Origin of the sequence: Enterocloster aldenensis (genome assembly GCF_003434055.1) — a bacterium.
Classification (GTDB): Bacteria; Bacillota; Clostridia; order Lachnospirales; family Lachnospiraceae; genus Enterocloster; species Enterocloster aldenensis.
This window is the reverse complement of the sequence record NZ_QVEX01000005.1, coordinates 173,015-230,685: the sequence shown is the minus strand read 5'-3', so window position 1 is coordinate 230,685 and position 57,671 is coordinate 173,015. Positions and strand designations below refer to the sequence as shown.

Below are 57,671 nucleotides of genomic sequence, written 5' to 3'. Positions count from 1 at the left end.
TCAGGGAAGTTTCCGTGACCGCAGCATGCTCCAGGGCCCATCCCGGAAATGGTATCTGGTCAAAGACGGCATCAATGGTTTCCTGAGGAAGGGGATCCCACCAATTGGATGTAATCAGAAGCAGGTCATCCCCGTATTTTGATGAAGCAATATCAAGTGCCTCAACAATAAATGCCTCATTTTCAAAATGGGCATTCAGTATGAAGATCTTTCGAAAACCATCCTTGTAGAATTCATCAATCAGTTCCATGATATTAGTCTGCAGTGTCAGGCCGCTTAAATCAATGGTTCCAGGAAACAGCGGTCCGCCCCCGCTTAAAGGCTTTGATTTATACCCATACTTAAGGGTAGGGGCAACAACGGCATCTAATTCTTCTGCTAACCGGAATGAAAAATTTTCTGCTATGACTGAGTCTACGTTCAGCGGCAGATGCGGACCATGCTGCTCCATGGAACCAACCGGAAGAATAATGAAAGAATCCGTTTTCTGTGCAAAATCCATCCATGTCATTTTCTCCATCCTGATTAAATCCCAACGTGTATTCATATAAGTGACCTCCTTCTAAAACCATACCTTTATTTATGAAAAGTATATAATAAAAGTAAGGAATCCGCATTGTACTGAAAGTATGAAATTAATTCCGTTCCATCATGAATCAAGGTACAATTACAGGATATAAAAATTGGTATCATGGTACAATGCCCGCTAAAGGAAAGTATGATATTTTATATGTATTATGATTGCGGAGGAGATTGGGATGCACAAGAATAGAGTGGTATTGAAAAATGTAAATATATATCAGCAGGGATTGGCAGATATTTTGATTGATGAAGGAAGGATAATCCATATATCGAAGGAGCCAGGATATGAAGTGGGGGACGCTGTCTGCCATGACTTAAAAAGTCATCTCATGGTACCTCCCTATGTGGAATCCCACATCCATCTGGACTATACATACACTGCATTCCACCCAAGCGCAATCAACAGGACAGGCACGTTGTTTGAAGGAATTGCCAGATGGTCGGAGATAAAAAAATCAGATGATGTACAAACGGTAAAAGAACGGGCGAAAAGGGCGCTGAAGCATCAGATCTTAAGCGGCATACAATATGTCAGGACACACGTGGATATCACAGACCCTGATCTCACAGGCCTGAAGGCACTTCTGGAACTCAAAGAAGAATATAGGGACCTGGTAGAAATCCAGATTGTTGCATTTCCTCAGGAGGGATTATATTGCTATCCAAAGGCAGAGGAACTGCTGGAGGAAGCACTTAGGATGGGGGCAGATGCCATTGGCGCAATCCCTCATTTTGAATATACAGAGGAACTGGGAAGGGCATCCCTAAAAAAAGTAGTTGAACTGGCAGTAAAATATGACAGGATGATTGATGTGCATTGTGATGAAACGGACGATGAACATTCCCATTTTTTAGAACAGCTGGCCTATCTTGCCCATGTTAATGGAATAGGTGCAAGGACCACGGCCAGCCACGCCTCAGCCATGGCATCTTACAATAATGCATATACATTTAAACTGTTTAAGCTTCTGCGCAGGGCAGGGATAAGATTTGCAGTCTGTCCGGCAGAGAATTTATATCTTCAGGGAAGGCAGGACAGCTATCCTAAAAGAAGGGGCATCACACGGGTGAAGGAATTATTGGAGGCAGGGCTGAATGTATCATTTGCACAGGATTCAATTTCAGACCCATGGTATCCCCTTGGCAACGGAAACCTGATGAATATCCTGGATATCGGGCTTCATGCATGCCAGCTGATGTCGTTAAAGGAGATTGAAAATGCATTGGATTTGATAACGGTCCATGGTGCAAAAACAATGAATCTGGACGCCTATGGTATTAAAGAGGGAAGAATGGCGGACTTTATCATCCTGGACGCCGGGACGCCTTTTGACGCGGTACAAAGCAGGGCAGATGTACTGTGTTCGGTCAGACACGGAAAACTGTTATTTAAAAAGGAGAAACCTGTCTGTCAGACAGGACATGAGCTGCTGGTATAGTAAATTGAATGATTTAGAAGAGACAGACAGGGCAGGAGGAATGCATTCTCCTGCCCTGGGTTTAATTACTGCTTTGCGTAAATTCGTGATATAGGATACTTAAGAAAAGGGACATTCTGGTGAGGGCGCTGTCAAGGTTATCATTTAATGTGCGTTTGATGATATTTAAGCGATATATCAATGTGTTTCGGTGTATATATAGGGCATCTGCGGTTTTTATTAAGTTACAGTTGTGCTGCAGGAAGAATTTTAGGGTAGTAATTAATTCCGAACCATTTTTTTCATCATAATCCATTAAGGTTTTCAGGTTTTTATCCACAAATAAGGATGCTGATTTCGGAATGAAATCATTGATATCAAAAAACAACCGGTATAGGGTCAGTGTATCAAAGCGGGCAATATGGTTTTCAGGGTTAGTTTTTTTGATAAAATACAAGGCCTGCTTTGACTCTTTGTAACTCAGGGACATATCTGCCAATGACAGGTAAGGGCTGCCAAAGGCTAACGCATAATGCCGGGGGGTATATTTGGTAATCAGCAATTTATATATGGCTGTTATATAATCCACTGCATGAGTGACCTGAATGTCAGAATCCACACTGCAAAAACCGATGATCGTATCTCCGGATGGAATCATGATGATAGGAAACCGGTTTCCATTCAGCTCGCCAATGGACTTTAAGATGCTCATTGTTTCAGAAACAGCGGCATTACTTTCTGAAAGGATTGTCTGGGTGACCATAAGGCTGAAAATAAAATGCAGGCTTTTAACAGGAATGGAGTGCAGTGTGGCATAGTCATGAAGTGAATCTGCTGTATCCCCTTCTGAAAACAGCAGGCGTTCAATAAAAATCTCTCTTTTTTTCTGGATATTCTTATCTGAGACAATCAGGTCGATTATTTCCTTTGTAACGTTAATCAGTTTGAGATCCCATGGCATTGCATATAAGGGCGTCGCATAATCATCTGAAAGCTTAAGGACATTTTGCGGGATTGAATCAAGGTCCGAAACACTGCCTACCAGTACGATTCCCGAAATCCGTTTGCTGCTGCAGTCTATGATGATCCTCTTAAGAAATTCCCAATTAGACATATTCTGTTCATTGGAGTTTATGATAAATAATATTTCCCCGCTGTTAAGCCATTCTTCAACAGATGGGGTGATTACTACATAGGGCCAGGTGACGGTACGGTGTATACCTGAATGTCCTGCCAATAATTTGATGCTTTGAAAATGCTTTAAACCCATTAAATCTTCACAGGTAATTGACATGGCTGTCCTCCTTTATCTTAGTATTGGTTCACCGGCCCGGTTTTGTAATAGACAGATTATACCCTGAAAACTGGGATATGTAAATATAGCACAATATAAGTGGGGACGTGCATGGTAAATATTGTACTAATAGTACAATGAATGGCGCGTTTTGTTGTGACATGAAAAGCAATATGCCACAACACTATATTCGTAACAAGGGTATATATACAGCGATATCACAATTGGCTAAAATGGAGTTATTAAATAATGAGGCGGTGGGACATAGATGAAAAAAGATGGTTTATTGAATCCGCAGATATTATCTGCCATTGCAGCTATGGGGCATACGGAATATCTGGTGATTGCAGATGCAGGGCTGCCGGTACCCTCTGGTATTCCTGTCATCGACATTTCATTAATCCGGGGGATACCGGATTTTGGTGCGGTACTTCATTCTGTCATAGACGAGATGGTGGTAGAATCCTTTATCGTTGCAGAAGAAATGGCGGATAAAAGCCAGGATACATATGGGACTGTCATTGAGGCCCTTCCACAGGTTCCATTCAGACGTATTGCGCATGAGGAATTTAAGGAAATGGCTGCCAAGGCAAAGACAGTCATACGGACAGGGGAAACAACACCCTATGCCAATATAATTTTGGTTGCAGGTGTCAATTTTTAAATAATAAGGAGGAATAAGCATGAAGGTAGCGTACACAGCATGGTCCTGGCTGCAGGATGAGTATAATAATTGGGGGCCGGTCAGCCACTTGCCGAAGAGGGATTTTGAGCAGTCCCTGAGGGACTTGAAGGATTGCGGATATGAGTATATGGAAAATTTCAACATCGTATCCGAAATCTATGAGAATGACAGGGAAGAGTTTGATGAAGTGATGAAAAAATACAACATGGAGTTTGTTTGTATTTATCACTATCTTACTGACGATTTCCAAAAGGATATGGCTATTGCTAAACGGTGTGTCAGGTTTGCAAAGGAACATGGTTTTGTACTTATGAACCTGGAACCCCCGAGAAAAAAGCCGGGACAGGTTGTGACGGATGCGGACCTGCTTACGGTCTGTGGGAAGGCTGATGAAATTGCAAAATTATGTAGGGATAATGGGATTGAGCTGAATCTTCATCCGCATTGGGGAACTTATATTGAAGCAGAAAAACAGATTGACTTTTTCCTGGCCCACATAAAAGAAAACATCGGGCTTTGTCTGGATACAGCCCATACGGTATTGTGTGGGATGGAACCCGCATATCTATTTGACAAATATCTGGGTACCGGTAAGGCCCGGTACATTCATTTAAAGGATATTAACGGAGATCCTGATTCTTATCCCGAGTATCCGCCAAGAAGATTCCGCGCCCTTGGACAGGGAGTGATTGATTTCCCAGGCGTGTTAAAGGTGCTGGAGGATCATGGATATGACGGTTATCTTACGGTAGAGCTGGATTTCAACAGGGTCAATAACTACGAGTCTGCCCGGACCTCAAGAAAGTATATTCACGATGTCCTTGGATTATAGAATAGAAGCAGGAAAATAAGGGAGGGAAAGAAATTGAAATGTGATGCGGTTTGGGTTGCAGAACCTAATAAGATTGAGGTAAGGCCGGTTGAGATAGCAGATGAACCAGGTTTTGGCCAGATTCAGGTAGAGGTGAAGGCGTGCGGGGTATGTGCATGGGACTCCTATCTGTTTCAGGGAGTAACAGGGCCAGGTCCCACACCATACCCAATTGGGCATGAGTCCATTGGAATTATAAGGAAAATTGGGGAAGGTGTAACTGGTTTTGAAGTGGGGGACAATGTATTTCTTGGAGCAGGAAGCAATGAGATGATGAGCCAATATCTGAACATCATTGCAGCAGGGGCGGCAAAGCTTCCTGAAACGATTGATGACTGGAGCAAATGGATTATTGAACCTACCTGCTGCGTAGTGAATCTTCTCAATAAAACACAGATAGAGGAAGGGGACACGGTTGCGCTGGTAGGGTGCGGTTATATGGGGCTTTTGACCTTAATGGGATTATTGAGGGGCTCCCAGGCAGGTAAGGTCATTGTTTTTGAAAAAAAACCTGAAAGACGGGCGCTGGCAAGGCAATATGGGGCCGGACTGGTGTATGATCCATATGATGAAGAGGGACAGGAAGCTATCCGTGAGTTAAAGGCAAAAGGCGGAGCTGATGTGGTAATTGAATTTTCCGCATCTAATTCCGGGTTTGAACTGGCCAATGAACTAATCCGCTATGAAGCAGGCAAACTGACCATTGGATCATGGCACCGTCATGAGATGACCTTTGACGGAACAAAATGGCATCTGGGCGGGCTTACTGTTTATAATCTGTCGCCGATGAGTAACCGCCATTATACAGATGTCATGAAACAGACAAAAGCAATGATTGATAAGGGGGTCTATACACCCCAGGATCTTGTGACACATGTGGCGGATTTCAGGGATTGCCAGATCATTTTTGAAAAGTCGGTAAGTAAGGAAGATGGTTATATGAAAGGCGTAATTACATTTTGAGAAGGAGAGACTTCATGTTAAGAAAGAAATTAGCAGGATTTCTGGGAATATTGATGGTAAGTGTTTCTGTTTTGGCGGGGTGTTCTGATGCAAAGGCAGATAAGGCTGTCCAGGTGACTGAGGGTAAAGAAACGCAGGGGCAGGAGGCACAGAAAGAAAAACCGGTCATAGGAGTCAGCCTGGCTACCCTCCAGTTCCCATTTTACCAGGATATGCAGAGGGGAATTGAGAAAGCGGCAGGGGAGGATTTCGAGATTGCATTTGTAGATTGTAATGGTGATGAGCAGGTGCAGATGAATTCCATTGAGAATTTTATCCAAATGGATTGTAAGGCTGTCATCATGACATACCAGAATTTTGACACGCTGAAGAATATCTGTACCCCGCTGATTGATGCAGATATCCCTATCATCCTGTGTGATGCGGGTCCAACTGATTTTGTATATCAGGCCATAGGCACCGACAATCGGATTGGCGGCCGCACGGCAGGAAAATGGGTTGCGCAGGAGTATTTAAAAGACGTGGATAAAAATGAAGAATTAGATGTTGTTCTTTTAATTCCTCCGGCAGGAACATCTGCAAAGGACAGGGCAGAAGGGTTTGAGGAAGAGATATGTAAGGTTTTCCCAAACGCCCACACGGAGACCTTTGGGAAATCATCTGACAGGCAGGACTTTATGTCAACAATGGAGGACGTGCTGTCTTCCCACAGCAGCCTGGACCTTGTTTTTGGGTATAGCGCTCAGGCTGGTATGGGGGCATATGATGCAATTATATCTGCAAAGAACAATCACACAAAGGTAATTGGATTTGATGCTACGGATGAAGAAAAGGGGGCGATTGATAAATCCGAAGATTCACCTTATTTGGCAACCGTTATGCAGTATCCGGAAAAAATGGGGGAAATCGCTGTCCAGACCATTCGTGATTATGTCATTCCTGGAAAGCAGCTGCCGGAAGACCAGAAGTATATGAATGCAGGCGTTGGCCTTTATACATATGGCGGAAAGATAATTACAGCAGAAGAGATTGCTCTCGATTAATAGGTAAAGGGAGACAGCTGATCCGGCCCTGTCATTGGGCGGGCCGGTATGCTGTCTCTCTTACCAGGAAATGAATAAACTGCATGAAACGGAGGAATTCATATGAAGGTGGGCAGCGATGCGGACTATATATTGGAATTCAAAGGAATCGGAAAATACTTTCCAGGTGTTCAGGCACTAAAGGATGTCAGTTTTACGGTAAGGAAGGGGGAAATACTGGCGCTGCTGGGAGAAAATGGGGCTGGAAAGTCCACCTTAATGAAGATTTTAGCAGGCGCTTACATAAAAGATGAAGGAGAGATTTATATTGATGGAAAGCCAGCCGATATTACATGTCCTGAAGATTCGGAACGTCTTGGCGTAGCAATCATTTACCAGGAGTTTAACCTGGTTCCGGGCTTAACAGTGGCTGAAAATATTTTTATGAGAAGGCAGCCCAAGAAAAACGGAATGATAGACTGGAAGTGTATGAACCAGATGGCGCAGGCCATCATTGATGAGATTGATATTAATATCCGGCCGACCGATATTGTAAATACTTTGACAGTTGCAGAGCAGCAAATGGTGGAAATCTGCAAAGCAGTTTCTTTGAACTCTAAGATACTGATCATGGATGAACCTACCTCTGCGCTGACGGAGAGCGAGACACAAAAGCTTTTTAATGTTGTCAGAAGCCTGAATAAAAAAGATGTGACCATGATATTCATTACCCATAGAATGGACGAGGTCTTTGAGATATGTACCAATACAGTCATACTGCGTGATGGGCAGTTTATTACAGCCGCCCCGATTTCTGAACTGACATTGGATCAAATCATAGAATATATTGTAGGGCGGTCATTGACAGAAATTTATCCTGAAAGGGACAATGAAATCGGAGAGGAATATCTGGAAGTAAGGAATCTGACAGATGGGGGAAAACGGGTACATCCATCTTCCTTTGTGGCGCATAAAGGTGAGATTCTTGGTTTTGCAGGGCTGGTCGGGGCTGGCAGGACGGAACTCATGCGCCTTATATTCGGCGCAGACAAAATCAAAGGCGGAACAGTCCTGATTGGAGGAAAAAAAGTACATATCCGCAATGAAAAGGATGCCATCCGTTTTGGTATTGGCCTGGTGCCTGAGGACAGACGGAGGCAGGGTCTGGTCCTTGCATTAAATGTTCGGGAAAATATAATAATGGCTAACTATGAGCATCAGAAAACATGGTTTTATCTGGACCCTCAAAAAGAAAAGCAGGTTTGCGCCAAATATATAGACAAGCTTCTCATTAAAACACCTGGACAGACCCAATATGCAAAATTCTTAAGCGGGGGAAACCAGCAGAAGATAGCAGTGGCCAAGTGGCTGAATTGCAATCCGGATATCATTATTTTAGATGAACCCACCCGGGGAATTGATGTTAATGCAAAATATGAAATATATAATATAATCATTCAGCTGGCCAGGGAAGGAAAGGTAATCATATTTGTCTCATCGGAACTGCCTGAACTGATTGGTATGTGCGACCGAATCATTGTAATGCATGAAGGTAAAATTTCCGGTGAAGTCACCGGCGGGGAGATGAACCAAAAATCCATCATGTATTTGGCAACGGTAGAGGGAGGAAAAGCAAATGGAGCAAATTAGGTTATTTGAAAGACGGAAAGGTGAGACAAGCGCGAAAGCTGTTGTTAGGAATATCAGCAATTACAGTCTGTATATCCTGCTTATACTTATGATTACCCTGGTTTCCATGGTATCGCAGGATTTCTTTACTGTGGATAACTTTGTGAATTTATTCCGCCAGATTTCTATTTCAGGCGTAGCTGCAATTGGGATGACATTCATAATGTTAATTGACGAAATTGATTTGTCGGCAGGAGCCAATGCTGCCCTGGCAGGAGTCATAGCCTGTATGCTCCTGAAGGAGGAGATAGGCATTCTGGCATCCTATGGATATGCAGGCATTCTGGCGGCCATTATAATTGCCATTGGGATTTCCGCGCTTTGCGGCGCACTCTGCGGCATATTCCATACATATCTGAAAATACCATCATTTATCGTAACCTTAGGTGTTTCTTATATATATAAAGGCGCGGCCCTCCTTCTGACCAATGCGTATCCGGTTATTGGCATGACAGAAAAGTTTGAAGTAATTGGAAGGGGATATATCGGCAAAATCCCGGTGCCGATCATCATTATGTTTGTATTATACTTTATTGCCTGGTTCGTGCTGAAATATACTAAGTTTGGTCGTTCGGCTTATGCAATCGGAGGTAATACGGAGGCAGCACAGTTATCTGGAATACCGGTTAAACGGAATAAGGTCCTGTTTTTTGCAATCGGTGGCCTGACGGCAGGTCTTGCCGGTGTGATTCTTGCATCCCGCATGTTTTCCGGTCAGCCCACTGCCTGTGCCAACACCGGCCTGGAGGCTATTGCAGCTGTAACAATAGGCGGGACATCTGCCAAGGCTGGACGCGGAAGGATGTGGGGGACGCTTCTTGGATCCCTGATTATGGGGATGATTTCCAATGCATTAAATATAATGAAGATTTCCCCGTATTACCAGTTTGTTGCGTTGGGAGCTGTATTAGTAATTGCTGTTGCCATTGATAAACTAAAAGACTGATTAACGGACCGCGCTTGTCTGCGGTATCATGATTACAGGAAGGAGATATTTTTATGAAATCACTTATCATGGAAGGGCCGGCTAAGAGCAGGGTCATAGACATTGAAATACCCACTCCTGGTCCGGGTGAAGTATTGGTAAAGATGAAGTACTGCGGTGTCTGCAGTTCGGAACTGGAGCCATGGAAGACCGCGGTTAACGGTCAGACCTTTGGCCATGAACCCATGGGCACAATTGAAGCAGTGGGCCAGGGGGTTACAGGGTTAGAAAAGAATGACCGGGTAACAGGCTTATCCAGCCCCTGTTATTCACAGTATACAATTATGAAGGAAGAGAACTGTGTGGTGATACCGGAAGCGGTAGCGGATGAGGATGCAATGGGGGAAGCGCTGGCATGCCTTATAAATGTTGGGGCACAGATGGCGCTGGCAGCCCCTGGAGATCCCTTTGTGGTTGTGGGCTGCGGTTATATGGGGCTGGGAACCATCTCCTTAATGCGCGCAATGGGTGCGGGAACCATAATAGGTGTTGATATACGTGAGGAAGCAAGGGAAAACGCGCTGAAATATGGAGCGGATGTTGTCTATTCTCCTGACACGCTGCCAGAAGAGTATTTCTTTTCAAAACATAATTTTGGAGGGCATGTTTTAGGACCGGGACGGAAAAAGGAGATGTTTTCTATTGGATTCAGCCGCGTGGAGGAGTTTGCAGGGACCGGCAGCGCCCTTCGCCTGGCAGGCGATATTACCGGTATGGCAGGCTGTCTGGGAATCGGCGGTTATCATCTTGGCGGGGACAGGAACATTGACTTCCAGCAATGGAACTATAAAATGATGAAGGTCCTTAACACCCAGATACGGGATGATGACCTGGCCACACGTTATTGCCGTCAGGCACTGGATTTAATTGCCAGGGGGCAGTGGAAATTCACGGGTACGGTAAATCCCAGGCATATCTATTCCCTGGAAGAGTTTGACCGCTGCCAGTATGAATTGGAACACAAGCCGGCAGGCTTCATCAAGGCGCTGATCCGTTGTAATGATTAACTTTAAAGGCGGGAATATAGAGAATGGAGATACTGAGTTTTGGCTCTTTGAATATTGATAATGTGTACTGTGTGGAATATATTGTAAAACCAGGGGAAACCATATCCTCTAAGGAACTAAAACTATTTCCGGGCGGAAAAGGACTTAATCAGTCCGTGGCCCTTGCAAAAGCAGGGGTACCTGTATATCATGCAGGCAATGTGGGGGAAGACGGCGGTATGCTTATGGAATATTGCACGGAATATGGCGTGGATACAAGACTGATCCGTAAAGTAAAGACCCCTACAGGAAATGCAATGATCCAGGTTTCAGATACAGGAGAAAACAGTATTGTTCTTTTTAGAGGTGCAAATTTTGAAAATGACATTGAGTATATAAAGCAGGTGCTGGGGAACTTTACGGCAGGGGATTACCTGATTTTACAGAATGAAATCAATTGCCTGAAAGAAGTGATTGATATTGCATCTGAAAAGGAAATGGTAATAGTCCTGAACCCATCTCCAATGAACCAGCTCATTCTGGACGCAGATCTGAAGAAAGTAACGTTTTTCATAATGAATGAAATTGAAGGATATCAGATTACCGGGAGAATCCAACCGGAAGAAATCCTGGACGAGATGCTTAGACGGTATCCGCTGAGTAAGGTTGTGCTGACATTGGGGGAAAACGGGGCTTATTATGAGGACGGGAAAGAAAGGATTTTTCAGGAGATATTCAAGGTGGATCCTGTTGATACGACTGCGGCAGGGGACACGTTTGCCGGATATTTCATCGCCTCCCTTGTACGTGATATAGGGATAAAGGATGCATTGATGTATGCGGCAAAAGCATCTTCCATCACGGTTTCAAGAATGGGGGCCGCTGTATCGATTCCGTATCAGGATGAGGTTTTCTGTTAGATACCCTGTTTTATATGATTGGGGCGTCAAACATCCTTGCATTGATTTTGCCGGATTTGGATATATAATACTACAGAGAAGTATCATATACTGGTATCTGATTCAGGACAGGAGGAGGCAGGATGTGCGGAAGATATTATTTCAGTGTTGATTTACTTGATGAAATCAGGGAATTGGTGGAGCCGGAAGATTGGAAGCTGGAACTGGGGCTTTTGGAAAAGGACATGCATCCGGGGGATGTGGCTCCTGTTATCACAATCCGGGAAGATACGGCGCGGGGAAATGCTGAACGGGAACATGCTGAACGGGGAAATACAGAACGGGGAAATGAATCCCCGTCCCCGGTATTTCTTGGAATCCGGAAAATGCGCTGGGGATTTGAGGCGCCAGGCGGCAAGGGACTGGTATTCAACGCCAGGTCTGAGTCCGTGCTTGAAAAACGGATGTTCCGGGACAGCGTGAGCCACAGGCGGGCAGCTGTCCCTGTTTCCTGGTTCTATGAATGGAATCAGAATAAGGAAAAGTATACATTTATCAGGGAGGACGGACAGGTATTGTTTTTGGCCGGGTTTTACAGTAAATATGAGGATGGGGACCATTTTGTGATTCTGACCACCCAGGCCAACCAGTCCATGGCCCCGGTCCACAGCCGTATGCCCCTTGTGCTTGAGAGGAATCAGGTGCGGGACTGGATAATGGATGGGGACGGTTTCCGGGAACTGCTGGCGCAGGTGCCGGCAGGGCTTGCAAGGTCCTGTGAGTATGAGCAGCAGACGTTGTTTTGAATATGCAGCAGGTCCCAGGCCGCCATTCCCGCGGCTCAGTTATACCGCCCCAGTATCCGTATTAACTTAGGTATCCCGGCCCGTATTTCGTCCTCATTGGCCTTGCTGACGCTGACACGGTAATAGTGGTTGTTGCGGAATTCCTTTAGGAAAAATTTGCTGGTGTCCATGAGGCGTATGTTGTTTTTAAACAGCATTGGCTGTATTTTGTCAAAAGGCGTATCCTTTTTTAACTTCACACATGCAAAGAAACCGGAATCCGGTATGTTCCATTCCAGGCCCGGGGCCGGGTTCCCACGGACGGTTTCCTGCAGTACGCCCATGCGGTTCATGTAAAGGCGGCGGATGCTGTCCTGATACTTATCAAACATACCGCTTCCCAGATACACGGCCAGTGAGCCCTGGGACAGGATGGAGGTGTAGGTATCGGTCCATTCCTTATATTCCAGGAACGTATTCTTAATCAGGTCCGGAAGGATGAGGGCGCACACGCGCAGGCCCGGCATCAGGACCTTGGAAAAGCTTTTGATATAGATTACCTTGTCTGAGGAATCATAGTAAAACAGGGGGTCGTTCCTGGAGTTAGTGTCAAAATCAGCGGCGATATCATCCTCTACTATGTAGACATTGTATTTGCCGGCCAGGCGCAGCAGCTCCTGCTTTTCCGCCTTGGTATAGGAATGGCCTGTGGGATTGTGGTATCTTGGTATGGTGTAGAAAAATTTGATGTCCCCATAATAAAACAGACGCTCAAGCTCCTCAAAATCCACGCCGTTAAAACCGCGGCGGATTCCAATGGCCGGCGTATTGCACAGGTAAATGCTCTTAATCATGCCATAGTAAATAGGCTGTTCAATCAGGACCGTCTTTTTGCCGTTTGGGAAGGGCATGCGGCACAGGATATCAAGCGCCTGCTGGGAACCTGAGGTGACCACGATACTGGAAGCCCTGGTATAAATCTGATATTGCTTAAACTGCTTTTCCAGGGTGTCAAGGAGCAGGGGAAGGCCCTGCACGTCGGCATAGGTAAAGATGACCTCCCTGCAAAGGTCCAGGGACTTATCAATACAGTGCTGGAAATCGTGAAACGGGATATACCGGCTGTCCGGCGCGCCGGAATAAAAGTCAATCATGGAGTTTTTCTTGTAACCACGGCTGTCCGTGATTCCCACGATATAGTAGCCGCTCTTGGGGATGGAATAAATCTTGTGCCGCTGCTCCAGGTATTTGTAGGCTGAAAGCACGGTGCCCACGCTGGTTGAGAAATGCCCCGCCATCTCCCGGAGGGAAGGAAGCTTCATATTAGGTATGAATGTCTGGTCTTCAATCTGTTCCTCAATGTAGGAGACAATCTCTTCATATTTCAGCATGGACATAATCCTCCTGTTCATTTCTCCAGGGGATGGATTTTCAGACATACCCCAGGCTGTACTATAACAGATTGGCAAACTATTAATTGTATTGATGTCTGTTATAGTATAACATTGAACCATAAGAAACTCAATCAGGTGGTTATTGCAAAGGTGCATAATTCAGTTTTGGCGGCTGGAATATGCCCTTTTTTGGAATATTGACCTGGTTGGGAAAATAGAAAAGGAGCCAAGAGTATGAAGAAGAGAGAACAAAGGAAACCTACATTTGCAGAAGCCCTGCTTCCACTGGTTGCCATGCTGATCATCCTTACCGTGGGATACGGTATCCTGGGATTTCCCAAGGAGGCCATGCTTGTAATGTCAGCGGCTTTTACGGCAATGGTGGCATTCCATCTGGGTGTGACCTGGGATGATATGATTGAAGGCGTGTCCGAAAAGATTGCCAAGGCCATGCCCACCATACTGATTCTTCTGGCAGTGGGTATCATCGTATCATCCTGGATGCTTTCGGGAACCATTCCCATGATGATTTATTATGGAATCCAGATTGTGAATCCCAAGTTTTTTTATGTCACATCCTTTATTATCTGTGCAGTGATATCAACCTGTACAGGAACATCCTGGGGGTCCATGGGAACCATTGGCGTGGTCCTGGTCATCATCGCCCAGGGACTTGGGCTTTCCCTTCCCATTACCGCAGGCGCAGTGGTAGGCGGTTCATACTTTGGCGACAAGATGTCCCCCCTGTCGGACACCACCAACCTGGCGCCTCTGGCAGCAGGCTCTACCCTGTATGAACACATCCAGCACATGTTCTACACAACGGTTCCGGCCGCCATCGGAGCCATCATACTGTATACGGTGCTGGGGCTTAACACCAGCGCGGCCGGACTGGCCAACTCTGAAAAAGTGGATATGATGATGGCTAACTTAAGTTCCATCTATCATTGGAACCTCCTGCTGCTGGTTCCCATCATCATTATCCTTTACGGGTCCATTGCCAAGAAACCCACCATCCCGGTCATGCTCATATCCAGCGCGGTTGCCTGTCTCATAGGAGTGTTCTACCAGGGATTTACCTTTACAGATGTATTTGCCTCGTCCGTAAGCGGGTTCAGCATGGAAATGGTGAAGGGCACGGATACATCCCTTATCCTGCCGGAGATTGAGAAGCTTCTGTGCCGCGGCGGCATGAATTCCATGCAGGAGACCATCCTTTTAATCCTTTGTGCATTTTCCTTTGCAGGAATCATTGCCAGGGCAGGCTGTCTGGATGTGATCCTGGAGCATCTGATGCATGTTGTTAAGACGCGGTTTACGCTGATTGCGGCCACGGTTGTGTCCACCATCACCATGGCCCTTGCAACAGGAAGTGATTTCCTTACCATTCTGATTCCGGGAGAACTGTACGCGCCGGTTTATAAGAAAATGGGCCTGGCTGCCAGGAACCTGTCCCGTACCCTGGAGGATTCGGGCACCTGCGTGGTGGCCCTGATCCCATGGTCGGCAGCAGGGGCATATGCGTCCGGCGCACTGGGGATTGCCACCATTGATTATCTGCCATATGCATTTTTCTGCTTCTTCAGCGTAATCATGGCCCTGGTATGCGCGGGCACGGGATTCGGAATCATGACATTGGAGCAGGAAGAGCAGAAAAAGAAAGGGGCAAACTAGGTAATGCTGAGTAATGATATTAAATCATATCTGGATACATACTATGAAGAAATGATGAAACTGCTGGAACGCCTGGTGAACATAGACAGCGGTTCTGCCTGTAAGGAAGGGATTGACAGGGTTGCAACCATCATGGCCCGGGAATACGAAAAAGAGGGGTTTGAGGTGGAAATCCTGGAACACGGAAACTGCGGAAACGCCGTAATCGCCAGGAAATCCGGCACGGGCCCGGAATATGACGGCAGCCAAAGCCCAAAGACCGGAAACAGCAGGAATCACGGTAAAGTACTTATGATCTGCCACCTGGATACCGCATTTCCAGAAGGGGCTGCTAAGGCCAATCCATTTACAATAAAAGGAAATATAGCCACTGGCCCAGGAGTCGTGGACATGAAGGCATGTCTGGTGGGATGCCTGTATGCGCTTAAGGCGCTCTACGCCTTGGGCGTGGACCATGTGCCGGAGGTTACAGTGCTTATGAGCGGGGATGAGGAAGCAGGAAGCCATGCGGTTCAGGAGCGGATTATAGAAGAGGGCAGGAAGGCGGACTGGTGCATTGTAACCGAGGGAGCCCGGGAAAACGGGGCCATTGTGATTGAGCGTAAAGGCAATTCCTATTTCCATGTCCGGGCATCGGGGCGGGCGGCCCATGCCGGCATTGAACCGGAGAAGGGCCGCAATGCCATTGAGGAACTGGCCTTAAAGATAGTGAAGCTCAGGGCGCTTAATGATTTTGACAGAGGAAGTACCGTGACCATCGGCACCATAAATGGCGGTGAAAACCGCATCGTGGTGGCTGAATCAGCGGAAATGGACATTGACCTGCGCTACAGGACCAAGGAGGACGGGGAAATGCTCATCCGCCAGGTCAGGGACATCCTGGAGCAGGTAGAAATCCATGGGGTGCGTACAGAGTACACATTTACCAGGAACCGTCCGCCTCTTGTACAGGTGGAGGGAAGCGCACAGCTTCAGCGGCTGGCAGAGGAAGCCAGCCAGGAACTGGGAATCCCGTACCTTACCGCTGTCACCGGCGGGGTCAGCGACGGAAACTTCGTGGCCGATATAGGCACGCCCACCATTGACGGCCTTGGTCCGGTGGGCGGCATGATGTGTTCACCGGAAGAATATCTGTGTCTGGATAGTATGACGGAGCGGATTGCACGGATGGGGACGGTTGTGGGATGGTTGGGGTGTTTGGCGGATGTGGGTAGGCCGTGAGGGCTACGTCCGCGAAGGGGGCCAGGGCGGGCTTTGCCTTTTGGGGAATCCGACGGTGACGGGGGGATTCCTTAGGACGGCGGGGGCGCGGACGCTGAGTTCCGGAGGGGCAGCTTCTAAGGCCCTGGCAATATAGAAGACGGGGGATCGGTGCTATTCACTGAGAAATCCTGAAGGACTTTCTCAGCTCAAAGCACCTTGGACTCATGCTTTGATGCATTCGCCCACCCCCGTCTTCTATATTGCCAGAACCTAAGAAGCTGCTCCCTCCGGAACTAAGCGTCCGCGCCCCCGCCGTCCTAAGGAATCCCCCCGTCACCGTCCGTTCCCCCAAAAGGCAAAGCCCGCCCTGGCCCCCTCCCCGGACTGCATACTCCGGCCACTACATACGCCAATAAGTATGAAATAGGTTGGACGGGAGAATCGTACCCTTACTTCCGGTTTAAATGGTGCGGAGACGATAAAAACGTAGGGGGTGAGCAGAAGGGGGCTGGGGGGAGGGAGGCATCTACAGGGGCGTGCAGGTCTTGAGCTGTGGGAACCGGCGTTAAGAGGCTGGCGCCCGTTGTCTGAACCCGACAACGAACGGAAGAAAGTAACTAGGCGTGAGTTTGGGCAGAAGCCTCTTGTATTTAGCCGGTTTCCAGAGCGCTAGAGCTGCTAGCCCCGCAGCCGTCTCCCTCCCCCCAGCCCCATTCTGCTCACGAACGGATGCACCTTAATCATTCACCCACCCTAATCCCACCCAATTGCACCAGCCCTGGTGAAAAAATGTCAATTCAAACACTGTACAAATTGCTGTATAATTTCTTGTGTAAACAGGATTCGTTATGCATTTTATTGAAAGGAAGGTAGGTTTATGGACAATGTAAAGCTGTTCCGCATTGACTATCGTCTGCTTCACTGGCAGACAGGGGTATTGTGGGTGCAGAAGCTGAAGGCGAACATGATTCTGGTGGCCGGGGATAAGGTGGCGGCGGATGATATGCGCAAGAACCTGATTAAACTGGCTGCGCCTAAGTCTGTTAAGACACGGATCGTGCCCATTGCTGAGGCGGCGGCATTCTTAAACAGCGAGAATGTTAAGAAGTACAGCATTGAACTGTTGGTGGAGACAACGGATGATGCCCTTGCGCTGGCAGAGCAGGTTCCATATCTGCGCAGCCTGAACGCTGCTCTTATGAAGACTGAGCCGGGTAAGAAGCTGCTGACCAAGTATCTGGCTGTCAGCGACCAGGATATTGAGAATTTTAAGAAGATGCTGGATATGGGGGTTGAAATCGGCTGTTATACGGTGCCGACTGAGAAATCGGTTAATATCACAAAGTATCTGTAGGGGACGGTCCAGATAGATGAAGGAGGGGGAAATATATGGTATTTCAAGCTTTTTTGGTAGCATTGGTAGCTTTTTTTGCATACTCCAGCAATAAGTTCCTGGGTGATGCAATGGTAAACAGGCCTTTGGTTACTGCCACACTTACGGGTCTTGTGCTTGGGGATCTGCAGACAGGTCTTATTATGGCGGGTACGCTGGAACTGACATGGATGGGAATTATGTATCTGGGACTCAGCATGCCGTCGGATGTTGCGGCAGGCGCAATCATAGGCACTGCCTATGCCGTGCTCAGCAGCGCGGATGTGTCGGTGGCCCTGACCGTGTCCATTCCCACCGGTATCCTCTGTGCATATGTGGCCACGGCCTGTGAGGTTGCCATCAGCTTTGCAATGCATAAGGTGGATGAGTTTGCGGCAGAAGGGAACATTGAGGGAATTAATGCAATCCATATAGGGGCGGGTATCATTAAGGCGGTCATTACCAGCGGGATTGTATTCCTGGCAGTGGCCCTTGGGACGGATACAATCGGGGCAGTGGTCGACGCATTGCCTCAGGCTGTGTTAAGCGGCCTGGATGTTGTGGCGGCAGCCCTTCCCGCGCTTGGTTTTGCAATGCTGCTTAATATTATGTGGGACAGGAGATTCCTTCCGTTTTATTTCATAGGTTTTGCACTGGCAGTGTATTTCGGCGTGGATATCATGGCAGTTACCGTGCTGGCAGTGGCATTTGCAGCATTCCGTTTCATGACAACCAAAGATGAAGTAAGTGAGGAGGATGAGTTTTGATGGCAGAGCAGAAGACGAACCAGGCAGTAGAAGAGATATCTGTAACAAAAAGCGACCTTAGAACCATATTCTGGCGTTCCTTCTGCCATGAGGCATCCTATAACGCGGAGCGCCAGCAGGCCCTGGGATTTGCATTTACCTTGACCAAATTATTAAAGAAGCTGTATAAGGACGACAAAGAGGCGTATGTGGAGGCATGTAAACGGCACACGGAGTTTTTTAACCTGACCGTGCAGATCACCAACTTTGTGGTAGGCATTGTGACTGCCCTTGAGGAGAAGAATGCCAAAAGCCAGGACAAGAACATGGGACCTACCATCAGTGCGGTAAAGTCGGCCCTGATGGGACCGCTGGCGCCAATCGGGGATACCTTTTTCTGGGGCTGTTTCCGTATCGTGGCAGCGTCCGTGGGCGCTACCCTGGCCCTGAAAGGGAATCTGCTGGGGCCGGTGCTGTTTGTGCTGATGTTTAATATCCCCCATCTCCTGGTGCGCTGGTACGGCCTGACACTGGGGTATAAGCTGGGCGAGAATTTTATCAGCTTCATGCAGGAAGGCGGACTGCTGCAGAAACTGACAGAAGCAGCTTATATTGTGGGACTGACGGTAATCGGAGCCATGACCGCTTCCTATGTGGGGGTTACCTGCGGCGTGGAATTCAGCATTGGTGAATCAGTCATCAACATACAGGAAATCCTGGACGGCATTTTCCCAAGACTGCTTCCCCTTGGGGTTACCCTGTTCATGGCCTGGCTCATGAGGAGCAGGAACGTAAAACCTGCCATTGTAATCCTGGTAACGGTTGTGGTGGGCCTGGTTCTTGGCGCGGCAGGATTCCTGATTGTGTGATAAGAAAGGTAATATGGATATGAATGAAAACGCGATGATGGATTGTATTAAGGCAGAACCGGATGTGATAAGGGAGATCCTGGACAACAGGGAGTATTACTGCGGGGATTTTGTGAAGCATTTCATGACCCACCCTGTGAAGCGGGTGTATCTGAGCGGTCACGGCTCCCCATATAATGCAGGTGTTGTTGTGGGATTCATGATGGAAAAGCTTCTTAAGGTGGAGGCGGCCACAAGTTATCCCACCCTGTTCATGAACCACAGCGGATTTAATGTTAACGGCATGTATGAACCGGAAGAAATGCTGGTCATATGTCCGGCCCAGTCCGGCCGCACCAGGGGTCCGGTGTATGTTGCAAGGAAAGCCAGGGAAATGGGGATACCGGTTATATGTACAACGCTTTTAAGGGATGGCGTACTGGCCAGGGAGTGTGATATAGTAATAGAGAAACGGAGCGGGGATGAGGAGAGTTTTCCTGAGACAAAGGGACATGTGGCATCCATGGCCATCCTGATGCTCTGCGTGGTGGAAGCGGCATATGCCCTTGGACGGATCCTTAAGAGTGAGTACGACGGGTATTTGGAGGCATTTGAGTCCCTGCCCCGGAGTGTTGCTCTGGCAGCAGAACGCACGCTGTCGTGGTATGAGGCCCACAGACAGGTATTGCTGGAAGCCGGCAGCTTCACCTTCCTGGGATATGGGGCCAACTATGCCACTGCGGTGGAAGGCGGGCTGAAGCTTTTGGAAACCACCTTAAAGCCTTGTATGAGTTATGAGTGCGAGGAGTTCATGCATGGCCAGAACCAGCCTGTAAAGGAAGGAAGTGTGCTGTTCTTTCTATGCCCCAGGGAGCCGGAGCGGGACCGGATGGATGAGCTTGTGCAGTGGTGCAGGAGGCATACCCATAACTGCTTCATGGTGGCGTCCCCGGATGACCCGGTGACAGATGCACATTCCATTGTCAGCGATTTTGTGGAATGCGAATTCCTTACAGCTATTGAGTATCTGATCCCGTTCCAGGTATTAAGCCATGTTGCGGCCAGGGATATGGGCTTAAGTTCCGTGGTTGCCAATCATGACGATGCGGGCAAAGAGCTGAATGTGCGGTTTGAATCTTAACATGGGGGACGGAATATGCAGTATATAATAGCAACCCATGGCAGGCTGGCGCTGGGATATGTGGATACCATACGCCTGGTAACCCAGGTGGAGGGACTCCATGCAGTGTGCGCCTACATGGAAGATTCAGAATTTCCGGAGGACATGGAGCGGCTTTTAAACTCCTTTGCGCCCGGGGAACCGGTCATTGTGTTTACCGATCTTTTGGGAGGGAGCGTGACCCAGAAAATTATGGAATTGTGGGCCGGAAGGGAGCAGTTCCAGGTATTCGCAGGCGTCAACCTTCCTTTTGTCATAGAGACAATCTTAAGCGGTTCCATGCCTTCCAGGGAAAACATGGAGGATATGCTGGAACGCTCAAGGGAACAGATGGTGTGGGTGAATGGACTGCTGGAGCGTGTTTGAACAGGCAGGCCCTGAGGTATGTATGACAGATGATAAGACTTCTTCGTGTGGATGACAGCTTCCTTTATGGAAAAAAAGCATTATTATGGATAAATGCAACACGTGCTAAGGTCATTGTCTTAATTGACAATGGCCTTAGATTCGATTATTTTGCACAGAGCCTCCTTACCATGGCATGTCCGCCCCAGGCGGAGCTGGTGTTTCTGGATGTGGAGGAAGCCAGGGCCGCGGCCGGGCAATACAGGAACTCCAGGGAACCGGTCCTCATGGTGGCCGGGTCGTTTTCCCAGCTTTTGGGGCTTTCGCCCAGTCTGGAGGGGCTGGTACGTGTGAACGTGGGAAGCGTGAGGGAGAGTTCCTCGGATGAATTGCAGGCCTTAAAAAAGCTGAGGGAACAGGACATGGAATTTGAAATATGCGATTTGCCGGAGGATGTCCCGGTCCGGCTGGAGTAGCGGAAAGGTCACAGGTTATGTATTTGATGAAGCGTCAGAAGCAGTATCTGCACCTGCTGATGGACAGGGAGGGACCTGTCACAAGCAGGGAAATGGCCCTGGAGACAGGCGTAAGCCTGAGGACCGTTAAAACGGATATGGCCAAGCTGAATGAACTTTTAAAAGATTATGATGTGCACATCATGTCAAAACCGGGCGCGGGATACCGCCTTGTCCCCAATGACGGGGGTGGGTTAAAGCCCCTCAGCCTGCTGATGGAACAGATGCAGTATGAGCGGTTTGACCGCATACCGGATACCGGGCCGGAACGGGTGGAGTATATTGCCAGGAAGCTGCTGGCTCTGGATTATTATATAACCATGGAAGAGCTGAGGCAGATTCTCTATGTAAGCCGTTCCACCCTGAACCAGGACATGAGACAGGTCCGCAGGCTGCTGGAGCTTTATGGGCTTAAGGTGGTCCATGCCTCCCATAAGGGGATACGGCTGCAGGGGACGGAGACAGCGCTGAGGCGCTGTATGGCAGAGCTGTTTTTCCGGGACGACGGGAAATGGGAGAAGGCCCCGGGTACAGGGCATGGTGAAGAGCGGATTAGCCAGATACAGCAAATCCTTAAGTCCAGGTCAGATGCATTGCGGGTCAGTTATCCGGAAGCCGTTGTAAGGGAGCTGGCCCTTCAAATCTACATAGCGGCCCAGAGGTGCCGGTTCAGGAAGGAAGTGGAATTTGACAGCTCCCTTCAGGTATCCCGCCGGTTCATGGACATGGCTGTCAGCATCAGCGACGGGCTGCGGGAGACCATGGGCATATCCATGCCTGATATAGAAATCCATAACATGGCCTGTATGCTGCAGTTCCGGAGCCTTAAGGAAGAGGCGGGAACAGAGGACGTAAGGTTTGACGGCGTGATCCGTAAGATGTTCCAGAGGATAGAGGAGAAGTTCGGACTGCATTTCTCAGGGGAACAGCAGCTGTCCCACTATTTAAAACTCCACCTGCCGCGGATGGCGCAGCGGTGCAGGAACCGCATCCTTATTGAGAATCCGGTGCTTAATGATACTTTCTGCAATTACCCGCTGGCAGTGGATGTGGCAAATGTGGCTGTCCAGGTACTGGAACGTGAACTTGACATAAAGGTAAATTCCAATGAGTTCGGTTATCTGGCTGTTTATTTTAACATGTGCATCGTCACCTACGGGGAACGGCAGAACAAGACCCTGATCCTGGTATGCCCCGGCAGCAGGGCGGAGGCGGTCATGTATTTTACAGAGCTGCAGGCATTGTTTGGGAACTATGTGAACACGCTTCTGACATGCGGTGCGGATGAACTGAAGTCCATGAAGTTCACGGGCAATGAGGTGATTGTGTCAACCGTGCCCCTGCATTTCCTTCCCGGATATGTCAGGTGGATCCATACGGGCTGCAACATTGTGGAAAGCTTTTCCGATATCATGGAGGCATTGACATCCCTGCCCCTGGAGTCCTTTAATATTGACGAGTTCATGGACCGGAGCCTGTGGGTTACAGAGGCAGAGGCGGACACGCCGGACACGTATTTTGAATTTTTGTTTGATACCCTTTGCGAGATGCAGATGATGGACTTTGGGGAGGCAAGGATATTATATGAAAATGTGGAACGGTTCGGCCAGGAACTGGGGAACCAGGTAGCGCTTATAAGGGCGGAGAACCCCTTCCTTACCCCGTTCGTACACGTGACATTTACAAAAGAACCGTTTTTGTGGGAACGGCAGTATGTGAAGGTGATTATTTTTATGAATGTGTCGGACGGCAGCTATGAGTTCCGGAACGGGATATACAGTTTCCTGGGGAAATGGTACCGCCATAAGGAGAAGATTGAGGAGAGTATACGGTGCCCGGATTTCGGGCGGTTCATGGAGGGGATAAAGGGAAGAGGGTGAGCCGGGGGATGTCCCTGGCAGGTTGCATTCACGCGGTATATGAATTATACTATCTTACAAAGAATGATATGGAACTGTAAGACAAGTGGAGGAATCTATGCCGTACATGAAAGATACAGCTCCCGCTTTTGGGAAACAGATAAAGGGAAACACCGTAAACATGCAGTTCGCTGTCCTGTCCGCCCTTGGCATGTTTTTTGTGGTGGACGGGCATCTGAACAACAGTTATCTGGATATTGGAGGGCTGTTTCCCTATTATTCCTTCCATATGCCGCTCTTTGCCTTCATATCAGGTTATTTTTTCCGTCCTGGCAGCGAGGATGATCTGGGAGCGTATGCAAAGAAGAAGGCGGTCCGCCTTCTGGGGCCGTACATGGCCTATAACCTGATATATGGGATAATCACCCAGTTCCTTCACGGCGCCGGGTTTGCTTTTGGGGGAAGCCTGAACCTTCATAACCTGCTCATAGAACCCTTTATAACAGGACACCAGTTTGAATATAACCTGGCTGCCTGGTTTGTCCCGGCCCTGTTTTTGGTGGAGATGGCTAATGTGCTGCTGCGGCGTGTCCTTGGGAAGGCGGCAGATAATGAATATGCGGTGACGGCCGTGTATATGGGGATTGGCATAGGAGGCATCAGCCTGTCCTTAAGCGGCAGGTTTGAGCAGGGCTGGCTGACCCTGGTACGGATGATGTTCCTGCTTCCCTGTTACCAGTGGGGTACTCTGTACAGGCAGAAACTGGAGGAGAAGGACCGGATTTCCGGCATATGGTATTACGGGGGCCTTCTGACCGTCCAGCTGGGGCTGGCAGTATGGGGGCGTCCCCTTATTTACTCGGTGGCTTTCTGCAATGGTTTCACCGGATATATCCTTCCCTACATAACCGCTGCAACCGGAATCGCATTCTGGCTCAGGGTGTCACGCACAGCGGCCTCTGCATGGAAGGACAGTCCGGCAGTCCGTTATTTCGGAAGCCATACGTATGCGGTGATGATGCACCATATCATGGCGTTGATGGTCTTAAAAACCGTGTTCGCGGCCCTTGCAAAATACACGTCAATGTTTACAGGATTCAGTTTTGAACAATATAAGGCAGACCTTTGGTATTGTTATTTCCCAAAAGACCTGCCTCAGTTCAGGGTATTTTATCTGTTGTGGGCAATCACGCTGCCTCTTGTTTTCCAGTATATACTGGACTGTGTGAAGCAGCGGCTTAATCCTCGCCCAAGGGCATGATAAGGGCCGCGATGAAATAGGCCAGGATGCCGGGGCCTGAACAGATGAAGATGGCCCATATCAGGCGCACGATGGTGGGGTCAATGTTAAAATATTCCCCGATTCCGCCGCATACCCCGCACAGCATTTTGTTGGTATTGGACCGGTACAATTTTTTCTCCATAGTAATTCTCCTTTATCTATACGCTATCGCTAAAGTTAACTTTTATTGAGCCAACGCCGCACTCCAGTTCCATGTTGTAGGCTGCGTTGTTGTTGATATGGGTTTCATGGGACAGCATGGTATAGCTGGAACCGCCCACCTGAATGGTGCCCACGCCGCATTCAATCCTGTAATTATAATCCTGTTCAGGGTTGGTCAGGTTCAGGGTCACATCCCCGACCCCGGTTTCCAGTTCCACATCCCCGGCAACTGTTCCGGTAAAGGTGACAGCGCCCACGCCCGTGTCAATATCCAGCTTGTTGGTGTATATCTGGCTGAACTGGCATTCGGCAGCGCCCATGTCAACGGAAATCTTATCAAATTCATAGCCCGTGGGAACCAGGACTTCGATGCGGATATCCTCGCCCCGGCGGCGTTTCTGTTCCCGCTTGATTTTCAGGGTTTCCTTATCCATATAGCACTGGGTGGCGCCGTACTTATCATTTACATTGACTTCTATCTGGGAAATGCCGTCCTGTTCATATACACGCAGGACACATTTGTCCACATCGATATCCAGTTTCCGGATGGAAGAAAACGTACCCGGGTTCTGGCCGGCAGTCCCGCCCTCCCGCAGCGTGTCCTCGGTCCATCTGACCCAGCCCTTACCGGAATCATGGGTATCGGAAAAATCATCATCGTTCCATCCATGCTCCATATAATCTTCATCATCCCATACCATGGACCAGATGCGCCGGGGCAGATAACTTGAGTACCTGCCGCCCAGGGCCGCGGATACAGAGGTAATGCCGATTCCCGCCAGCAGGAGTATAAGTCCGGTCAGCGCGCAGATTTTGATAAATTTCTTCATGGTCATGACCTCCTTTTGTGTAGCAGACGGTTCAGGCTATTGACAATGCCGCGTATGAGGTAAGGGATGAACCTTCCGTAAAACAGCACTGCAAGGGCAAGTAAAAGCACTCCCACGCCCAGGAAGATAAGGCCGGTCCCAGAAATCAGGAATCCGTTTAACGGGTGCATGAATATGTGTACGATTCCATAGGGCACCATGGCAACACCGCTTATGAGCATGGCAATGGTCAGCACCCCGATGAATACCAGAGCGCCCACCAGGATTCCCAGCAGACCGCCCACAATCCCCAGGGCGCCGCCTCCGATGCCCAGCAGCACGGGTGCGGCAACGATGATGAGGATGATCCACAGGATTACCTTAAGGGGGCCGCTGGTTCTGGGGCGGGGACGGCCATGGTTTCCCTGTGCGTCATGGACATTCTCCTGCCAGCTGTCCCGGCTTCCCTGTGCGCCGTGGACATTCTCCTGCCTCCCATCCTGGCGTTCCCTGTCATCCCGGCGTGATTCCTGCCACTTTGGTTCCCTGCCCTCAGGCAGGTCGAAGCGCTTGACAACCTGATAATTGGGGTCCCTGAAGCGTTCATCCTTATAGCCGCTTTCCGTAAATTCCCCTCCGTCCTTCAGATTCCCAGCTATATCGGACCGGATGATGGAAGCAATCCGTTCAGGACTTCCAAGCTCCCTTACCACATCCGCTTCCCGGTCCGGACCGGCTTCATCAAAATAATCCATGTAATACTGAAGCGCGTCTTCCTTGTCCTCGTCCTGAATATCCTGTAAGAGATACGCAAGCTCCTTCATAAACTCATCCCTGGTCATAGATTAGCCTCCTTAAATATCTGGGATATCTTCTGTGAATAAGTTACCCATTCACCCCGGTACAAATTCAGCTGTACCCGTCCCTTTTCCGTAATCTTATAATACCTGCGGTTCCTGCCGTCAATGGCCATGTCGTAAACCTCCAGGCAGTCCTCCTTCTGAAGGCGCCGGAGCACGGGATATAGGGTGGATTCGGATATGTCGATGGCGCATCGCACATCCTGGGTAATCTTGTATCCGTATGTCCCATCCGCATCTTTTGAGACCACAGCCAATACGATTGCGTCCAAAAGTGCAGATCCTGTGTTGAATATCATAAGCATCCCTCTGTTCTGTTGGTTGAATGTTATTTGTTTCATCATATTATACGTCGTATAATATATTTATACTATACAGCATATAATATTATATGTCAATAAAAGAAAATAAAAGATATTCAAAAGATAATGTCATATTTTCTTAAGTCTCTTTATAAACTATTTAGTAACTGGTCAAACTTAGGTCACAAATCCCAGGTATACTTTAACCATAAACAAGCAGTCAGAGCTTTTCATATAGATGCACATATATATAAGCCGGTGGGATTGGCAGGAGGCCTTTTCTACCGGCTCAACCTATTTTCAGGGGTTTTAGGACGAACCGTTGAAAATGCATTGAAAATACATAAGGAATCAGCTACAATGGATGAATCAATGTAAATAAAGAAGGTATAAGAATGAATGCAGGAATTATTGCAAAGCAGATGCTGATTTTGTTCCTTATGATGCTGACGGGTTATGCTGCATATAAGAAAGGGATTGTATCCGGGGAAGGCGCCAAGAGCCTTTCGTCTGCAATTATCAACATTTTTAATCCGTGTCTGATTATCTCAGGTGTCCTGAACAAAACAATTACATACAGTACGGCCATGGTTACGGAGAATCTTATCCTGGTGGCTGTCTTTTTTGTGGTGCTGATACTGCTCAGCAAGATATTTGCCAGGATCATGGGGCTTTCCGCCGCCGAGGTCAACTGCTACCGCCTGATGATGATATTCCCCAACCTGGGATTTATGGGGATTCCTCTGGTACGCAGCCTTTACGGTGAAGAGGCAGTGATATTTGTGGCATTCTATATTGTGGGCTATAACCTTTTGGTCTATTCCTACGGCATACTCCTTGCCATGGGAAATGCCCCGGCAGCTGACGGACAGAAGCCGGAACTGCCATGGAAAAAGGTATTTAACATAGGGACAGGGGCATGCGCGGCCGCCATCCTTATCTTTGCATTCCACATCCGTGTGCCGGAGGTGATGGGCACATTCGTGGACAGTGTGGGCAATGCCGCCGTACCGCTGTCCATGATGACCGTGGGAATCATGGTGGCCCAGTCCGACCTTAGGGAACTGGTGACGGATAAAAAGCAGCTGGTGCTTTCCGCCATACGTCTGCTGGTAATACCCGCCATCTGTATACCGCTTATGAAGCTGCTTCCCGTGGACCCGGTATCCTACGGCATCTTCATCCTTCTCATGGCCATGCCGGTGGGCAGTGTGGTGATGATGGTGGAAAAGGAGTATGGCACAACGGACGGGAGTATTTCAGCCAAGAGCATTGCGCTTACCTCGGTGCTGTCGGTGGTGACGATTCCGTTGGTGACGTATCTGGCGTAAGCGGCAGGCACATTTTAATATGGGTTCCCGGACTTTTTGACTTTAAAACTTTGACTAATCGATGTAAATGGGGTACTATAAGAAAGATGGTCCGCAATCTGTCATTCCAGGGAGTCTTTATAATTGCCCTGCAGCGGATACGGACCATGAAAATTTACATCCAAAGGAGAAGTTATGAGCAAGCAGAGAAGTAAGGAACCTGTATCAGGAACCGTACACCAGAACGGCGGTTTTGGCAGTAGTTTTGGATTTGTGCTGGCCTGTGTGGGTTCTGCTGTTGGAATGGGCAACATATGGATGTTTCCGTACCGTGTGGGACAGTATGGCGGCGGAGCATTCCTGGTTCCCTATATTTTATTTATTGTTTTGTTCGGACTGGTGGGACTGTCAGCGGAATTTGCCATTGGCAGGCGGGCTAAGACCGGAACACTGGGCGCCTACGAATATTGCTGGAACCGGATAGGAAAAGGCAGGCTGGGTTATATCCTGGGCTGGATACCGTTACTGGGATCTTTGGGAATTGCCATCGGATATGCAATCATCGTGGGCTGGGTGGTCCGCGCCCTGGCCGGTTCGGTAACCGGGGCAATCCTGACTGAGGACGCGGCCGCCTATTTCAGCCAGGCCACGGGGAATTTCGGAAGCGTTCCCTGGCATGTGCTGGTTATCGTCATTGCCGCAGCCATCCTGATGTTTGGCGCCACAAAAGGGATTGAGAAGATTAATAAGGTCCTGATGCCTTCTTTCTTTGTCCTGTTTGCCGTCCTTGCAATCCGTGTGGCATTCCTTCCTGGCGCAGTGGAGGGATATAAGTTCCTGTTTACACCGGACTGGAGCGATTTACTTAAGGTAGATACCTGGGTCATGGCCATGGGCCAGGCATTTTTCTCATTGTCCATCACTGGGTCAGGAATGATTGTATACGGAACGTATCTGTCCAAATCAGAGGACATACCAAAGGCGTCCATCCGCACCGCCTTTTTTGATACGGTGGCGGCCATGATGGCAGCGCTGGCCATCATGCCGGCTGTTTTTGCCTTTGGGATTAAACCCAATGCGGGCCCGCCCCTGATGTTCATCACCCTGCCAAATGTATTCCGTCAGATGCCCATGGGGCGCCTGTTCGCGGGTCTGTTTTTCCTGTCCGTGGCTTTTGCAGGTATTACAAGCCTGATTAACATGTTTGAGGCGGTCAGTGAATCCTGGCAGACCAGGTTCCGTCTTTCCAGAAAGACGGCGGTTGCCCTTTGCAGCGGGATTGCGCTGCTGGTGGGGATTTTCCTGGAAGCTGAACCGAATGTAGGTTCATGGATGGATTTCATCACAATCATCGTGGTGCCCTTTGGCGCGGTACTGGGCGCGGTATCCATTTATTATGTGCTGGGATTCGGGGAAATTGCCAAGGAACTGAAGGAGGGCAGGAAAAAGCCGCTGGGAAGCTTCTTTGGCCCGCTGTCCAGATATGTGTATGTGCCGCTGGCTGTGATTGTGTTTATTCTGGGGATTGTGTACGGCGGAATTGGATGATTGATGTTATTGGATGGATATAGCGGAATTGGATGAACGATGTTATTGTATGAATATTGCGGGAATACCGTGGCCTGGGTGGGAAGTATCCGGGCTGCGGTATTTTTGTATTGGTCCGTTAAAATGGCAAGGTCACAACTAACGTTTGTCCTTGGTCAGCGGTACAAAAGTAAGGTTGTCTATTGCGGGGCCTTCAATCAGCGGCAGTTTGCTGCATGAATAAGTATACATTCATGAAAATGCCGTACATCCGGCATGTTAATCCAGAAGTAAACCGTTAATGATAACAGAAATCCGCACAGAACCCACCCCAATTTGCATAACCGCGTCATTGACAGATATTGGGGATAAGCCGTATAATTTTCATAGAAAATGTATAAATGAAAAGAGGAAATGGAATGGCAAGACCGAGAAGGAACACAGCTGCGGCCGCAGCTAAGGCGGATACAACGGAGACTGTGCAGGCAGTTAAGAAAGAAAGCGCTGTATGTGCTGCTGAGGAAATAGGCGCTGTCAGCGCAGCTTTACAGAAGGACGCAGCACGTATGGCTGAGAAGAAGGACGCTGCCGGCGCAGCTGCACAGAAGGACGCAGCATGTGTGTCTGAGAAGAAGGGCACTGCCGGTGCGGCTGAAGCGCAGGACACCTTCCATGAGGCAGGCAGGACCGTAGTTGTAGAGTTTGCAGGGAAGCAGATAATGGCGAAGGACGTTCTCAAGAAAGCCGAGGAGGCATATCTGGCAGCCCATAAGGGCGTTGGAATCAAGACCCTGGAGCTTTATATTTCGCCAGAGCAGAATGCGGCCTACTACGTGGTAAATGGTGAAGCATCTAAGGATTTCGTGATTCAGTTATAGTATAACAGGATAATGTACCGTGTAAAACGCCGCCTGCCGGGATGATTTCCTGGCAGGCGGCGTTTATGGATTGTGGCTCATGGCCTGTAAACAATGATTTCGTCAAAGCACCCGGCACCCTTTTGGATTGCCCGTTCATTGCCCACTGTCACGATCGGTCCCTGTTCCAATAAGTCATGGATGATCTGGGATGCCTCATACTGGTGCTCCAGCCGGGCATTTTTTATGTCCGCAATCATAAGGTTAATCTGTTCCGTGTCAATTCCGGCCATGGCCCGGCGCATATAGCGCATGCGGTTATTCAGCGTTCCGGCAGGAGGCAGTGCCTGGGCGTAGGCGCTTAGGATATAACCGTCCAGGTCCTGCTGTGTCAGGGAAATGTCCAAGAGCGCCTTTCCCGTATTGGAGAACAGTTCCAGGGTAGACCTGACTTCGGGGTCAGCAGTGCTCCACAAGGTAAAATATCCGGCTGGAATGTAAAAGTCAATTCCGCTGTCATATGCCCCGCCCTGATAACGTATGGCGGGCTTCAGGTATTTATCCGCACATGCCAGGAGGAAGGGGAGATGCCTGCCTTTAAAGCTTGCATTTGCGCGAAAGTCCCCCATCATACGGGTTTCCTGGGCAGGGGCGTCCACGCATATGGCCAGCTTCTGTTTCTGAGGCGGCAGGATGAAGGATGGATACCGGACCTGTGCATCAAGGCTGGAGTCCCCACTGGCTGTCCCACTGGCCGCCCCGCTATCTGCCCCACTGGCGCCGTCTGCCTGTCTGGCATCTTGTTTTCTTCCGAGGACATCCAGCTGCCATATGGCATCCTGTTTTCTTCCAAGGACACCCATCTGTCTCATGGTACCCTGGCTTCCTCCAATATTACCCAGCTGCCTTATGGCTTCCTGTTCCACGTCCCCCAAGACATCCGGATTTGCGGATGCCATGAACGTGAGACGGCTTCCGGATAATATGGCAGCCGCTATACGCCGGAGTGTGTCTGTTATCTCTTTGGCGGATTCCGGTTCTTCCCTCAGTTTTTTTGCCACATCCTTCAGGAAATAATAAACGTCCTGACTATTGAGCAGGTTCCTGAACCTGCATTCCTGCCTGATATAGCCTTCTGCCAGGCTGAAGGACAGGGAAGAGGCCATATCGGCCCGGGACAGGTCGTAATCAGGGAGATATTTTTCAAGGATGCGCAGTATGGTGGGAATATCATCGTATTCCCCTCCGCCCATAATATCCAGAAGGAAATCCAGGCTTTCCCCAAAGTCCGCGGTGAGTCCGTACCAGAATACGGTCATCATGGGGCGGCTGTCGGCGCCGGCCGCAGAATCCAGATAGAGTTCGTCAAAGGTACAGTCGTGAAGGTATTCCTGCTCCAGGGTTTTTTGCTGTTCCACCGTATACCGGCCTGTATCCAGTTCCGTGAGCAGCATCTGATACAGGGACAGGAATTTAAGTTCCTCCTGGGGAATAAGGCTCAGGTCAAAGTATATCTGGTAGCTTCCAACCGCGTCCACGCCGGCTGGGGCGGTGTAGCTGGTCATGGTCCCAAATTCCTTTTTCCGGAAGGGAGCGCCCGGCGCTGGGGACGGAAGGTCTTTTGGATGTATGAGGAAATCCATATTGCCCCAATCCATGGAATTCCACTGGCGGAAAGCTGCCGTGTCCTTACACAGGCGCTGCCGCTCATCCATGGACATGGAAGCCAGTGTTTCCTTCAGGTACTGTTCCTTTTCCTCTTCCAGTTCCTCCGCCATTCCGGGACAGGGCGACGTTACCACAACAGCGCTGGTGACAGGGGCAAGTGCCTGGGAAGCCAGCATTTTAAGGATGGACTGGCTGTTGTCATGGGCGAATCTGCGGGAGGCTGTTTCGTAGAGCTGGAAATAGTCTGTTTTGCCTGTCTGGCTCCAATACCTGCCGATTTCCTCGGAAATGTTAAATCCCAGGTGGGACCCTTCCCTGGTTAATGCATCGCTTAGCCTGTTTTCCTTCATGGCGGCCTGGTACAGTTCAGGGGTAACCCCATTGGCGCTGATTTCCTGCAGCGCGTACCGGATGATACGGCAGAACCCATCCTTTTGTTCTTCATCCCCATTCCTCAGACGGAAACGCAGGGACGGGGCAGGCAGAAGAAGGTCCAGATATACCTCCATTACGTTGTTAATGCCGGCTTCCCTTGCACACCGGTGCCAGGGGGAGGTGTCACTGTCAAGAACATCTGTAAATAAATCCCAGTAAATTAGTTCCTCCTGGCTGCTGCCTGTCAGGTCGATGGCATAGTCAATGATGGATGCCTGTTCCCTGGGACTGTCTGCATAAGCAGGACTTTTGGCTGTAAGGCAGCGCTTGCCGGGGGCAGGCGCCTGATTCATGACGGGCAGCAGGGAGCGGTGCGTTCCTTTGTAACGGGACAGGTGTTCCTTGTCAAGGAATTCAAGTACTGACCGGTAGTCCGCATCCCCGTAAAGCACCATCAGGCAGTTGGAGTAATCATAACAGCGGTTAAATGCTTCCCTGACAAGTTCAAATGAAAGTTCCCTGTAGTGAAGGTGAAGCCTTCCAAGCAGGTTGGACGCAGGAAGCCCGGGATACAGGGCTTTGGCTGTGAAGCTGTCGGCATTTTCCTGAATGTCCGTGAGATGGCCCCAGTCCTCGCTGAGCACGGTGCCCTGCATGGACAGGGGGCCATCTGGCTCTTCCAATTCCAGACGCAGCGCCTCCCTCAAAAAAAAATTCTTCTCCTTCAGCGCATCCGGCTCCTCCATGCAGCACAGGTACACATCCACCAGCTTTATCAGCTGTTCCTGGCTCAATGTACATATGGGATAACAGGTATATGTATTATCCGTAAGTCCGTTCATGAAGGTGGAATAACTCTTATTGTCCATGTCAAAGAAAATATCCCTGCTGGGGTATTTGCGGCAGGAGGACAAAAGGAGGTGTTCCAGTATGTGGTTTGTGTCGGTGCCGTCAAACTGGGGCGTCCTGTAAATCAGGTTAAACCCCAGTTCCGGGTCATCGTTCTGTATATATAAAAGCCGGGCGCCGCTGTGGGCGTGGTAAAACTCCACGGTCCGGGCACCCAGCATGTGTATGAATCCAAGTTCAGTCACGGTGAATCCTGATATGGTTTCGCCGGTTCCTGGCAAAGATACCATGATATGTCTCCTTTCACATGCAAACCTCACTATACTATAGCATTTTGACTGGGGGTTTTGCAAGGAGTACCTATTCACAAAAACAAGAACCGAACCTTTTATAAAATTACGGTTCCTTTTTTTGAGTGGGTATCTGGCTTTAGCATATTAGGGAAGAAAAAACGTTGACAGGAGTTTTAGGAATCGATATAATATATTTAACAAGAGAACCGATGACTAGATTAGGCCTAGCCACCTCGGTTGATAGTTACTAAAAAATAGCGTCTACCGGGCAAGGTGAAGGACGCTATTTTTTATGCATGTAAACAAGAGTTATTACTGCACATAGCATGATTACAAAGGTAAATAAATCGCCATATGTAACATACATGAGCACCAGTCCCTTTCTTTTGTATGAGTAGGCGGCTGGACATATCGCCCCATCGGTTCCCCTGGTAAATATATTATATTGTCATGATGATGCCCGAATTAAGTTTCGGGGCCTATCTCATTCAATCTTTGTGGAATCATTTTCCTCTATATACTCCAATAAATCCCAATGCCGATAATTGTTCCAGTAATAAAAGCAGTTTAACATAAGAAATTGCCATATATAAAAGTATGGATTGGTGTAATTAGTTTGTCAATAAAAAAGTACCAAAAATATCGTAAGGTTGATTCAGCAAAGGACCTTTTTAGGAACAGGTTTGGATTTGATAAAGGCTTATGTGACATGTGTCATAGTAAAATGGCATAAAGTCCGCTATGATTAAGACATCGTAATGATTTGAACTTAAGAACTTGAATATATGGCCATATGGAAGTCTAAGGAGAGAATGCGATGCGTGAAAAGACAGACAGTACTTTATTAAACGTGATACAGCTGGTAAACCAGGAGAGCAGCAGGGGAACCCTGGATTTGGAAATGATAAAGCCGTATCTGAATGATTTCATCCGTGCAAGGTCCGTGCCAAAGGGTGGATATATAACCACGGAGGATGTTATCATTAAGCGGGTTTATTACATTATTACAGGTTCCTTTTATGAACTTCGTTCCTCTGAACATGGTAAGACAAATCTCCTGTCCAGAAAGAAGGCGCCGGAGTTCCTGGGCGTTGACCGGGCAGTGAATCCAAGGAAGGCAAGCCTTTCCACCAACCTGGCTCTTGAACCCTGTATTGTATTGGAGATAGACACCAATTACTTTGTTAAAAGCCTGAAGGAAAATGGGGAACTGGGGCTGGAAATCATCAAAAATATCTGTGCAAAGCTGTCCAGGGCCTCCTACCGCTCAGACCATATCCTGTTCCACACCACCGGGGAAAAGCTGATGCTGTATATCATCCGGTACTGGGAAGAATATCACACAGGAGGTAATGAGTGCACGGTGGACGTAAAGAACATGTATATTGCAGATGACATCGGCGTCAGCACCAGGACATTGTACCGGGCGCTGAATGAGATGAAGGACCAGGGGCTTTTAAATGTGGTCAGGGGAAATATTGTGGTGACTTCTGTACAGATTCAGATAATACGCAGAAGATGCGAAAGTTTTATGGAAGGTGGTGCAGCTTCTGGCCCAGGAATCCACAGGTGGAACAGTATATGGATTCCCTTCCCGGAACCAGCATGAAACCAATCCTAAGGGGAGAAAAGGAAAAGATACGGGAGGAAGTGGTGGTATATGAGGAATACGGCCCTGTGCGGATGATCCGCGGCGACCGCTATAAACTGGTATACAGGACGCCCTATGGACCTCATGAGCTGTTTGATTTAGAAAAAGACCCGGATGAGGAGCAGAATTGTTTCGATGATCCGGAGTACAGAAACATTAAGGCTGACCTGTTCCGGCGGCTTGAGAAATGGTTTGAGGCTTACACACTGGAAAAGTATGATGGCCGCAAATTCCCTGTGAGGGGGGACGGACAGATGGAGCGGCTGGAAAAGTACGGTACTGAGACAACGGTATTCAAATCATTTTGAGTTTTACATGTGCTGACAGGTATCAGTGATGCCCGGCGTAAATACGCCGGCGGGCACTGATATCTGTCGGCGTATTAATGCCGTAAGGTACAGACCCCCCTATCCGCGTATTTACGCCGTGAGACACAGACCCCTGCCGCAATATTAACGCTGGGCGTCACTGATACCTGTCCGCAAAACACAGCCGCGGCAGCCCAAGGAGCGCGGCAGCTCCGGCCAGGGTCGTACCGTAGAATAATATCTTATCCTTCAGGTAGAGGAAATCCACGATGCTTCCGTTGCAGACCGTACTTCCCGTGCACAGCACCAAATCCGCCCAGCTGCAGATGGACTGGCTGACACCGGGGGCCCCGCCATCCTCTACCAGGACGCCGTATCGCGTCTGGCCGATGTTCACAGGACTTAAATCAGCTGCCCGCAAAGGAAACTGTCCGGACAGGCGTTCTAACAGGGATGGCTGGTATCCAATCAGCCCGATCCTGGGGTGCCCGTATACGCTGGAAATATACTCCGCTGCATCCGCCGCGCACTGTTCCGGGCCATCGCACCGGCAGTGGACCGTACATTCCACCTTCCCCAGGTGTTTCATCACGGCGTTGAGGGCGGCAATGAACAATCCCCGGTCATGGGAATCAGTCTCTATATCAAGGGCGCATATATCTTTAAGCGTCCCCCTGTAAACAGAAGGCGCATCCGTAAATGCCTGGCCAAGGGCTCCCATACATTCGGCCTGGACCATCACGTCTTTGCCTGTTATAATAGGGAAATCCCTGCGTTCTGTAATTCCGATGGCTTCCTCCGGCGTCAGTGAACGTGTACTGATGTCCACCCTTTCCTTAAGGATTCCCTCATTTTCCAATAGTTCCGAAAATCTGTGCTTCAATTCCCTGTAAAATGTATCCGCTGTAATTGCATCTCCTGTCATATCTTTTAATCCCTCCCAAGAAATTGTTCAACTTCATCACAATAGTGTCCATCCATGAGCCTGTCTGCAGAAGCCACTGCCTTCAGCCGGCCGTCCAGCAGGATACCTACCCTTTTGGCCAGCAGCCTGGCTTCGGTGAAATCATGGGTTACAAAGATTATGGTACATTGAAAACGTTCATGTATTTTTTCAAGTTCCAGGTAAAGCTGCTGCCTGGTAGCCGGGTCCAGGGCTGAGAATGGTTCGTCCAGAAGAAGGACTTCCGGTTTAAGGGCCAGCGCCCTGGCCAGCGCGGTGCGCTGGCTTTCTCCCCCGCTTAGGGTACCGGGATACTGGTTCCTGATATGGGTTATGGACAGCATTTCCATGAGGGCGTATGCGCGTTCCTCCTGCTCAGCCCTGGTGAAGCCGTGCATTTTCAGGCCGTATACAATATTGTCATAAACCTTCATGTGTGGAAATAGTCCGTGGTCCTGGTACACAAAGCCGAGCCTGCGGTTAAAAGGCGGGATTTCCATGACGTCAATGCCGTCATACAGGACAGAACCGCCGGTTCCAGGAAACATGCCCCCAATGGCCTCCAGCAGCACGGTTTTGCCGGACCCTGTACGTCCTAGTATAGCAAAGATTTCCCCTTTTTCAATGGTAAGGGACAGGGGATACAGTGTAAAACTACCCCGTTTCACGGTAAAATTGTGGATAATGATTTCCTTCACTTAATGTCCCACCTGCCTTTCGCGTCCATAGGGAGACTTCCCCAGCACCTGGGCCAGCGCCAGGGTACAGCCGGAAATCATTAGCATAAGCATGGCTGTGGCCATGGCCGTGGGATTATTCCCGGTTGAAATGCTCAGATAGATGCTGCCCGGCAATGTCTCGGTTTTAAAACGGGTCACGCCCACCAGCATAAGGGTTGCCCCAAACTCTCCTAAAGCCCTGGACCAGGTCAGGATGAAGGCGCTGGTTAAGCTGCCCCGGCACAGGGGGAGCAGGATGGTAAGAAAGCATTTCCAGGGGGAAGCCCCCAAGGTCTGCGCGATAAATTCAAGCCTCCGGTCCGATGCTTCAAATGCAGTCCGGATTAAACGGACAGCATAAGGAAGGTTTACCAGGATATGGGCCATCACGATGCCGGCAGGGGAGAAGACTACTTTGAAACCGTGCTCCTTCAGCCATTTACCGGCGGGTGAAGAGAAGATTATGAGAAGGCTGAGCCCCAGAAGGATATAGGGAAGGGAGAGGGTAAGTTCTATCATCAGTCCGGACAGACGTTTAAATGGCATGTCTGTCCGCGTAAGGGCGTAGGCGGTGGGGAGCGCCAGGGCCATTACAATGACAGTGGATATGCTGGCAGTGGTGACGCTCAGGCGGAATGCAAATAAGACTTCCTCTGAACGTATGGTTTCTGCAAAGCAGGGAATCCCGCTGATAATGACAGCGCTGATTGCGCTGCCGATGAAGAATATCACCAGCAGCGCTGTCCCGATGGTTATGGCTGAGAATAAATCATACTGTCTGCAGCGGTTCCTATTCCACGATTTCATATCCGTATTTTACCCATATTTCTTTGACCGTGTCAGAGTCTAAGTACTGGTTGAACGCAGCAAGGGCGTCTTTATCCGAAGCGCAGCTTAAGGAGGCGGCAGGGATGGTCTTGATGTATGGATCCAGGTCCTTTGTATCCACGATTTCCACACCTTCTGCATCGCAGTTTTCCTTCCAGACAATGGCTGCATCGGCCTCCCCCGCGGCCAGGGCAGTGGACATCTGGGGAGCAGTGGCCGTGGTTGCCTCAATCTTTACCTGGTCAAAGATACCGGCATCGGTCATGGCTTTCTTTGCAATCTTTCCAATGGGGGTGGAATCCACGTCGCCCATGATAAGACTTACACCATCCCCGGTCAGGTCGGAAAGCCCGGTGATGTTTTTGGGGTTGCCGCTCTGCACTGCCAGCACAGGTATGTGTTTTACCAAATCCTTTTTGTCCTCCACATAGGATTCCACGGGCTTAAGTTCATCCCCGGAACCGGCAACAAACATGTCGCCTTCTTCGGTAGTGGTTATCTGTGACTGGATCTGGCCCGCGTTGGCATAGGTGGCATTTACCTGGCATCCGGTGGCGTCTTTGAATGCATCGGCGATTTCCTGGAAAGGCGCCGCCATTCCGGCGCCGCAGTATATCATCAGGGTATGGCTGGTCAGGTCGGGGAGTTTTGGATTATCTGCGGATGTCCCGGCGCCGGGCTGGCTGGTGCCGGATGCGCTGCTTTTTGCGGAGGCAGCGGTCTGCTCCTGTTTGGCGTCCGTCTGGTCCTGGGCCGTGGCTGAGGGGGCGGCTGAGACTGCCGGGAAACCGGCCTCATTGCCCTTTGAGCACCCACCCAATATGGATGCACCCAGTGATGCAGCTAAAAAAATCGCGAATGTTCTTTTTTTCATTGTAATACCCTCCAATTAGTCAATATAGTAATATTTACCATATTATAATGGAAAAGCGTTATTGTCAAGAAAGAATAACGAAAAGCGGAATCAAAGTGGTTTTATCAGCTGATACAGGATTACATTTTCCTAAATACCCCTGGACTTGTAAAAATCCAGGAAATACCGTATAGTAAGATTTAATATCAGGGTCTGCATGTACAGGATCCAAGGCGGGGGAAAGCGTATGAAGGGATTGATTAAACAGTTAAAATACAGGTTTTACCGTCAGAGCATAACAAAGAGGATCATACTTGTGATTACTATGCTCAGCATCCTGTCCAATGCGGTATTTGTTGGGAGTGTATTTGTAATCATGAAGAACCAGCTGTTCAACAAGACAAAGCTGGATTATGAAAAGGATATTACCATGCTTGAAAAGGAACTGGAAATGTTCTTTAACGGAATCCGCAATGATGCTGTATCCTATCCTGAACTCATGATTTATAATGAGGACTTTACCAGAAAGAACATGGCCCACTGCTATTATGTAATCGGCCTTGGCAATCTTGGCCTTGGCAACATGGAAAAAGCCAGGGAAGCCTTTGAAAAGACACTTTCCCTGGACAGGTCCCACAACAATTGCAGGCTGCTGCTGAATGGCATGGACAGATAGGATGACCTGCAGCACCCATCTGTATTTAACCGTTATCTGGAACAGGAACAGGTATCACTGCTGTTTTTCCTCCCGTCCACATACCCGGCCGCCATAATCACCAGCCCAACAATCATCCCCAAAAACAGCGGGTCAAAGGGAAGGCGGATGAAAACCGATCCGGCCAGTACGCACAGGGGACCCGCGATAATGGACAGGACCGCGTATCTGGCGGGGATACGTCCAGGCAGGAACAGGGCGCCGGACATGGGCAGGAACAGGACCGCGCCCCTCAGACCCATGGACATGAAGCTCCACTGAAGGATGACTGACTGTAAGTCCCCCATGGTGAATACCACGGCTGCAAGCAGCACGGCCACAATAGAAATCCGGGTACAGGCCAGTTTTTTCCTCTCGTTCCGGTCAAGGCCCAGAGGGGATTCCAGGTTGCTGGTAATGATGCTGCTGATTCCCAGGGTCAGTCCGGCCCCGCATCCGATGATGGCAATGAGAAGCACTGCCAGGAAAATACCTGCCAGGAATCCGGGCATGTAGAGCATGATGAACCGTGGAAATGTCCTGGCAGCGTCCATGGCCGGGAAGAGCATTTTCATGTAAATACCGATATACACCCCGCCTAGCCCGATGGGCGGGATTAAGAGTGAGCTGGCCAGGGCGCCCTCCACAGCGGCACGGCTGCTTTTGGCTGATAAAATGCTTTGGGCATAGGTCTGTGTGGAAAGGACCCCTATGACCAGTGACAGGGCCGCGCCCCCGTCCACCCCGATACCCCGTGCAAACAGGCTGAAATAACGTGCCCCGGGAAGGCTTTCATACAAATCGTTAAAACCGCTGGTTTTCCTGAACACAATGGCCACGCACAGGATGGCGCAGGCATAGAGCAGCACGGTTTTAATAAGGCCGATGGTTCCCGCGCCCCGCATCCCGCCAAATACCACATAACATACCATAAGGCCTGCCACCAGCAGCGCGCATAAAAAAGGAGGCAGGGGCAAAAGCGCGCCTAACAGCGCCATGGCGGACAGAAGCTGTGCGATGATGTTTAAAAATATACCCAGAGCGCCCAGGACAGAGGTGAGGAGCCCGGCCTTCCGGCCGTATTCATGCTGTATCATCTGCTGTAAGGTCAGGTATCCGCTTTTGCGCATGGGCCGGACGAAAAACAGGGCCAGGAACAGGCAGCCGATACCGCCGCCAAGGCAGAACCAAAGGGAGGAAAAACCGTATTCAAATGCCAGCTGAGAGGTGGCTACGGTGGAAGAGCCTCCCACCAGGGTGCCGATAATGGCGCCCGCAACCATGACGGAGGAGGACCTGCCGCCTCCGATTGCAAAGTCACTGGCATTATTTACCTGACGGCCGGAGTGGATTCCCACCCCGGCCATGATTATTAAGGTCAGTATTGCGCCTGATAAATGTGATAACCCTAAAGTAGTCATTTATATCTGCTCCCTGGAATTATTTTTCTTTCTTTCCGGCCTGGTCCAGATTGCGTTTCAGGTCTTCTTCTGCTTCCTTTTTGTCCGCTGTCATGGACAGGGCCTGTTCCTTCCCAAAGTACATGCCAATCAGTCCAAGTGCCACGGAGACACTGGTCAGCTTAATGATGATTGGGAAAAAGGTGCCTTTAATCATCACGGCCAGGGCAGCGCCGGTCCCGCCGCCAATGATGAGGGCAATCACGAAACCGAAAAAGCAGGCGGCGCCGGCAAAGATGGATATGTAAGCGCCCCAGCCAAAGAGCTGGTAAAGTATCTGGGAACCTTTTTTCATACCGATACCTCCTATACGACCCACAGCGTGGGGATGATTCCAATGAGGAAAAGGACACTGAGCAGATAATGCAGGACACACCAGATAATGCAGTTCTGGGTGGTTTCTTTCATGGCGGAACCTGAGATTCCCATGGCGGTATACATACAAAGGGCCAGGGGAGGGGTCATGCCTTCCATTGCGCCGCAGATAACGGGAAGTAGGCCTGCAACCAGGAAGGGATTGGCGCCCGCGGCTGCCATGACAGAGACAATGGCAGTGCCAAAGATGGCTACCTGTGAGGAACCTGGGAGTATCATGCCCAGGACCGCGGTAAACAATGGGATGATCAGGGCCAGGGGCACCAGTCCCAGTCCCCACCCGGATATCATGGCCCCGATGTTGGCGCCCACGTTAAGGGATTCAAACAGGTTGCTGATGCAGTAGGCGAAAAAGATGGTGGCTGCAACCGGAACAATGGACTTGGTCCCCTTCTGGAGAAGGGCGGCAATCTGTTTCGGCCCAACCTTCATGCTCCTCCGGATGATGAACAGGGCATATACTGCCGCGATGCCGGGGGTAAAGAGCAGTACGCTGCCGGACAGGGCAGATGCCCCGGCAGAGGTCAGGCGGCTGGTAAAGAAATTGTCTTTTAATAAGGCGTCCAGAAGGAAAGGAAGGAGGATGACCACAGGAATCATCATGGAGCGCCAGCCTTTTCGCATGGCATCACCGAATCTTGGCACCTGGCTGGCTGGAAGGGCCTGGATTTTGTGATATTTACAGAAGAAAAAGATGGTCAGTGCGCGCTGGATGATGAACCAGAGGGATATGCCCCACATAAGCAGCCAGAACTGGGACATTGCGTACCGTTCATCCCCGTACAGGGTGGTCAGAATGCCAAAGGAAGCCACAATGATGCCGGAAGGCGGAATCATGTTTCCCATGGTACTGGACGCCATACAGATATTGGAGGCCAGATAGTCAGGAAAGCCGCTTTGCTTCATGGAAGGGATGGTGAAGACACCGGTGGCAGCCACATTGCCTGCAGCGCTGCCGGACAGGGCGCCCATGAAGCTGGACACAAGAAGCGCCACATACCCGGTACCGCCTTTAATGCGGCCAAAGATGGACAGGACTACTTCAACACAGGCATCGATTACTTTAGTTCCTGTAAATATCTGTGCCACGACCATGAAGGCCACAATGGCGTAAAACAGGGTATTGGTGGATGTCTTGTATACAAATTCCCATGCATGGCTCCACTGGTTGGTCATGGCCAGCATGACAATGAAACCAGCCAGCATCCCTTCATAAATCGGACGTTTCAGGACGATAAAGAAAATGCAGATGGTGATTAACAGCGCGGCCAGGTAGACGAGCTCGATTGGCATTGTTTTCCTCCTCTCATATTTTAGAAATTGCCGGTTGTCACCAGTTATTTATGCAATACAGAACCTGGTACAGCCGGCAATTACTCAGAATTTATGCAGCCTTTACTCCACGGGGATTTCTACGTCCAGCAGAGGCGGGTACTGTTGGCAGCCAAATATATCACCCTCCCCAAAGGAACCGGAGGGACGCAGGCGGTTGATGGTAAATTTGATTGCATAACCCGGGTCAAATTCCACAAAATCAGCAATACGGCTGTCCGGGATACCGAACAGTTCCGCCACGAATGCACGGTTGAGCACACCGCTTTTTTTAACCAGTTCATAGTTTTGTGGGTCACGGAAAATAATATCAAACGTGATTCGGTCCGTACCGGCATTCTTGCTGCGGATTGTTTTTGCCAAATCAACAAGCTTCATTGTCTTCATAATTTCGTCCTCCTTTTATTCACCGATTTCAATCATGGAAACAGGGAACAGTTCCAACGGGTCATCCACTTCCACGGTGTGGTCCATGGTCCAGGTATAGGCATCGGAAATCTTGGTAACTTCATCCAGGATGAATGCGGCGGTTCCCGCGGTTCCCTTAACCTCAGGCAGTCTTGCGTAGAAAATCTGGCGCATGCCGATCAGGGTGACTTCCTGGGCCAGGGCATCGTCATCCGCAACGCCTTCTACTACGATTAACAGTTCATGGGACTTGGTTTCCTTAATTGGCTCCATATCGCCCATGACGCCGTTCTTACCGAAAATCCGGTAGCTGAGTTCATATTTATCTTCCGGATGGCGCTCGGCAACCTGGGATTTGGCCCAGTCAATTACCTTGTCAATGTTCTTGATCGTATACGGATCGCGCACGCCTGCAAGTCCCATATAGCGCTTCCCTATGTAGCCAGAGCCTTCCAGTTTTACCTTAATCCTTCCCTCAATGGGGATGAATTTGGGATTCGTGATGCGGCAGGTCTTTTCATCAAACTGTTCATATGTGCATTCACTCATGTCCAGGCAGCCGCCTGCCACGTATTCATAGTACGGGTTGGTCCGCTCATACATCGCATGTCCTGCCACGGATGCGATGGTGCAGCGCTGGAACGGGGCCATGGCGGTAACCTTCACATCATCCTTTGTAATGGTCCCGATAACGGATTCCTTGGCGCCGTAAGGCTCGCAGCAGAAGGATGCGCACTCCAGGACCTTGCCTGTGTAATATGCAATGTTTTCCGGGAAGCCTTCGTAAATAGCGGCCGATGCAAAGACGCAGGCATCACTGGTACGTCCGCCGATGATTACATCCGCCCCCATCTCCAGGGCTTTGATAAAGGGATGCACTCCGGATACGGCCACAATCCTGGTGGTGGCGTCCAGCTCTTCCATGGTCAGGCTGGTGCGGCTGTTCAGGCCTTCGATTGTCTCGCCGGCAAGCATTTTCCTGCGGAGGTATTCCTTATCCACTTCAGAATAAAAATAAGCCAGTTTGAATTTCTTTAGACCATGCTTCTTAGCCATGTCGCGGATCATCTCAACGTACATGTCCACACGGCTGTTGGTTCCTGTATCGCCTGCGGATCCGATAATCATGGGCACACCCTGTTCACGGGATGCCAGCAGCATTAATTCCAGGTCGTGATACTGCCAGTCCGGATGGCTGGCGCATTTGTCCATGCCCAGAGGCACCGGGCCGATATCGTCACTGCCTGAATCACAGCAGTAATAATCCGGTTTTGTTTCTGCACCAATGTAAAAACTTCCTTCCTTTGTGGGGGCAAAGCCCAAATGTCCATTTGGGGAAATAATCCTCAGAGTGTCCTTTCCCATGGTAATCCTCCTTTTGAAATGCGTTGTTGATATAACTTGTTATTACAATATATACCAAGAATAGCACATGGAAATGATGCTGTCAAGAAGGATATTTGTATTTAAATACTCCGATATGCCAATTTTTCAAGCTCAAATTTGTGATATATGCACAATTTATATTACAAGTCTGCTGCTTTGCATCCAACTTGTAATATAAAAAAGAGCCGCATCCACGGTTTTGGATACGGCTAATTGTTTTAAGCAGGATATGTGGTTTTCAAATATGGGTCCTGTCCTATAACTGCCGCTGTAGATGGAAGGAATATATATCGGACCTGTAATATCCCAGTTTATACTCCAGGGCAGAGCCATCCGCCGCATAGTAGACGGACTCCAGCACAATCAGCGCTTTATCCTTTGGCAGCTCCAGCACTTCCGCCAGCCTGGAATCAGCATTCACAGCGCCGATGGTCTGTTCAACCCGGAACATATCCACCCCAATCCCTGCATACAGGTCATAGGTTGAAAAAGCATTGCCGGAACGTTCCGCATCCCCCGCGGCCTGCCACATGCGCTGCCCTATGTCCGGAGGGAAGAAGGAGCGGTAATATACGACCGGCGTGTGGGTGGCATATCCAATCAGGTTCAGATTGGATACATTTTTGCCCAACCGGCTTTGGGCTGCTTCATCCTGGATCTCAGGGGAAAATGACTGGATGCGCGTGTGGCCTTTCAGTCCTTTCTGCTGCAGTACGCGGCTGAAGCTGATGATTTTGTTCAGTTCATGGTTAATGGCAGGAGGCTTTACAAAGGTGCCTTTCCCGTGGACGGAAAAGGCCATGTCCTGCTGTATCAGCAGGTTCAGGGCCTGCCGCACCGTGATACGGCTTACATCATACTGCTGGCACAGGGTACTCTCTGAAGGCAGCTTATCGCCGGGATTGTATCCGCCCTGCTGAATGGCCTCTGACAGCTGCCTTGATATCTGGAGGTACATTGGAACACTTGAATTATGGTTAATCATGATTGCGACCTTCTTTTCAAAAATCTCACATTATCATAACATGTCATAATCTTTTATACAAGTGGAATGTACTGCTGATTTTTTAAACCACAGCCCCAATTACGCAAGGTTTATATCGGCCAACACCCTTATCTTTCCACAGGCACCACTGCCCCGTATTCCACCCGGAACACCGCATCCGCCAGGTGCTCCACAAGGGTCCTGTCATGGCTGACAGCCAGAAGCGTGCCGTCATAGCTTTCCAGCAGGCGCTCCAGCCCTTCCATGGTATATACGTCCATATGGTTGGTGGGTTCATCCAGAATCATGAAGTTGCAGCCCGACACCAGTACCTTGGCCAGGGCTGTTTTTACCCGTTCGCCTCCCGAAAGCACGCTGACGGTTTTAAACATGTCATCCCGGCTCATGTAAAGGTTGGATAACACAGCCCTGCAGATATGCTGGGGGCAGACCGCATCCGCGGTTACATTTTCCAGCACGGTCTTTTGGGGGTCCAGGGTGTCCTGGTCCTGGGAAAAATAGCTGACCCTGGCTTCAGAGGTGATGAAGGTTCCCGGCTCATGTTGGAGGATTGCTTTTATCAGGGTGGACTTGCCTGCCCCGTTGGTCCCGGTGAGGAAGGTCCGCTTCCCGGATTCCACATAGAGGGCAGCGTGATTCAGGACATAATTGTCACCGTAGTTCACGGTCAGTTCTTTGACCGTGGCCGCATATCTGGCGCGTATGCGCCCTGCATCCGGCAGTTTCATGGACACATGGGGAAGCTCGGCCGGTTTTTCCTTTTTCTCCAGATGTTCCAGCCTGCTTATGACAGCGGCCTTATTGCTCTGGACATGTCCCTGCTGTACGGAAGCAATGCCTTTGTAAAGCATCCATTCGCTGCTGCTCATGCGCTTTGGCGGCTTGGCCATTGCCTGGCCCTTCCTCTGAAGGGCGTCGGCGGCTTTTTCCAGGTGCCGCTTTTCTTTCTGATATTGTTCATACTCAAACTGCTGGAAACTGCGTTCCCTGTTTTTCTGCAGGCTCCAGTCTGAATAATTGCCGTCAAATACCCGTATTTTGCCGCCTTCCAGCTCCCAGATCTTATTGCATACCCGGTCCAACAGTGTACGGTCATGGGATATGATCAGAATGGCGCCCCGGTAACCGGCCATCATCTTTTCCAGCATTTCCACGCCTTCCATGTCCAGGTTTGTAGTGGGCTCATCTGCAAAGAGCAGGGGAGCATGTTTGGAAAATGCAGATGCAATGGCAAGACGCGTCCGTTCGCCCCCGCTTTTAACCGCGCTCTCCCGAAGCTTCATCTGGCTGATGAACCGTCCGTCCGGCTCCCCGTCCGAATCCCCTGTCTGCAGGATCTCCGCAATCTCACAGTTCCGCCTGATGATGCCTTCCTCGCAGGCAATCCTGCCTGTCAATACCCCGAACAGGGTGGATTTGCCTGCGCCGTTGCGGCCGATAAGGCCAATCCGTTCCCCATCCCCGATTTCCAGCTTTTCAATATCCAGTACGGTCTGGATGCCGTACTCCTTCTTAATGTTCTGTGCATTTAATAACAAAAAAATCCCTCCTAAACGCACTTCGTTCAGAAGGAATCAAAATCCTGGGCAATACCGTGATTGATATCCGGGACAGCGCCGCAACATACCGGTACCGCAGCGTGAAGACACAGCAGAACGTAAATGTACCAGGTTAAATGTGTATAGGATGTCCGTATTACGGTTCTATATAATATACGGCCCTCTGAAACAATGATTCCCAATGACTGAACGAAATGATGAAAATGCATAAGAATAAATGCCTGTATCCCCACGGCCTGTCTTTCCGTGGAAGCACAGGATTGTATCCATGCTGTCATTTGCTGCTGTTCAATCATTTAATAATCATATTTCAGTTAGCCACCTTTCTGATGTTGGAATCGCCGCATGCACGCAGCGCTGCGGCAATTCCGATTATAGGGGAAGGAGGGATGGATGTCAAGAGGGGAATTTTAAATAGTGCCTCCGGGGATGCGCATATATTTTACAGTCCTTTTACAGGGCAGTGGTGACATGGGTTCCTGATATCCGTTAAAATTAGTCCATAAGACGTCATATCCTGCGGATGCAGAGCCATATGCCTTATAAATAACGGGAAGGAGCCCTGTCAATGATTAAAACCTATGTAATAGACACCAATGTGCTGATACAGGCCCCCTATGCAGTCAACTGCTTTGAGGATAACCAGATTGTACTGCCTGTGGCAGTACTGGAGGAGCTGGATGACCTGAAAAAAGCCGATGGGGAAAGAGGCGCCAATGCGCGTAAGGCCATAAGAATCCTGGAGGAACTGCGCCAAAACGCGGACCTGCTGGCCGGAGTGGGGCTGGAAAGCGGCGGGAGCCTGCGGGTGGAGAAGAATTTTGTGGATGTGGCGCTCCCGCCGGATCTGCCGGATGACAAGATGGATAACCGGATACTGAAGGTGTGCAAGGGGCTTGCGGAGCAGCTGGGGAAAAACGGGCCGGATACGGACGTGCATCAGTCCCGGCAGGTGATACTTGTGACCAAGGATATCCTGCTTCGGATTAAGGCGCAGATAATCGGAATACGGGCAGAAGATTTCATGACGGAGCAGGTACCGGGCAGGGACGGACAATACACAGGGCGGGCAGAGGTATATGCGCCCGAGGAAAGTTTTAAGGATTTCAAGAAAAAGGGAATCCCGGTCAGCGCGGTTTATATGGCGGACCAGGACGGCAGCTGCAGCGTGCCCAGGCTATGGGAAAACCAATTCATCATAGTAAAGGCAGACCAGTCCTCCAGGAAAACGGTTCTGGGACGTGTGCAGGGAGAGCGGATTGTGGCCCTGGATTATAAGAAAAGCAGGCCTTATGGCGTTGCGCCAAGGAATTCCGGCCAGTATTTCCTCCAGGAAGCCCTGATGCAGCCCGCGGAACAGGCGCCGCTGGTCATAGTAAAGGGGATGGCAGGCACGGCTAAGACGTTTTATACCCTGGCGGTGGGCCTTGAAAAACTTCTTAACAATCCCACAGGCGAATACCGGAGAATCATCATCAGCCGCCCTAATGCCCAGTTTGATACGGATATCGGATTCCTGCCCGGGGATGAGCAGGAGAAGATATCGCCCCTTATGCGGCCTGTCATTGACAACCTGGAGCAGCTGATTGATTCCTGCGAGGAAAAAAGATATGAGGATGAGACAGCGTTAAAGGGCAAGGTGGACGAGGTTTTTGACCGGGGATTAATCCAGGCAGAAGCCCTTAACTTCATAAGGGGACGCTCCATTGTCAGGACCTATCTGATTATCGATGAGGCCCAGAACATGACACCTGCCCAGGTCAAAGGCATCATAACCCGCGCAGGAAAAGGAACCAAGATCATCCTTTTAGGCGACCCCAACCAGATTGACCGGAATTTCCTGGATGAGCGCACCAATGGGCTCAGTTACGCGGCTGAACATATGAAGGGAAGCACGCTGTGCTGGCAGATTACCCTGACCGCAGATGAGTGTGAGCGTTCCCTGCTGGCCATGGATGCGGTCAAACGGATGTAGGTTTCTAAAATTACCATTAAGAATTCCGCACCCACATTGATTTTAGCGGTGATTTAAGGTATAGTTACACTCATGTGGATGTGGGAAAGGAAATGATACAGATGTTAAACCGTTTAAGGGAGAAGTTCCAGCGCTTCATGATAGGAAGATACGGCATGGACCAGCTGGGGCAGTTCATGGTATCGGCCGTGCTTGTGGTGATTGTCGTCAATCTGTTCGTGCGCGCTGCGCTGCCGTCCATGATACTGAACATGCTGGAGCTGGCAGGCCTTTTTGCCATGTATTTCCGTATGTTTTCAAAGAATGTGGGACAGCGGTACCAGGAGAACCAGGCATATCTGAGAAAGCGTTTTTATCTGACGGAATACTGGAAAAAGGTGAAGTTTTATTTTGCGGAGGGACGCAGATACCGTATTTTCAAATGTCCTGGCTGCAGCCAGAAGATACGTATTCCACGGGGACATGGCAAGGTAAGCATCCATTGTCCCAAGTGCGGGAAGGATTTTATTAAGAAGACCTGATTCCATAGGGCGTGTCCGTGTATCCGGACACGCCCTATCTGACGGAAAGCAATTTTCAAACACGTCCTAAGACGGCTTTTCCGACAACAGACGGATGGAAGTAGCATACTCCGACGGTGTCATTGCGGTCAGCTTTTTAAACTGCCTGGAAAAATAGTGGATGGAGGTGTAGCCCAGTTTGTCCGAAATCTGGGTAAAGTTCAGCTGCTGGTCCCGTATCATCTGCTTGGCGGTGTCAATCTTCATGGCGGAGAAGAACTCAATCACCCCGCAGCCCTGGGCATCCCGGAACAGCTTCTGGAGCTGGGAACGTCCCACCAGGTTATCCTTGCAGATTTTATCAATGGTAAGCTGCTCGTCAATATGTTCTTCCATGTAACGGACAATCCGGTTATAGGTGTCATTGCCCGTGCCGGGCTTGGCCGGAAGCAGGTGGTTTGTGCGCACAGGCAGGGGATAGGAAAAATACCTCCGGTACAGGTGGATCATCAGCTGTTCCAGATAATGCCTGATTAGCTGGGGTGCGCCAAAGGAGGCCTGCTTTTCCAGGAAAACCAGTTTTTCCTGATAAGGGTCGTCCAGACGTCCGTCAAAGGTGTTGCGGGCTTCCACAATGATCTTTGCCAGCAGTTCCTTTTCTGTATCCTGGACGTTCATCAGCTGGTCCTCAAATGCTTTCATGCAGGGCGAATGGCAGTCAAAGCCAATGACCACCAGGCTGGGGGAGATACGCCCATTGGTCAGCACGTTGTGGAACTCGTTGGGCTTGTGGAACAGGATGTTCCCCTTTTTAAGCGCCAGCTGCCTGTCCCCTGCAACCGCAATGATCTCGCCCCGGTCCACGCAGACCAGCTCCCAGAAATCATGGCTTTCCCCTGGAAAGGAAAAGTCGCTCATATATTGGAAATAGTGGACCGAGATAATGTTTTCAATGGCAATGCTGTTTTCCAGATGCACGCTTTCATATGCCATGGCATACCCTCTTTTCAATCATGATTTAATCTGAGTATATCATACATTTCTCCTGGATAAAACACGATTATACAAATAAAACAATAGAATGTACAAATATATTTGACGGGCCTGTCTTGCCTGCAAAGGGCAATTTGTTTATACTGAGGATACAGGAAAATGCAGGAATACGCAGGAATATGCGGGAGGAGGTCATATGTCTAAGACAAAGGGAAGGGTGACGCTGCCCAGTGAATCCAATTTTCTGGATGAGACGAAGGAACTTCTGGAGCGGTGGGGGGCGGACGCCATCCGTGACAGCGATGGGACAAAGCTGGACCGGGATATCAAATCACTGGATGCAAAGATTTATACCACGTATTTTGTGGCAAGGGGCCATAATGAATTTGCAAGGGAGCACATGGATGAATGCCAGCAGCTTTACCTTATGTCGAAACGGCACACGGCTGCAGGGACGCGGCTGGGGATTGACTTCATGGACGGTTATTTTGACCAGCAGGTGGTGCCGGATCTGGACCATGACCCTAAGAAATGGTGGGAAGTCATGGACAGGACCACGGGGCAGGCGCTGCCTCCTGAGGAATGGGATTTGTCCATGGAGGGAAAACTGTCCATGGAGGGAAACTTGTCTACGTCCGGCGGACGGCCCGGGGAAGGCGGAAAACTGACAGTAGTGATTCCACATGCAGAACCGTTCCACGAGTATACGGTGTCGTTTCTCGTATACGCCATTTGGGATCCCACCCAGATGTATAACCATATTACCAATAACTGGGGCGATAAGCCTCATGAGATACCTTTTGACGTGAGACAGGATGCGTCCGGCGCATTTGCCAAGGAATATCTGGTACAGTGGCTGAAGGATAACCCGGACACGGATGTGGTGCGGTTTACCACATTTTTCTATCATTTCACCCTGGTATTTGATAGTGATGCAAAGGAAAAGTTTGTGGATTGGTTCGGATACGGCGCAACCGTGTCCGTGAAGGCGCTGGAGGAGTTTGAGAAGGAGTACGGCTATGCCCTCAGGCCGGAGGACATTGTTGATAACGGGTATTATAACTCCACATTCCGCGTACCCACCAGGCAGTACAGGGACTATATGGACTTTATCCAGCGGTTTGTGTCGGAAAAGGCCGGGGAGCTGGTGGGGCTGGTACATGAGGCCGGGCGGGAGGCAATGATGTTTCTGGGGGACAACTGGATTGGCACCGAACCCTACGGCAGGTATTTCCCTGCAATTGGCCTGGATGCAGTGGTGGGAAGCGTTGGCGGAGGCGCCACGCTGCGCCTGATATCCGATATTCCCGGAGTGAAGTACACGGAAGGCCGTTTCCTGCCGTACTTTTTCCCAGACACCTTTTACCAGGGAAATGACCCTGTGCCGGAGGCGGTTGAGAACTGGCTCTGCGCCCGCCGCGCACTGATGCGAAGGCCGGTTGACCGCATCGGATACGGAGGGTATTTAAGCCTGGCGTATAGGTTCCCCGGATTTGTGGATTACATAGAGAAGGTAACCGATGAATTCCGGGAGCTGTATGATAATATTGCGGGCAGCAGGCCATACTGCGGCCTTAAGGTGGCTGTGCTCAACTGCTGGGGGCGGCTGCGCTCCTGGCAGCCTTATATGGTGGCGCATGCATTGTGGTACAAGCAGACCTACACGTATTTCGGCATACTGGAGGCCCTCAGCGGCGCTGGCGTGGATGTGTCATTCATAAGCTTTGAGGATATCCGGCAGCACGGGATCCCGGAAGACCTGGACGTCATCATCAATGCAGGGGACGCGGGTACGGCCTGGTCCGGCGGGGATGAGTGGCTGGACGAAACGCTGGTCACTGCAATCCGCAGATGGGTATACAGCGGCGGCGGTTTTGTGGGCGTAGGCGAACCCTGCGCCGTACACCACAATGGACGGTTCTTCCAGCTGGCCGATGTGCTGGGGGTGGACAAGGAACTGGGGTATACGCTGTCCACGGATAAGTATGATACAAAACAGGCCCAAGGTCACTTCATAACAGAGGATATGGAAGTAAATCCGGTGGATGGCCATGGCGTCTTACCGCCCATTGATTTTGGGGAAAGCATGAAGAATGTCTATGCCCTTGGCGGGGATACTGAAATCGTGGAATATTCAGACCATGAAGTGCACCTCAGCGCCCATGGGTACGGAAAAGGCCGCGGCGTATACATTGCAGGCCTTCCATACAGCTATGTGAATACACGTATCCTGCTGCGCAGCATGTATTATGCCGCTGCCAGGGAAGGGGATATGAAGAAATGGTATGCGGATAATATTTACTGTGAGGTCCATGCCTATCCGGAAACAGGGAAGTATGCAGTGGTGAATAACTCCAGCAAGACCCAGGTATCCACGGTCTATGACGGCCAGGGAAATGGGACAGGAATGGAACTGAAGCCTTGTGAGATACGCTGGTTTTCCATGTAAATGACAAAGGAAAAAGGGACGCGGCTGCTAATGAAGAGCCGCGTCCCTTTTGCATATCCGGGGCAGGAATGGATGTTCACACAGGCCCAAGGGGCTGCAGTGGCAGTCTGCCTGTAATTTACAGATGTCCGTGATAAATGATATATGGAATGGCGAGGGGCATTATATATTTGTATAATATATATAAAAATGGTCTTATCGTACAAATTTAATAATCAATAGTCCAAAGAATATTATGTGCAGTTTTACTATACTAAGGGTATCAGAAATGTATTTGACGGGACAAAAACACAAATATATTTAAGGAGGAAGTATTATATGAAAAGAAGGAAATTATGGGCACTGGCACTGACGGCGGCAATGGTTGGCTCACTGACTGCCTGCGGAGGCGGTTCTAAACCAGCGGAGACAGCCGCGGCACCGGCGGAGACTGCGGCGCCGGCTGACACCAAGGCAGCGGATGGCGCTGCAGCGGACACCCAGGCATCCGGCGGGGACGGAAGCCTTGTTTACTGGTCCATGTGGGAGGCCACCGAGCCCCAGGGCAAAGTCATCAAGGAAGCCGTTGACCAGTTCTCAGCAGACACGGGAATCACGGTTGACCTGCAGTTTAAGGGACGTACCGGTATCCGTGAAGGCCTTCAGCCGGCCCTGGATGCAGGAACCAATATTGATATGTTTGACGAGGATATTGACCGTGTGAACAAGACATGGGGCGCCTACATCATGGACCTGGAAGAACTGGCCAAGGCCAATGATTATGAAGCCACGGCAAGCGCAAGCCTGATAGGGGCCTGCCGTGAGGTGGGCGACGGGACCTTGAAGTCCATTCCTTACCAGCCCAATGTATTTGCATTTTTCTACAACCAGTCTATCTTTGATGAGGCCGGTGTGACCGCTGTACCCGCCACATGGGCGGAACTGGATGCCGCATGCCAGAAGATTAAGGATGCAGGCTATACACCAATCACATGTGACGATGCTTATATCCTCTGCATGTTCGGATACCATATGTCCAGGATCAACGGATATGATAAGACTTCGGATATTGTTAAGAACAACAAGTGGGATGACCCGTCTGTCCTTGAACTTGCTAAGGCATATGAGGATTTTGCCAATAAGGGATATTTTTCAGAAGGTATTGCTTCCAACGTATGGCCGGCAGGACAGAACCAGGAACTGGCCATGGGAACGGCAGCCATGTACCTGAACGGTTCCTGGCTTCCCAACGAGGTTAAGGACATGGCCGGGGACGACTTCCGGTGGGGATGCTTCAGCTATCCGGCAGTCGAGGGCGGAACAGACGGTACGGAGGCAGCCAACTTTGGCGCACAGGTACTGGCAATCAACAAGGATTCCAAGAATGCAGAGGCTGCGTTCCAGTTAATCACATACTTAACCAAGGGCGAATTTGACAAGAAGCTTTCTGTTGAGTCAGTTGGTATTCCTTCCGATTCAACCAATACCGAGTGGCCTGTACAGATTGCATGTGTGAAGCCGGTCATGGAAAGCCTGACCACACGTTATCCATGGGCAGCAGGCGCAGAGGACAACGTGGATATGACCCCAATCATCAAAGAAAACATGATGAAGCTTTGCGGCGGTTCCATTACAGCGGATGAGTTCGTGGCGAATCTGCAGGCTGCCGGCAAGTAACACCCATTACCATAAACAGAATAATCCGGAAATAACATCATTGAGGTGGCATCGTCTAACGCTGCCGCCTCTTTTGCACGTTTCATCAAGTAAAGTAAGGAGGCACTGGTGTGAAAAGAAACAAAGGAATGATACTCGCGTTTATGACACCGGCGGTGGTGATGTTTATCCTGGTGTTCCTTTATCCCATCATCAGAACCATTCTGATGAGTTTTTTCAAGATAGAAGGAATCACGGATTCCATGTCAAAATGGACCTTCACCGGAATTGATAACTACGTTAAATTGGCCAACACCACGCTGTTCCGCATATCCATGTGGAACCTGGTCCGCATATGGTTTATCGGAGGCATTATCGTCATGTCGCTGGCACTTCTGTTTGCAGTCATCATTACCAGCGGCATCCGGTTCAAGAGCTTTTTCAGGGCCATGATCTACCTGCCCAATATTGTCAGCGCGGTGGCCCTGGCAACCATGTGGCTGCAGTATGTGTACAGCCCGAAGTTCGGACTTTTAAAATCATTTTTCTCAGCCATCGGGCTGGACTCCATTGCTAAGATACAATGGCTGGACAACGACCACAAGTTCATGGCGCTGCTGCTTGCGTACTGTTTTGGCATGGTTGGTTACCATATGCTGATATTCTCCAGCGGTATTGAGAGGATCAGCGATGAATATTTTGAAGCGGCAACCCTGGACGGGGCCAATAAGTTCAACCAGTTCCGTTACATCACACTTCCCTTGCTCAAGGGCGTGTTCAGGACGAACATTACCATGTGGAGCGTCACAAGCGTTGGGTTCTTTGTGTGGTCGCAGTTGTTTTCAACGGTTACGGCCGATACGCAGACCATTACGCCCATGGTTTATCTCTATATGCAGATTTTCGGTGCAGGAAACAGTGTGACAGAGAGGAACTCGGGCATCGGCGCGGCGGTTGGCGTAATGCTGAGCGTGTGTGTGGTTGCTGTGTTCTGGCTGTGTAATCATCTTCTGAAAGATGATGATTTGGAATTCTAAGGGAGGGGGAAAGGTATATGTCAGGAATGTTCGGAAAGAAAGAAAAGAGATACAGCGAACCCATCCGTTGGAAAAAGGAGCTGAAGCTGGGACCTGGTTACCTGCTTCTGACCCTGTGGATCTTCTTCACCCTGGTGCTTTTAGGCTGGGTGCTCTGCGCCAGTTTCTCCACCACCAAGGAAATCTTCTCCAACAAACTGCTGGAGAGCGGGTTCCACTTTGAGAATTATGTGAAGGCATGGGTTAACTCCGATGTGTCCACCATATTCTTTAATTCACTGTTTTACTCCATTGTGTCCTGTACCATGCTGATTGTCATCTGCGCGCCTGCCGCGTACGCATTGTCACGTTTTGACTTTGTGTGCAATAAGCTGATACAGACGGGATTGGTGGCATCCATGGGTGTTCCCGTGGTAATGATCGTGCTGCCCCTGTTTGCAATGGTGGCAGGACTTAATATCCTTAATAATGTGGCTGCCAACAGGGGCACCCTGATTTTCCTGTACATCGGCATCAATGTGCCCTATACCACCATATTCCTCACCACCTTTTTTGCCAATCTTTCCAGGGCGTTTGAGGAGGCTGCTGCCATAGACGGCTGCCCGCCGGTAAAGACCTTCTGGCTGATCATGCTTCCTATGGCCCAGCCGGGTATTGTGACCGTGACCATTTTCAATTTTATCAATATCTGGAATGAATATTTCATTTCCCTGATATTCGGCAACTCGGATAAGGTGCGTCCTGTTGCGGTGGGATTGTACTCCATGATTAACTCCATGAAATACACAGGGGACTGGGCCGGTATGTTCTCGGCCGTTGTCATCGTATTCCTGCCCACCTTCATCCTGTATATTTTCCTGTCGGAAAAAATCATTGCAGGTGTTACGGGCGGCGGCGTTAAGGGATGATGACAGAATCAATCAAGTGAAAGAGGGAAGAAGACATGGGAAAAAAACCGGTACTGGTAATCATGGCGGCTGGTATGGGAAGCCGTTACGGCGGGTTAAAACAGATTGACCCGGTGGATGAGTATGGCAACATCATCATTGATTTCTCCATTTTTGATGCAAAACAGGCTGGATTTGAGAAGGTTATCTTTATCATCAAGAAGGCCATTGAGACGGAATTCAAGATCCACATAGGCAACCGTATCAGCAGATATATGGATGTGGCATATGTGTATCAGGAGGTGGATAAGATACCGGAAGGGTTTGAGGTCCCGGAGGGCCGCGTGAAGCCCTGGGGCACCGCCCATGCAGTGCTGTGCTGTAAGGATTTGATTGACGGGCCGTTTGCAGTCATCAATGCAGATGATTATTATGGGAAAGAGGCATTTCACATGATTTATGACCAGCTGGCATTGGTGGAGGATGATGACAGATACCAGTATACCATGGTCGGCTACCAGCTTTACAACACCCTGACCGACAATGGACATGTGGCAAGGGGCGTGTGCTCGGTGGATGAGGATGGCCACCTGGTGGATATCCATGAGCGCACAAGGATTGAGAAGCATGGCGGCATGGCGGAATACACGGAGGATGACGGGGCATCGTGGGCCGGGCTGCCGGAATCCACCATTGTATCCATGAACATGTGGGGGTTTACAAAAAGCGTCCTGGGAGAACTGGATGGAAGGTTTGGGGCGTTCCTGGAACAGAACCTGCCGGTGAACCCGCTTAAATGTGAATATTTCCTACCATTTGTGGTGGATGAGCTGCTTAAATCAGGCCTGGCAGAGGTTACTGTGCTAAAAAGTGTGGACCGCTGGTACGGCGTTACTTACAAGGAAGATAAGGAAATGGTGGTAAAGGCCATAAAAGGACTGAAGGACAGTGGACTGTATCCGCAAAAACTGTGGGAGGATTAGGTGATGAGTGCAGAACTGGAGACATGTATATTGGAGGAAGCAGCAGGGGCATTTGCCACGGACGGGAAAGTAGTAAGCTGT

The 57,671-nt window shown here is 49.7% G+C and carries 54 protein-coding genes (2 of these 54 running past the window's edge); 34 read left to right on the top strand and 20 right to left on the bottom strand.

Annotated features, from left to right (window positions below; all coding sequences use genetic code 11):
- A protein-coding gene (locus tag DWX59_RS12850) for a creatininase (RefSeq protein ID WP_207660430.1) crosses the window boundary here: on the bottom strand, positions 1-547 show its 5' portion. Its footprint begins 218 nt before the window's first position; 547 of the gene's 765 nt are visible here — the first part of the coding sequence; its start codon is at positions 545-547; its stop codon lies beyond the left edge, outside the window.
- Positions 548-758: 211 nt separating this feature from the next.
- On the opposite strand from DWX59_RS12850, the gene codA reads away from it, so the two are divergent.
- A complete protein-coding gene (gene codA / locus DWX59_RS12845; RefSeq protein WP_117559739.1) occupies positions 759-2,021 on the top strand; it encodes a cytosine deaminase in 1,263 nt (420 codons plus the stop codon).
- 61 nt (positions 2,022-2,082) lie between these two features.
- On the opposite strand, the gene DWX59_RS12840 is transcribed toward codA, so the two are convergent.
- Positions 2,083-3,294, bottom strand: coding sequence for a PucR family transcriptional regulator (locus DWX59_RS12840; protein WP_117559625.1), 1,212 nt, complete (start codon positions 3,292-3,294; stop codon positions 2,083-2,085).
- A gap of 268 nt (positions 3,295-3,562) precedes the next feature.
- Here DWX59_RS12840 and rbsD point away from each other — a divergent pair, with 268 nt between their 5' ends.
- From rbsD to DWX59_RS12795, 9 genes are all read left to right on the top strand, one after another.
- Positions 3,563-3,958, top strand: coding sequence for a D-ribose pyranase (rbsD, locus tag DWX59_RS12835; protein WP_117559624.1), 396 nt, complete (start codon positions 3,563-3,565; stop codon positions 3,956-3,958).
- Between the two features lie 19 nt (positions 3,959-3,977).
- The gene (locus tag DWX59_RS12830; RefSeq protein ID WP_117559623.1) at positions 3,978-4,811 is read left to right on the top strand and encodes a sugar phosphate isomerase/epimerase family protein; all 834 of its coding nucleotides are present in this window, start codon (positions 3,978-3,980) and stop codon (positions 4,809-4,811) included.
- Between the two features lie 33 nt (positions 4,812-4,844).
- A complete protein-coding gene (locus DWX59_RS12825; protein WP_117559622.1) occupies positions 4,845-5,813 on the top strand; it encodes a zinc-dependent alcohol dehydrogenase in 969 nt (322 codons plus the stop codon).
- A 14-nt stretch (positions 5,814-5,827) separates the two neighbouring features.
- Complete coding sequence (locus tag DWX59_RS12820) at positions 5,828-6,856, top strand: substrate-binding domain-containing protein (RefSeq protein ID WP_117559621.1); 1,029 nt, start codon at positions 5,828-5,830, stop codon at positions 6,854-6,856.
- A 102-nt stretch (positions 6,857-6,958) separates the two neighbouring features.
- Positions 6,959-8,485, top strand: coding sequence for a sugar ABC transporter ATP-binding protein (locus tag DWX59_RS12815; RefSeq protein WP_117559620.1), 1,527 nt, complete (start codon positions 6,959-6,961; stop codon positions 8,483-8,485).
- Positions 8,472-9,470, top strand: a complete 999-nt coding sequence (locus DWX59_RS12810) for an ABC transporter permease (RefSeq protein WP_117559619.1) — start codon at positions 8,472-8,474, stop codon at positions 9,468-9,470. The genes DWX59_RS12815 and DWX59_RS12810 overlap by 14 nt, the downstream gene beginning before the upstream one ends.
- Before the next feature lie 53 nt (positions 9,471-9,523).
- On the top strand, positions 9,524-10,516 hold the full coding sequence (locus tag DWX59_RS12805) for an alcohol dehydrogenase catalytic domain-containing protein (protein WP_117559618.1): 993 nt from the start codon (positions 9,524-9,526) through the stop codon (positions 10,514-10,516).
- A gap of 23 nt (positions 10,517-10,539) precedes the next feature.
- Positions 10,540-11,415 carry a ribokinase gene (locus tag DWX59_RS12800; RefSeq protein ID WP_117559617.1) on the top strand — a complete coding sequence of 292 codons (876 nt, stop codon included), beginning with the start codon at positions 10,540-10,542 and terminating at the stop codon, positions 11,413-11,415.
- 122 nt (positions 11,416-11,537) lie between these two features.
- Positions 11,538-12,200, top strand: coding sequence for an SOS response-associated peptidase (locus DWX59_RS12795; protein WP_117559616.1), 663 nt, complete (start codon positions 11,538-11,540; stop codon positions 12,198-12,200).
- 35 nt (positions 12,201-12,235) lie between these two features.
- Here DWX59_RS12795 and DWX59_RS12790 read toward each other — a convergent pair whose 3' ends face one another.
- Positions 12,236-13,570, bottom strand: coding sequence for an aminotransferase-like domain-containing protein (locus DWX59_RS12790; protein WP_166460214.1), 1,335 nt, complete (start codon positions 13,568-13,570; stop codon positions 12,236-12,238).
- A 237-nt stretch (positions 13,571-13,807) separates the two neighbouring features.
- Between DWX59_RS12790 and nhaC the strand changes: the two genes are divergently transcribed.
- The 10 genes from nhaC (at position 13,808) to DWX59_RS12740 (ending at position 24,576) form a co-directional block, all read left to right on the top strand.
- Complete coding sequence (nhaC, locus tag DWX59_RS12785) at positions 13,808-15,247, top strand: Na+/H+ antiporter NhaC (protein WP_117559614.1); 1,440 nt, start codon at positions 13,808-13,810, stop codon at positions 15,245-15,247.
- A gap of 3 nt (positions 15,248-15,250) precedes the next feature.
- Positions 15,251-16,468, top strand: a complete 1,218-nt coding sequence (locus DWX59_RS12780; RefSeq protein WP_117559613.1) for a M20 family metallopeptidase — start codon at positions 15,251-15,253, stop codon at positions 16,466-16,468.
- Positions 16,469-17,327: 859 nt separating this feature from the next.
- Positions 17,328-17,804, top strand: coding sequence for a PTS sugar transporter subunit IIB (locus tag DWX59_RS12775; RefSeq protein ID WP_025484524.1), 477 nt, complete (start codon positions 17,328-17,330; stop codon positions 17,802-17,804).
- 35 nt (positions 17,805-17,839) lie between these two features.
- A complete protein-coding gene (locus tag DWX59_RS12770; RefSeq protein WP_117559612.1) occupies positions 17,840-18,589 on the top strand; it encodes a PTS mannose/fructose/sorbose/N-acetylgalactosamine transporter subunit IIC in 750 nt (249 codons plus the stop codon).
- A complete protein-coding gene (locus tag DWX59_RS12765) occupies positions 18,589-19,437 on the top strand; it encodes a PTS system mannose/fructose/sorbose family transporter subunit IID (protein WP_117559611.1) in 849 nt (282 codons plus the stop codon). Before DWX59_RS12770 ends, DWX59_RS12765 begins: the two co-directional genes overlap by 1 nt.
- Before the next feature lie 13 nt (positions 19,438-19,450).
- A complete protein-coding gene (locus DWX59_RS12760) occupies positions 19,451-20,557 on the top strand; it encodes an SIS domain-containing protein (protein ID WP_117559610.1) in 1,107 nt (368 codons plus the stop codon).
- A gap of 15 nt (positions 20,558-20,572) precedes the next feature.
- Positions 20,573-20,962 carry a PTS sugar transporter subunit IIA gene (locus DWX59_RS12755; protein WP_117559609.1) on the top strand — a complete coding sequence of 130 codons (390 nt, stop codon included), beginning with the start codon at positions 20,573-20,575 and terminating at the stop codon, positions 20,960-20,962.
- 29 nt (positions 20,963-20,991) lie between these two features.
- Positions 20,992-21,417 (top strand): PTS sugar transporter subunit IIB, encoded by a 426-nt coding sequence (locus DWX59_RS12750; protein ID WP_117559608.1) that lies wholly within the window; start codon positions 20,992-20,994, stop codon positions 21,415-21,417.
- A 17-nt stretch (positions 21,418-21,434) separates the two neighbouring features.
- Positions 21,435-23,336 carry a BglG family transcription antiterminator gene (locus DWX59_RS12745; protein WP_166460213.1) on the top strand — a complete coding sequence of 634 codons (1,902 nt, stop codon included), beginning with the start codon at positions 21,435-21,437 and terminating at the stop codon, positions 23,334-23,336.
- A 106-nt stretch (positions 23,337-23,442) separates the two neighbouring features.
- Positions 23,443-24,576, top strand: coding sequence for an acyltransferase family protein (locus DWX59_RS12740; protein ID WP_227116283.1), 1,134 nt, complete (start codon positions 23,443-23,445; stop codon positions 24,574-24,576).
- Here the strand turns inward: DWX59_RS12740 and DWX59_RS12735 are convergent.
- Genes DWX59_RS12735 through DWX59_RS12720 form a run of 4 tightly spaced genes read right to left on the bottom strand, consistent with a single transcriptional unit; the run spans position 24,554 to position 26,727 of the window.
- Positions 24,554-24,739 carry a PspC domain-containing protein gene (locus DWX59_RS12735; protein WP_117559605.1) on the bottom strand — a complete coding sequence of 62 codons (186 nt, stop codon included), beginning with the start codon at positions 24,737-24,739 and terminating at the stop codon, positions 24,554-24,556. The two genes, DWX59_RS12740 and DWX59_RS12735, sit on opposite strands and share 23 nt — an antisense overlap.
- A 16-nt stretch (positions 24,740-24,755) precedes the next feature.
- Positions 24,756-25,589: a DUF4097 family beta strand repeat-containing protein gene (locus DWX59_RS12730; RefSeq protein WP_117559604.1), complete on the bottom strand. Its 834-nt coding sequence runs from the start codon at positions 25,587-25,589 to the stop codon at positions 24,756-24,758.
- A gap of 2 nt (positions 25,590-25,591) precedes the next feature.
- The gene (locus DWX59_RS12725; RefSeq protein ID WP_117559603.1) at positions 25,592-26,410 is read right to left on the bottom strand and encodes a DUF1700 domain-containing protein; all 819 of its coding nucleotides are present in this window, start codon (positions 26,408-26,410) and stop codon (positions 25,592-25,594) included.
- Positions 26,407-26,727: a PadR family transcriptional regulator gene (locus DWX59_RS12720; protein ID WP_008723478.1), complete on the bottom strand. Its 321-nt coding sequence runs from the start codon at positions 26,725-26,727 to the stop codon at positions 26,407-26,409. The genes DWX59_RS12725 and DWX59_RS12720 overlap by 4 nt, the downstream gene beginning before the upstream one ends.
- A gap of 398 nt (positions 26,728-27,125) precedes the next feature.
- Here DWX59_RS12720 and DWX59_RS12715 point away from each other — a divergent pair, with 398 nt between their 5' ends.
- The 3 genes from DWX59_RS12715 (at position 27,126) to DWX59_RS12705 (ending at position 30,445) form a co-directional block, all read left to right on the top strand.
- Positions 27,126-28,061, top strand: a complete 936-nt coding sequence (locus DWX59_RS12715; protein WP_117559602.1) for an AEC family transporter — start codon at positions 27,126-27,128, stop codon at positions 28,059-28,061.
- 174 nt (positions 28,062-28,235) lie between these two features.
- On the top strand, positions 28,236-29,588 hold the full coding sequence (locus tag DWX59_RS12710; RefSeq protein ID WP_117559601.1) for a sodium-dependent transporter: 1,353 nt from the start codon (positions 28,236-28,238) through the stop codon (positions 29,586-29,588).
- A gap of 398 nt (positions 29,589-29,986) precedes the next feature.
- A complete protein-coding gene (locus tag DWX59_RS12705; RefSeq protein ID WP_235845039.1) occupies positions 29,987-30,445 on the top strand; it encodes a DUF6465 family protein in 459 nt (152 codons plus the stop codon).
- A 77-nt stretch (positions 30,446-30,522) separates the two neighbouring features.
- Here the strand turns inward: DWX59_RS12705 and DWX59_RS12700 are convergent, their stop codons facing one another.
- Positions 30,523-33,606 carry an insulinase family protein gene (locus DWX59_RS12700; RefSeq protein WP_117559600.1) on the bottom strand — a complete coding sequence of 1,028 codons (3,084 nt, stop codon included), beginning with the start codon at positions 33,604-33,606 and terminating at the stop codon, positions 30,523-30,525.
- Between the two features lie 820 nt (positions 33,607-34,426).
- Between DWX59_RS12700 and DWX59_RS12695 the strand changes: the two genes are divergently transcribed.
- Complete coding sequence (locus DWX59_RS12695) at positions 34,427-35,218, top strand: Crp/Fnr family transcriptional regulator (protein ID WP_117559599.1); 792 nt, start codon at positions 34,427-34,429, stop codon at positions 35,216-35,218.
- Positions 35,179-35,568: a sulfatase/phosphatase domain-containing protein gene (locus DWX59_RS12690; protein ID WP_166460212.1), complete on the top strand. Its 390-nt coding sequence runs from the start codon at positions 35,179-35,181 to the stop codon at positions 35,566-35,568. Before DWX59_RS12695 ends, DWX59_RS12690 begins: the two co-directional genes overlap by 40 nt.
- A 157-nt stretch (positions 35,569-35,725) precedes the next feature.
- Here DWX59_RS12690 and DWX59_RS12685 read toward each other — a convergent pair whose 3' ends face one another.
- Genes DWX59_RS12685 through modA form a run of 4 tightly spaced genes read right to left on the bottom strand, consistent with a single transcriptional unit; the run spans position 35,726 to position 38,932 of the window.
- Entirely contained in the window at positions 35,726-36,493 is a 768-nt protein-coding gene (locus DWX59_RS12685) for a hypothetical protein (protein ID WP_117559597.1), read from the bottom strand.
- A gap of 5 nt (positions 36,494-36,498) precedes the next feature.
- On the bottom strand, positions 36,499-37,209 hold the full coding sequence (locus tag DWX59_RS12680) for an ABC transporter ATP-binding protein (protein WP_117559596.1): 711 nt from the start codon (positions 37,207-37,209) through the stop codon (positions 36,499-36,501).
- The gene (locus DWX59_RS12675) at positions 37,210-38,037 is read right to left on the bottom strand and encodes an ABC transporter permease (RefSeq protein WP_117559595.1); all 828 of its coding nucleotides are present in this window, start codon (positions 38,035-38,037) and stop codon (positions 37,210-37,212) included.
- Positions 38,021-38,932: a molybdate ABC transporter substrate-binding protein gene (modA, locus tag DWX59_RS12670; RefSeq protein WP_117559594.1), complete on the bottom strand. Its 912-nt coding sequence runs from the start codon at positions 38,930-38,932 to the stop codon at positions 38,021-38,023. Before modA ends, DWX59_RS12675 begins: the two co-directional genes overlap by 17 nt.
- A gap of 226 nt (positions 38,933-39,158) precedes the next feature.
- On the opposite strand from modA, the gene DWX59_RS29025 reads away from it, so the two are divergent.
- Positions 39,159-39,587, top strand: a complete 429-nt coding sequence (locus DWX59_RS29025; RefSeq protein WP_207660429.1) for a hypothetical protein — start codon at positions 39,159-39,161, stop codon at positions 39,585-39,587.
- Positions 39,588-39,619: 32 nt separating this feature from the next.
- Here the strand turns inward: DWX59_RS29025 and DWX59_RS12660 are convergent, their stop codons facing one another.
- The 7 genes from DWX59_RS12660 to abc-f form a co-directional block, all read right to left on the bottom strand.
- A complete protein-coding gene (locus DWX59_RS12660) occupies positions 39,620-41,026 on the bottom strand; it encodes a sodium:solute symporter family protein (RefSeq protein WP_117559593.1) in 1,407 nt (468 codons plus the stop codon).
- Between the two features lie 19 nt (positions 41,027-41,045).
- A complete protein-coding gene (locus DWX59_RS12655) occupies positions 41,046-41,360 on the bottom strand; it encodes a hypothetical protein (RefSeq protein ID WP_117559592.1) in 315 nt (104 codons plus the stop codon).
- Between the two features lie 11 nt (positions 41,361-41,371).
- Positions 41,372-42,733, bottom strand: a complete 1,362-nt coding sequence (locus DWX59_RS12650) for a TRAP transporter large permease subunit (protein ID WP_117559591.1) — start codon at positions 42,731-42,733, stop codon at positions 41,372-41,374.
- 102 nt (positions 42,734-42,835) lie between these two features.
- Complete coding sequence (locus DWX59_RS12645) at positions 42,836-43,159, bottom strand: DUF4387 domain-containing protein (protein ID WP_117559590.1); 324 nt, start codon at positions 43,157-43,159, stop codon at positions 42,836-42,838.
- A gap of 15 nt (positions 43,160-43,174) precedes the next feature.
- Complete coding sequence (locus DWX59_RS12640; RefSeq protein ID WP_117559589.1) at positions 43,175-44,545, bottom strand: acyclic terpene utilization AtuA family protein; 1,371 nt, start codon at positions 44,543-44,545, stop codon at positions 43,175-43,177.
- Positions 44,546-44,822: 277 nt separating this feature from the next.
- Entirely contained in the window at positions 44,823-45,551 is a 729-nt protein-coding gene (locus DWX59_RS12635) for a GntR family transcriptional regulator (RefSeq protein ID WP_117559588.1), read from the bottom strand.
- A 128-nt stretch (positions 45,552-45,679) separates the two neighbouring features.
- Complete coding sequence (gene abc-f / locus DWX59_RS12630; protein WP_117559587.1) at positions 45,680-47,110, bottom strand: ribosomal protection-like ABC-F family protein; 1,431 nt, start codon at positions 47,108-47,110, stop codon at positions 45,680-45,682.
- A gap of 589 nt (positions 47,111-47,699) precedes the next feature.
- Between abc-f and DWX59_RS12620 the strand changes: the two genes are divergently transcribed.
- Both DWX59_RS12620 and DWX59_RS12615 read left to right on the top strand, forming a co-directional pair.
- A complete protein-coding gene (locus tag DWX59_RS12620) occupies positions 47,700-49,106 on the top strand; it encodes a PhoH family protein (RefSeq protein ID WP_117559585.1) in 1,407 nt (468 codons plus the stop codon).
- 101 nt (positions 49,107-49,207) lie between these two features.
- Entirely contained in the window at positions 49,208-49,627 is a 420-nt protein-coding gene (locus DWX59_RS12615) for a hypothetical protein (protein ID WP_117559584.1), read from the top strand.
- Positions 49,628-49,693: 66 nt separating this feature from the next.
- Here the strand turns inward: DWX59_RS12615 and DWX59_RS12610 are convergent, their stop codons facing one another.
- Positions 49,694-50,599, bottom strand: coding sequence for an AraC family transcriptional regulator (locus DWX59_RS12610; protein WP_117559583.1), 906 nt, complete (start codon positions 50,597-50,599; stop codon positions 49,694-49,696).
- 196 nt (positions 50,600-50,795) lie between these two features.
- On the opposite strand from DWX59_RS12610, the gene gnpA reads away from it, so the two are divergent.
- The 6 genes from gnpA to DWX59_RS12580 form a co-directional block, all read left to right on the top strand.
- Positions 50,796-53,048, top strand: coding sequence for a 1,3-beta-galactosyl-N-acetylhexosamine phosphorylase (gene gnpA, locus DWX59_RS12605; RefSeq protein ID WP_117559582.1), 2,253 nt, complete (start codon positions 50,796-50,798; stop codon positions 53,046-53,048).
- 318 nt (positions 53,049-53,366) lie between these two features.
- A complete protein-coding gene (locus DWX59_RS12600; protein WP_117559581.1) occupies positions 53,367-54,704 on the top strand; it encodes an ABC transporter substrate-binding protein in 1,338 nt (445 codons plus the stop codon).
- Between the two features lie 110 nt (positions 54,705-54,814).
- Positions 54,815-55,720, top strand: a complete 906-nt coding sequence (locus tag DWX59_RS12595; protein WP_117559580.1) for a carbohydrate ABC transporter permease — start codon at positions 54,815-54,817, stop codon at positions 55,718-55,720.
- Positions 55,721-55,737: 17 nt separating this feature from the next.
- Positions 55,738-56,628, top strand: a complete 891-nt coding sequence (locus tag DWX59_RS12590; protein ID WP_117559579.1) for a carbohydrate ABC transporter permease — start codon at positions 55,738-55,740, stop codon at positions 56,626-56,628.
- Between the two features lie 35 nt (positions 56,629-56,663).
- Positions 56,664-57,590, top strand: coding sequence for a nucleotidyltransferase family protein (locus tag DWX59_RS12585; protein WP_117559578.1), 927 nt, complete (start codon positions 56,664-56,666; stop codon positions 57,588-57,590).
- A 3-nt stretch (positions 57,591-57,593) separates the two neighbouring features.
- Positions 57,594-57,671 carry the start of a phosphotransferase enzyme family protein gene (locus DWX59_RS12580; RefSeq protein WP_117559577.1) on the top strand. It continues 1,020 nt past the right edge of the window, so the window shows 78 of its 1,098 coding nt (coding positions 1-78); the start codon lies at positions 57,594-57,596; its stop codon lies off the right edge, out of view.

Coding starts and splice junctions, on each gene's coding strand:
- codA (WP_117559739.1), top strand. CDS start 759: ATGCACAAGAATAGAGTGGTATTGAAAAATGTAAATATATATCAGCAG.
- DWX59_RS12840 (WP_117559625.1), bottom strand. CDS start 3,294: ATGTCAATTACCTGTGAAGATTTAATGGGTTTAAAGCATTTTCAAAGC.
- rbsD (WP_117559624.1), top strand. CDS start 3,563: ATGAAAAAAGATGGTTTATTGAATCCGCAGATATTATCTGCCATTGCA.
- DWX59_RS12830 (WP_117559623.1), top strand. CDS start 3,978: ATGAAGGTAGCGTACACAGCATGGTCCTGGCTGCAGGATGAGTATAAT.
- DWX59_RS12820 (WP_117559621.1), top strand. CDS start 5,828: ATGTTAAGAAAGAAATTAGCAGGATTTCTGGGAATATTGATGGTAAGT.
- DWX59_RS12815 (WP_117559620.1), top strand. CDS start 6,959: ATGAAGGTGGGCAGCGATGCGGACTATATATTGGAATTCAAAGGAATC.
- DWX59_RS12810 (WP_117559619.1), top strand. CDS start 8,472: ATGGAGCAAATTAGGTTATTTGAAAGACGGAAAGGTGAGACAAGCGCG.
- DWX59_RS12805 (WP_117559618.1), top strand. CDS start 9,524: ATGAAATCACTTATCATGGAAGGGCCGGCTAAGAGCAGGGTCATAGAC.
- DWX59_RS12800 (WP_117559617.1), top strand. CDS start 10,540: ATGGAGATACTGAGTTTTGGCTCTTTGAATATTGATAATGTGTACTGT.
- DWX59_RS12795 (WP_117559616.1), top strand. CDS start 11,538: ATGTGCGGAAGATATTATTTCAGTGTTGATTTACTTGATGAAATCAGG.
- DWX59_RS12790 (WP_166460214.1), bottom strand. CDS start 13,570: ATGCTGAAATATGAAGAGATTGTCTCCTACATTGAGGAACAGATTGAA.
- nhaC (WP_117559614.1), top strand. CDS start 13,808: ATGAAGAAGAGAGAACAAAGGAAACCTACATTTGCAGAAGCCCTGCTT.
- DWX59_RS12780 (WP_117559613.1), top strand. CDS start 15,251: ATGCTGAGTAATGATATTAAATCATATCTGGATACATACTATGAAGAA.
- DWX59_RS12775 (WP_025484524.1), top strand. CDS start 17,328: ATGGACAATGTAAAGCTGTTCCGCATTGACTATCGTCTGCTTCACTGG.
- DWX59_RS12770 (WP_117559612.1), top strand. CDS start 17,840: ATGGTATTTCAAGCTTTTTTGGTAGCATTGGTAGCTTTTTTTGCATAC.
- DWX59_RS12765 (WP_117559611.1), top strand. CDS start 18,589: ATGGCAGAGCAGAAGACGAACCAGGCAGTAGAAGAGATATCTGTAACA.
- DWX59_RS12760 (WP_117559610.1), top strand. CDS start 19,451: ATGGATATGAATGAAAACGCGATGATGGATTGTATTAAGGCAGAACCG.
- DWX59_RS12755 (WP_117559609.1), top strand. CDS start 20,573: ATGCAGTATATAATAGCAACCCATGGCAGGCTGGCGCTGGGATATGTG.
- DWX59_RS12750 (WP_117559608.1), top strand. CDS start 20,992: ATGATAAGACTTCTTCGTGTGGATGACAGCTTCCTTTATGGAAAAAAA.
- DWX59_RS12745 (WP_166460213.1), top strand. CDS start 21,435: ATGTATTTGATGAAGCGTCAGAAGCAGTATCTGCACCTGCTGATGGAC.
- DWX59_RS12740 (WP_227116283.1), top strand. CDS start 23,443: ATGAAAGATACAGCTCCCGCTTTTGGGAAACAGATAAAGGGAAACACC.
- DWX59_RS12735 (WP_117559605.1), bottom strand. CDS start 24,739: ATGGAGAAAAAATTGTACCGGTCCAATACCAACAAAATGCTGTGCGGG.
- DWX59_RS12730 (WP_117559604.1), bottom strand. CDS start 25,589: ATGAAGAAATTTATCAAAATCTGCGCGCTGACCGGACTTATACTCCTG.
- DWX59_RS12725 (WP_117559603.1), bottom strand. CDS start 26,410: ATGACCAGGGATGAGTTTATGAAGGAGCTTGCGTATCTCTTACAGGAT.
- DWX59_RS12720 (WP_008723478.1), bottom strand. CDS start 26,727: ATGATATTCAACACAGGATCTGCACTTTTGGACGCAATCGTATTGGCT.
- DWX59_RS12715 (WP_117559602.1), top strand. CDS start 27,126: ATGAATGCAGGAATTATTGCAAAGCAGATGCTGATTTTGTTCCTTATG.
- DWX59_RS12710 (WP_117559601.1), top strand. CDS start 28,236: ATGAGCAAGCAGAGAAGTAAGGAACCTGTATCAGGAACCGTACACCAG.
- DWX59_RS12705 (WP_235845039.1), top strand. CDS start 29,987: ATGGCAAGACCGAGAAGGAACACAGCTGCGGCCGCAGCTAAGGCGGAT.
- DWX59_RS12700 (WP_117559600.1), bottom strand. CDS start 33,606: ATGGTATCTTTGCCAGGAACCGGCGAAACCATATCAGGATTCACCGTG.
- DWX59_RS12695 (WP_117559599.1), top strand. CDS start 34,427: ATGCGTGAAAAGACAGACAGTACTTTATTAAACGTGATACAGCTGGTA.
- DWX59_RS12685 (WP_117559597.1), bottom strand. CDS start 36,493: ATGACAGGAGATGCAATTACAGCGGATACATTTTACAGGGAATTGAAG.
- DWX59_RS12675 (WP_117559595.1), bottom strand. CDS start 38,037: ATGAAATCGTGGAATAGGAACCGCTGCAGACAGTATGATTTATTCTCA.
- modA (WP_117559594.1), bottom strand. CDS start 38,932: ATGAAAAAAAGAACATTCGCGATTTTTTTAGCTGCATCACTGGGTGCA.
- DWX59_RS29025 (WP_207660429.1), top strand. CDS start 39,159: ATGAAGGGATTGATTAAACAGTTAAAATACAGGTTTTACCGTCAGAGC.
- DWX59_RS12660 (WP_117559593.1), bottom strand. CDS start 41,026: ATGACTACTTTAGGGTTATCACATTTATCAGGCGCAATACTGACCTTA.
- DWX59_RS12655 (WP_117559592.1), bottom strand. CDS start 41,360: ATGAAAAAAGGTTCCCAGATACTTTACCAGCTCTTTGGCTGGGGCGCT.
- DWX59_RS12650 (WP_117559591.1), bottom strand. CDS start 42,733: ATGCCAATCGAGCTCGTCTACCTGGCCGCGCTGTTAATCACCATCTGC.
- DWX59_RS12645 (WP_117559590.1), bottom strand. CDS start 43,159: ATGAAGACAATGAAGCTTGTTGATTTGGCAAAAACAATCCGCAGCAAG.
- DWX59_RS12640 (WP_117559589.1), bottom strand. CDS start 44,545: ATGGGAAAGGACACTCTGAGGATTATTTCCCCAAATGGACATTTGGGC.
- DWX59_RS12635 (WP_117559588.1), bottom strand. CDS start 45,551: ATGATTAACCATAATTCAAGTGTTCCAATGTACCTCCAGATATCAAGG.
- DWX59_RS12620 (WP_117559585.1), top strand. CDS start 47,700: ATGATTAAAACCTATGTAATAGACACCAATGTGCTGATACAGGCCCCC.
- DWX59_RS12615 (WP_117559584.1), top strand. CDS start 49,208: ATGTTAAACCGTTTAAGGGAGAAGTTCCAGCGCTTCATGATAGGAAGA.
- DWX59_RS12610 (WP_117559583.1), bottom strand. CDS start 50,599: ATGGCATATGAAAGCGTGCATCTGGAAAACAGCATTGCCATTGAAAAC.
- gnpA (WP_117559582.1), top strand. CDS start 50,796: ATGTCTAAGACAAAGGGAAGGGTGACGCTGCCCAGTGAATCCAATTTT.
- DWX59_RS12600 (WP_117559581.1), top strand. CDS start 53,367: ATGAAAAGAAGGAAATTATGGGCACTGGCACTGACGGCGGCAATGGTT.
- DWX59_RS12590 (WP_117559579.1), top strand. CDS start 55,738: ATGTCAGGAATGTTCGGAAAGAAAGAAAAGAGATACAGCGAACCCATC.
- DWX59_RS12585 (WP_117559578.1), top strand. CDS start 56,664: ATGGGAAAAAAACCGGTACTGGTAATCATGGCGGCTGGTATGGGAAGC.